The 55,658-nt window shown below is 35.7% G+C and carries 66 protein-coding genes, 2 tRNA genes and 3 pseudogenes (1 of these 71 only partly in view); 19 read left to right on the top strand and 52 right to left on the bottom strand.

Features of this window, described 5'->3' with window-relative positions; translation table 11 throughout:
- Positions 1 to 124: 124 nt before the first annotated feature.
- Positions 125 to 904: a group II intron maturase-specific domain-containing protein gene (locus ONI09_RS03045; protein WP_265014376.1), complete on the top strand. Its 780-nt coding sequence runs from the start codon at positions 125 to 127 to the stop codon at positions 902 to 904.
- Positions 905 to 1,293: 389 nt separating this feature from the next.
- On the opposite strand, the pseudogene ONI09_RS07085 reads toward ONI09_RS03045, so the two are convergent.
- Positions 1,294 to 2,386, bottom strand: a pseudogene (locus ONI09_RS07085) (IS3 family transposase).
- A 142-nt stretch (positions 2,387 to 2,528) separates the two neighbouring features.
- Positions 2,529 to 4,049: an HlyD family type I secretion periplasmic adaptor subunit gene (locus ONI09_RS03025; RefSeq protein ID WP_265014375.1), complete on the bottom strand. Its 1,521-nt coding sequence runs from the start codon at positions 4,047 to 4,049 to the stop codon at positions 2,529 to 2,531.
- Between the two features lie 266 nt (positions 4,050 to 4,315).
- On the opposite strand from ONI09_RS03025, the gene fabG reads away from it, so the two are divergent.
- Positions 4,316 to 5,050, top strand: coding sequence for a 3-oxoacyl-[acyl-carrier-protein] reductase (gene fabG, locus ONI09_RS03020; RefSeq protein WP_264707017.1), 735 nt, complete (start codon positions 4,316 to 4,318; stop codon positions 5,048 to 5,050).
- A gap of 88 nt (positions 5,051 to 5,138) precedes the next feature.
- Positions 5,139 to 5,468, top strand: a complete 330-nt coding sequence (locus ONI09_RS03015; RefSeq protein ID WP_264707018.1) for a TrbC/VirB2 family protein — start codon at positions 5,139 to 5,141, stop codon at positions 5,466 to 5,468.
- 27 nt (positions 5,469 to 5,495) lie between these two features.
- On the opposite strand, the gene ONI09_RS03010 is transcribed toward ONI09_RS03015, so the two are convergent.
- From ONI09_RS03010 to carA, 36 genes are all read right to left on the bottom strand, one after another.
- On the bottom strand, positions 5,496 to 6,776 hold the full coding sequence (locus tag ONI09_RS03010) for a M48 family metalloprotease (RefSeq protein WP_265014374.1): 1,281 nt from the start codon (positions 6,774 to 6,776) through the stop codon (positions 5,496 to 5,498).
- A gap of 71 nt (positions 6,777 to 6,847) precedes the next feature.
- On the bottom strand, positions 6,848 to 7,501 hold the full coding sequence (gene ribB / locus ONI09_RS03005) for a 3,4-dihydroxy-2-butanone-4-phosphate synthase (protein WP_265014373.1): 654 nt from the start codon (positions 7,499 to 7,501) through the stop codon (positions 6,848 to 6,850).
- Positions 7,502 to 7,507: 6 nt separating this feature from the next.
- Entirely contained in the window at positions 7,508 to 8,002 is a 495-nt protein-coding gene (gene greA, locus ONI09_RS03000) for a transcription elongation factor GreA (RefSeq protein ID WP_265014372.1), read from the bottom strand.
- Positions 8,003 to 8,011: 9 nt separating this feature from the next.
- Complete coding sequence (atpA, locus tag ONI09_RS02995) at positions 8,012 to 9,553, bottom strand: F0F1 ATP synthase subunit alpha (RefSeq protein ID WP_265014371.1); 1,542 nt, start codon at positions 9,551 to 9,553, stop codon at positions 8,012 to 8,014.
- On the bottom strand, positions 9,550 to 10,110 hold the full coding sequence (gene atpH, locus ONI09_RS02990; protein WP_264704995.1) for an ATP synthase F1 subunit delta: 561 nt from the start codon (positions 10,108 to 10,110) through the stop codon (positions 9,550 to 9,552). The genes atpA and atpH overlap by 4 nt, the downstream gene beginning before the upstream one ends.
- Positions 10,111 to 10,151: 41 nt before the next feature.
- Positions 10,152 to 10,502 carry a YraN family protein gene (locus ONI09_RS02985; protein ID WP_264707216.1) on the bottom strand — a complete coding sequence of 117 codons (351 nt, stop codon included), beginning with the start codon at positions 10,500 to 10,502 and terminating at the stop codon, positions 10,152 to 10,154.
- 23 nt (positions 10,503 to 10,525) lie between these two features.
- A complete protein-coding gene (rplQ, locus tag ONI09_RS02980) occupies positions 10,526 to 10,954 on the bottom strand; it encodes a 50S ribosomal protein L17 (RefSeq protein ID WP_264704994.1) in 429 nt (142 codons plus the stop codon).
- A 7-nt stretch (positions 10,955 to 10,961) separates the two neighbouring features.
- Entirely contained in the window at positions 10,962 to 12,029 is a 1,068-nt protein-coding gene (locus ONI09_RS02975) for a DNA-directed RNA polymerase subunit alpha (RefSeq protein ID WP_265014370.1), read from the bottom strand.
- Between the two features lie 21 nt (positions 12,030 to 12,050).
- On the bottom strand, positions 12,051 to 12,437 hold the full coding sequence (rpsK, locus tag ONI09_RS02970) for a 30S ribosomal protein S11 (protein ID WP_065094543.1): 387 nt from the start codon (positions 12,435 to 12,437) through the stop codon (positions 12,051 to 12,053).
- 24 nt (positions 12,438 to 12,461) lie between these two features.
- Complete coding sequence (gene rpsM, locus ONI09_RS02965) at positions 12,462 to 12,830, bottom strand: 30S ribosomal protein S13 (protein WP_265014369.1); 369 nt, start codon at positions 12,828 to 12,830, stop codon at positions 12,462 to 12,464.
- Between the two features lie 59 nt (positions 12,831 to 12,889).
- A complete protein-coding gene (locus tag ONI09_RS02960; protein WP_265014368.1) occupies positions 12,890 to 13,531 on the bottom strand; it encodes an adenylate kinase family protein in 642 nt (213 codons plus the stop codon).
- Positions 13,528 to 14,856 carry a preprotein translocase subunit SecY gene (gene secY, locus ONI09_RS02955; protein ID WP_265014367.1) on the bottom strand — a complete coding sequence of 443 codons (1,329 nt, stop codon included), beginning with the start codon at positions 14,854 to 14,856 and terminating at the stop codon, positions 13,528 to 13,530. Before secY ends, ONI09_RS02960 begins: the two co-directional genes overlap by 4 nt.
- Positions 14,857 to 14,859: 3 nt before the next feature.
- On the bottom strand, positions 14,860 to 15,330 hold the full coding sequence (gene rplO, locus ONI09_RS02950; RefSeq protein ID WP_265014366.1) for a 50S ribosomal protein L15: 471 nt from the start codon (positions 15,328 to 15,330) through the stop codon (positions 14,860 to 14,862).
- A gap of 3 nt (positions 15,331 to 15,333) precedes the next feature.
- Positions 15,334 to 15,846, bottom strand: coding sequence for a 30S ribosomal protein S5 (gene rpsE / locus ONI09_RS02945; RefSeq protein WP_010962748.1), 513 nt, complete (start codon positions 15,844 to 15,846; stop codon positions 15,334 to 15,336).
- Positions 15,847 to 15,858: 12 nt separating this feature from the next.
- Complete coding sequence (rplR, locus tag ONI09_RS02940; protein ID WP_006279867.1) at positions 15,859 to 16,230, bottom strand: 50S ribosomal protein L18; 372 nt, start codon at positions 16,228 to 16,230, stop codon at positions 15,859 to 15,861.
- 5 nt (positions 16,231 to 16,235) lie between these two features.
- Positions 16,236 to 16,781 (bottom strand): 50S ribosomal protein L6, encoded by a 546-nt coding sequence (gene rplF, locus ONI09_RS02935; RefSeq protein ID WP_007551152.1) that lies wholly within the window; start codon positions 16,779 to 16,781, stop codon positions 16,236 to 16,238.
- A 16-nt stretch (positions 16,782 to 16,797) separates the two neighbouring features.
- On the bottom strand, positions 16,798 to 17,193 hold the full coding sequence (rpsH, locus tag ONI09_RS02930; RefSeq protein ID WP_007551150.1) for a 30S ribosomal protein S8: 396 nt from the start codon (positions 17,191 to 17,193) through the stop codon (positions 16,798 to 16,800).
- Positions 17,194 to 17,214: 21 nt separating this feature from the next.
- Positions 17,215 to 17,523, bottom strand: a complete 309-nt coding sequence (rpsN, locus tag ONI09_RS02925) for a 30S ribosomal protein S14 (RefSeq protein ID WP_006279345.1) — start codon at positions 17,521 to 17,523, stop codon at positions 17,215 to 17,217.
- 16 nt (positions 17,524 to 17,539) lie between these two features.
- Positions 17,540 to 18,073 (bottom strand): 50S ribosomal protein L5, encoded by a 534-nt coding sequence (rplE, locus tag ONI09_RS02920; protein WP_010962750.1) that lies wholly within the window; start codon positions 18,071 to 18,073, stop codon positions 17,540 to 17,542.
- A gap of 6 nt (positions 18,074 to 18,079) precedes the next feature.
- Positions 18,080 to 18,397: a 50S ribosomal protein L24 gene (gene rplX, locus ONI09_RS02915; RefSeq protein ID WP_006279347.1), complete on the bottom strand. Its 318-nt coding sequence runs from the start codon at positions 18,395 to 18,397 to the stop codon at positions 18,080 to 18,082.
- Positions 18,397 to 18,756 (bottom strand): 50S ribosomal protein L14, encoded by a 360-nt coding sequence (gene rplN / locus ONI09_RS02910; RefSeq protein WP_006279348.1) that lies wholly within the window; start codon positions 18,754 to 18,756, stop codon positions 18,397 to 18,399. The genes rplX and rplN overlap by 1 nt, the downstream gene beginning before the upstream one ends.
- A gap of 13 nt (positions 18,757 to 18,769) precedes the next feature.
- Positions 18,770 to 19,006, bottom strand: coding sequence for a 30S ribosomal protein S17 (gene rpsQ / locus ONI09_RS02905; RefSeq protein WP_007549925.1), 237 nt, complete (start codon positions 19,004 to 19,006; stop codon positions 18,770 to 18,772).
- Positions 18,999 to 19,202, bottom strand: a complete 204-nt coding sequence (gene rpmC, locus ONI09_RS02900) for a 50S ribosomal protein L29 (protein ID WP_265014365.1) — start codon at positions 19,200 to 19,202, stop codon at positions 18,999 to 19,001. Before rpmC ends, rpsQ begins: the two co-directional genes overlap by 8 nt.
- 11 nt (positions 19,203 to 19,213) lie before the next feature.
- The gene (gene rplP, locus ONI09_RS02895; protein ID WP_265014364.1) at positions 19,214 to 19,627 is read right to left on the bottom strand and encodes a 50S ribosomal protein L16; all 414 of its coding nucleotides are present in this window, start codon (positions 19,625 to 19,627) and stop codon (positions 19,214 to 19,216) included.
- Between the two features lie 14 nt (positions 19,628 to 19,641).
- Positions 19,642 to 20,256 (bottom strand): 30S ribosomal protein S3, encoded by a 615-nt coding sequence (rpsC, locus tag ONI09_RS02890; RefSeq protein ID WP_010962753.1) that lies wholly within the window; start codon positions 20,254 to 20,256, stop codon positions 19,642 to 19,644.
- A 39-nt stretch (positions 20,257 to 20,295) separates the two neighbouring features.
- Positions 20,296 to 20,643: a 50S ribosomal protein L22 gene (gene rplV / locus ONI09_RS02885; protein ID WP_265014363.1), complete on the bottom strand. Its 348-nt coding sequence runs from the start codon at positions 20,641 to 20,643 to the stop codon at positions 20,296 to 20,298.
- Between the two features lie 5 nt (positions 20,644 to 20,648).
- The gene (rpsS, locus tag ONI09_RS02880; RefSeq protein WP_265014362.1) at positions 20,649 to 20,933 is read right to left on the bottom strand and encodes a 30S ribosomal protein S19; all 285 of its coding nucleotides are present in this window, start codon (positions 20,931 to 20,933) and stop codon (positions 20,649 to 20,651) included.
- A 3-nt stretch (positions 20,934 to 20,936) separates the two neighbouring features.
- The gene (gene rplB, locus ONI09_RS02875) at positions 20,937 to 21,761 is read right to left on the bottom strand and encodes a 50S ribosomal protein L2 (protein ID WP_015589143.1); all 825 of its coding nucleotides are present in this window, start codon (positions 21,759 to 21,761) and stop codon (positions 20,937 to 20,939) included.
- 1 nt (position 21,762) lies between these two features.
- Positions 21,763 to 22,050: a 50S ribosomal protein L23 gene (locus ONI09_RS02870; protein WP_265014361.1), complete on the bottom strand. Its 288-nt coding sequence runs from the start codon at positions 22,048 to 22,050 to the stop codon at positions 21,763 to 21,765.
- A complete protein-coding gene (gene rplD, locus ONI09_RS02865; RefSeq protein WP_012673183.1) occupies positions 22,047 to 22,661 on the bottom strand; it encodes a 50S ribosomal protein L4 in 615 nt (204 codons plus the stop codon). Before rplD ends, ONI09_RS02870 begins: the two co-directional genes overlap by 4 nt.
- A 2-nt stretch (positions 22,662 to 22,663) precedes the next feature.
- Complete coding sequence (gene rplC, locus ONI09_RS02860; protein WP_265014360.1) at positions 22,664 to 23,386, bottom strand: 50S ribosomal protein L3; 723 nt, start codon at positions 23,384 to 23,386, stop codon at positions 22,664 to 22,666.
- Positions 23,387 to 23,395: 9 nt separating this feature from the next.
- On the bottom strand, positions 23,396 to 23,716 hold the full coding sequence (gene rpsJ / locus ONI09_RS02855; protein WP_012673184.1) for a 30S ribosomal protein S10: 321 nt from the start codon (positions 23,714 to 23,716) through the stop codon (positions 23,396 to 23,398).
- A gap of 14 nt (positions 23,717 to 23,730) precedes the next feature.
- Positions 23,731 to 24,903, bottom strand: a complete 1,173-nt coding sequence (gene tuf / locus ONI09_RS02850; protein ID WP_253303165.1) for an elongation factor Tu — start codon at positions 24,901 to 24,903, stop codon at positions 23,731 to 23,733.
- Between the two features lie 79 nt (positions 24,904 to 24,982).
- Positions 24,983 to 25,053: transfer RNA gene (locus tag ONI09_RS02845), tRNA-Gly, on the bottom strand.
- A gap of 4 nt (positions 25,054 to 25,057) precedes the next feature.
- Positions 25,058 to 25,140: transfer RNA gene (locus tag ONI09_RS02840), tRNA-Tyr, on the bottom strand.
- A gap of 114 nt (positions 25,141 to 25,254) precedes the next feature.
- Positions 25,255 to 26,346 (bottom strand): glutamine-hydrolyzing carbamoyl-phosphate synthase small subunit, encoded by a 1,092-nt coding sequence (gene carA / locus ONI09_RS02835; protein WP_265014359.1) that lies wholly within the window; start codon positions 26,344 to 26,346, stop codon positions 25,255 to 25,257.
- A 205-nt stretch (positions 26,347 to 26,551) separates the two neighbouring features.
- On the opposite strand from carA, the gene ONI09_RS02830 reads away from it, so the two are divergent.
- Positions 26,552 to 27,046: a hypothetical protein gene (locus ONI09_RS02830; protein ID WP_265014358.1), complete on the top strand. Its 495-nt coding sequence runs from the start codon at positions 26,552 to 26,554 to the stop codon at positions 27,044 to 27,046.
- A gap of 420 nt (positions 27,047 to 27,466) precedes the next feature.
- On the opposite strand, the gene ONI09_RS02825 is transcribed toward ONI09_RS02830, so the two are convergent.
- The 4 genes from ONI09_RS02825 to glpX all read right to left on the bottom strand — a co-directional run bounded on the left by ONI09_RS02825 (position 27,467) and on the right by glpX (position 29,842).
- On the bottom strand, positions 27,467 to 27,670 hold the full coding sequence (locus ONI09_RS02825) for a hypothetical protein (RefSeq protein WP_265014357.1): 204 nt from the start codon (positions 27,668 to 27,670) through the stop codon (positions 27,467 to 27,469).
- Between the two features lie 81 nt (positions 27,671 to 27,751).
- Entirely contained in the window at positions 27,752 to 28,402 is a 651-nt protein-coding gene (locus ONI09_RS02820; protein WP_265014356.1) for a hypothetical protein, read from the bottom strand.
- A gap of 57 nt (positions 28,403 to 28,459) precedes the next feature.
- The gene (locus ONI09_RS02815) at positions 28,460 to 28,834 is read right to left on the bottom strand and encodes a hypothetical protein (RefSeq protein WP_265014355.1); all 375 of its coding nucleotides are present in this window, start codon (positions 28,832 to 28,834) and stop codon (positions 28,460 to 28,462) included.
- An 81-nt stretch (positions 28,835 to 28,915) separates the two neighbouring features.
- Entirely contained in the window at positions 28,916 to 29,842 is a 927-nt protein-coding gene (gene glpX, locus ONI09_RS02810) for a class II fructose-bisphosphatase (protein ID WP_265014416.1), read from the bottom strand.
- 115 nt (positions 29,843 to 29,957) lie between these two features.
- Here glpX and ONI09_RS02805 point away from each other — a divergent pair, with 115 nt between their 5' ends.
- A complete protein-coding gene (locus ONI09_RS02805; RefSeq protein WP_265014354.1) occupies positions 29,958 to 31,247 on the top strand; it encodes an ankyrin repeat domain-containing protein in 1,290 nt (429 codons plus the stop codon).
- An 85-nt stretch (positions 31,248 to 31,332) separates the two neighbouring features.
- Here ONI09_RS02805 and ppdK read toward each other — a convergent pair whose 3' ends face one another.
- The gene (gene ppdK / locus ONI09_RS02800) at positions 31,333 to 34,068 is read right to left on the bottom strand and encodes a pyruvate, phosphate dikinase (protein ID WP_265014415.1); all 2,736 of its coding nucleotides are present in this window, start codon (positions 34,066 to 34,068) and stop codon (positions 31,333 to 31,335) included.
- Between the two features lie 871 nt (positions 34,069 to 34,939).
- On the opposite strand from ppdK, the gene ltrA (ONI09_RS02795) reads away from it, so the two are divergent.
- The 6 genes and pseudogenes from ltrA (ONI09_RS02795) to ONI09_RS02770 all read left to right on the top strand — a co-directional run bounded on the left by ltrA (ONI09_RS02795) (position 34,940) and on the right by ONI09_RS02770 (position 39,691).
- The gene (ltrA, locus tag ONI09_RS02795; protein ID WP_265013824.1) at positions 34,940 to 36,415 is read left to right on the top strand and encodes a group II intron reverse transcriptase/maturase; all 1,476 of its coding nucleotides are present in this window, start codon (positions 34,940 to 34,942) and stop codon (positions 36,413 to 36,415) included.
- A gap of 145 nt (positions 36,416 to 36,560) precedes the next feature.
- Positions 36,561 to 36,800: pseudogene (locus tag ONI09_RS06820) on the top strand (PD-(D/E)XK nuclease family transposase); the annotation flags it as partial.
- Positions 36,801 to 37,238: 438 nt separating this feature from the next.
- Positions 37,239 to 37,382 (top strand): hypothetical protein, encoded by a 144-nt coding sequence (locus ONI09_RS02785; RefSeq protein ID WP_173862902.1) that lies wholly within the window; start codon positions 37,239 to 37,241, stop codon positions 37,380 to 37,382.
- 37 nt (positions 37,383 to 37,419) lie between these two features.
- A complete protein-coding gene (locus ONI09_RS02780; protein WP_265014352.1) occupies positions 37,420 to 37,659 on the top strand; it encodes a reverse transcriptase N-terminal domain-containing protein in 240 nt (79 codons plus the stop codon).
- Positions 37,660 to 37,667: 8 nt separating this feature from the next.
- Positions 37,668 to 38,966: a group II intron reverse transcriptase/maturase gene (gene ltrA / locus ONI09_RS02775; RefSeq protein ID WP_320109953.1), complete on the top strand. Its 1,299-nt coding sequence runs from the start codon at positions 37,668 to 37,670 to the stop codon at positions 38,964 to 38,966.
- A complete protein-coding gene (locus tag ONI09_RS02770; RefSeq protein WP_265014351.1) occupies positions 38,963 to 39,691 on the top strand; it encodes an Rpn family recombination-promoting nuclease/putative transposase in 729 nt (242 codons plus the stop codon). Before ltrA (ONI09_RS02775) ends, ONI09_RS02770 begins: the two co-directional genes overlap by 4 nt.
- Positions 39,692 to 39,797: 106 nt before the next feature.
- Here ONI09_RS02770 and ONI09_RS02765 read toward each other — a convergent pair whose 3' ends face one another.
- Entirely contained in the window at positions 39,798 to 41,186 is a 1,389-nt protein-coding gene (locus ONI09_RS02765; protein WP_265014350.1) for a phosphomannomutase/phosphoglucomutase, read from the bottom strand.
- A 94-nt stretch (positions 41,187 to 41,280) separates the two neighbouring features.
- On the opposite strand from ONI09_RS02765, the gene ONI09_RS02760 reads away from it, so the two are divergent.
- The 4 genes from ONI09_RS02760 (at position 41,281) to ONI09_RS02745 (ending at position 44,095) form a co-directional block, all read left to right on the top strand.
- A complete protein-coding gene (locus ONI09_RS02760) occupies positions 41,281 to 42,879 on the top strand; it encodes a hypothetical protein (protein ID WP_265014349.1) in 1,599 nt (532 codons plus the stop codon).
- A gap of 460 nt (positions 42,880 to 43,339) precedes the next feature.
- A complete protein-coding gene (locus ONI09_RS02755; protein ID WP_010081945.1) occupies positions 43,340 to 43,591 on the top strand; it encodes a hypothetical protein in 252 nt (83 codons plus the stop codon).
- Entirely contained in the window at positions 43,581 to 43,874 is a 294-nt protein-coding gene (locus ONI09_RS02750) for a hypothetical protein (RefSeq protein WP_265014348.1), read from the top strand. The genes ONI09_RS02755 and ONI09_RS02750 overlap by 11 nt, the downstream gene beginning before the upstream one ends.
- Before the next feature lie 2 nt (positions 43,875 to 43,876).
- Positions 43,877 to 44,095, top strand: coding sequence for a transposase (locus tag ONI09_RS02745; RefSeq protein WP_065095234.1), 219 nt, complete (start codon positions 43,877 to 43,879; stop codon positions 44,093 to 44,095).
- A gap of 352 nt (positions 44,096 to 44,447) precedes the next feature.
- Here the strand turns inward: ONI09_RS02745 and tsaD are convergent, their stop codons facing one another.
- The 4 genes from tsaD to ONI09_RS02725 all read right to left on the bottom strand — a co-directional run bounded on the left by tsaD (position 44,448) and on the right by ONI09_RS02725 (position 48,294).
- Entirely contained in the window at positions 44,448 to 45,455 is a 1,008-nt protein-coding gene (tsaD, locus tag ONI09_RS02740) for a tRNA (adenosine(37)-N6)-threonylcarbamoyltransferase complex transferase subunit TsaD (protein ID WP_065095013.1), read from the bottom strand.
- A gap of 156 nt (positions 45,456 to 45,611) precedes the next feature.
- Positions 45,612 to 45,776 (bottom strand): hypothetical protein, encoded by a 165-nt coding sequence (locus ONI09_RS02735; RefSeq protein WP_022626335.1) that lies wholly within the window; start codon positions 45,774 to 45,776, stop codon positions 45,612 to 45,614.
- A 115-nt stretch (positions 45,777 to 45,891) separates the two neighbouring features.
- On the bottom strand, positions 45,892 to 46,629 hold the full coding sequence (locus ONI09_RS02730) for a WD_0702 family putative metalloprotease (RefSeq protein WP_265014347.1): 738 nt from the start codon (positions 46,627 to 46,629) through the stop codon (positions 45,892 to 45,894).
- A 528-nt stretch (positions 46,630 to 47,157) separates the two neighbouring features.
- The gene (locus ONI09_RS02725) at positions 47,158 to 48,294 is read right to left on the bottom strand and encodes a cysteine desulfurase family protein (RefSeq protein ID WP_265014346.1); all 1,137 of its coding nucleotides are present in this window, start codon (positions 48,292 to 48,294) and stop codon (positions 47,158 to 47,160) included.
- Between the two features lie 155 nt (positions 48,295 to 48,449).
- Between ONI09_RS02725 and ONI09_RS02720 the strand changes: the two genes are divergently transcribed.
- Positions 48,450 to 49,148: an alpha/beta hydrolase gene (locus tag ONI09_RS02720; RefSeq protein ID WP_265014345.1), complete on the top strand. Its 699-nt coding sequence runs from the start codon at positions 48,450 to 48,452 to the stop codon at positions 49,146 to 49,148.
- A gap of 238 nt (positions 49,149 to 49,386) precedes the next feature.
- On the opposite strand, the gene ONI09_RS02715 is transcribed toward ONI09_RS02720, so the two are convergent.
- Together ONI09_RS02715 and ONI09_RS02710 are read right to left on the bottom strand one after the other, a co-directional pair.
- Positions 49,387 to 50,061 carry an ABC transporter ATP-binding protein gene (locus tag ONI09_RS02715; protein WP_265014344.1) on the bottom strand — a complete coding sequence of 225 codons (675 nt, stop codon included), beginning with the start codon at positions 50,059 to 50,061 and terminating at the stop codon, positions 49,387 to 49,389.
- Between the two features lie 39 nt (positions 50,062 to 50,100).
- A complete protein-coding gene (locus tag ONI09_RS02710; protein ID WP_264707114.1) occupies positions 50,101 to 50,562 on the bottom strand; it encodes a HesB/IscA family protein in 462 nt (153 codons plus the stop codon).
- A 47-nt stretch (positions 50,563 to 50,609) separates the two neighbouring features.
- On the opposite strand from ONI09_RS02710, the gene ONI09_RS02705 reads away from it, so the two are divergent.
- From ONI09_RS02705 to tnpC, 3 genes and pseudogenes are all read left to right on the top strand, one after another.
- Positions 50,610 to 51,809, top strand: coding sequence for a deoxyguanosinetriphosphate triphosphohydrolase (locus tag ONI09_RS02705; protein WP_265014343.1), 1,200 nt, complete (start codon positions 50,610 to 50,612; stop codon positions 51,807 to 51,809).
- The gene (gene ribD / locus ONI09_RS02700) at positions 51,809 to 52,891 is read left to right on the top strand and encodes a bifunctional diaminohydroxyphosphoribosylaminopyrimidine deaminase/5-amino-6-(5-phosphoribosylamino)uracil reductase RibD (protein ID WP_264373997.1); all 1,083 of its coding nucleotides are present in this window, start codon (positions 51,809 to 51,811) and stop codon (positions 52,889 to 52,891) included. Before ONI09_RS02705 ends, ribD begins: the two co-directional genes overlap by 1 nt.
- A gap of 159 nt (positions 52,892 to 53,050) precedes the next feature.
- A pseudogene (tnpC, locus tag ONI09_RS02695) lies at positions 53,051 to 54,366 on the top strand (IS66 family transposase).
- Positions 54,367 to 54,509: 143 nt separating this feature from the next.
- On the opposite strand, the gene rpe reads toward tnpC, so the two are convergent.
- Together rpe and ONI09_RS02685 are read right to left on the bottom strand one after the other, a co-directional pair.
- Complete coding sequence (rpe, locus tag ONI09_RS02690) at positions 54,510 to 55,190, bottom strand: ribulose-phosphate 3-epimerase (protein ID WP_265014342.1); 681 nt, start codon at positions 55,188 to 55,190, stop codon at positions 54,510 to 54,512.
- Between the two features lie 94 nt (positions 55,191 to 55,284).
- Positions 55,285 to 55,658: the 3' portion of a zinc-ribbon domain-containing protein gene (locus ONI09_RS02685; RefSeq protein ID WP_265014341.1), read on the bottom strand. The gene runs 55 nt beyond the window's last position; only the last 374 of its 429 coding nucleotides appear in the window; its start codon lies off the right edge, out of view; the stop codon is at positions 55,285 to 55,287.

Genomic DNA, 55,658 nt, shown 5'->3' with positions numbered 1-55,658 from the left:
AAAAGGCCAGCAAATGGATATCATGAATTTGGAGCTGTAGCTTAAGGCAGAGATTTTAATTAAGGAATGGTTAAAAACCATTGGATTAGAATTAAAGTCATCAAAGACAAAAATTTCTCATTCATTGAATCCTCTAAAGGAAAAAAAACCAGGCTTTGATTTTCTTGGATTTACAATACGACAGCATACAGTAAAACAAGGTAAGAAAACATACAAGTTACTAATAAAATCGAGCCGCAACTTTATAAAACGATATACATTAACCGCTAAGTACAAACTTAAAGAAATGTGTGGAGCACCACAAGAAGCTATTATAAAAAACCTAAATCCACTTATTAGAGGATGGTGTCAATATTATACTTCAGTGATTTCAAGGAAAGTCTTCGAGTTACTAGATAGCGTTATGTTTAGAAAACTATGGAAATGGGCAGTACGTAAACATACAAATAAAGGCAAATACTGGATAAAGAGGAAATACTTTAAAAGGTATAAGAATGATAATTGGAGGTTTATGACAAGTAATGGAAAATATCTTATCAAACATGGAGACCATGCTATTAAGCGGCATATCAAAGTGAGAGGAGCAAAATCTCCATATGATGGAGACTGGATATATTGGAGCAGTCGTAGAGTACCAGATAAGTCACTAAGAGTGATAAAATTACTGAAGATGCAACAGGGTAAATGTAATTATTGTCAGCTATATTTTAGGTCAGAGGACATAATTGAAGTGCATCATCAAGACAAAAATAGGAACAATAATACCATAGGAAATTTGTCTTTATTGCACGGGCATTGCCATGATTATTTACATAGGAGTGTGTATGACAAACACCAAGTTAGAGAGAAGCCGGATGTGGTGAAAGTCACAAGTCCGGTTTCGAAGTCGAGTGGGGAGAGGTGACTTTCCTCACTTAGATAACTCTTCATCCAGTAATATATTTCCTCCAAAAGCGATTATGCAGGAAGGTAAAGCAAGAGTACCAGGAGCATGAACTCAAAGTTGCTTAGGGTCAAGTTTTGAGTATTTTACTAAAATAGCTTTAACATTTTTTGGGGAATGTTTTAAATCCTATGGTGATGTTAAGTTAATAGCTTAAGAGATATTCTAAAGGAGTTATCTTATTTAAAAAATTACTTGGACGCTTATAGTTTTTTGAGCATAGCCTTTCATGTTAGATTCAAAGAAGACTGAATAGGCTGCTCCACACTTTCTACTTTCTCGAGCTTGGTGTTGGGCTTAAAGGTATTGACCTTACCCAGAAAAAGTGGAGAGAAAGTTTGGAATGTTTTTCACAAAGAGAATGATGAATCAAAATGCTCAGGAATGCAATAGTTAATAGTGACGTTGTTTGTTATAAAAAATTTCTATGTATTCAAATATTGCAGTTCTAGTTTGTTGAGCAGAGTGTTGTGAAGTATCAATAAGTATTTCTCTTTTCAATGAGCTAAAGAAGCTTTCCACAACAGAATTGTCGTAACAACAACCTTTATGACTCATCTATGTTTTTTATGGATAAGAGATATTGATAACCTTGCGAAGTATATTGTGAACCTTGATCACTATGTAATAGTAGATTTTTGGCAGGTTTACGCTTGTTAACGGCCATTAATAAAGAGTCCATAACCAATTGTTTATTTATTGAACTGCTCATTAACTACCATGCGTGAATATAGATCGATTATTGTTGCCAAATATAGCCATCCTTCTTTGGTTTTTATATAAGTAATCCCATACTTTATTTGGTTGATCGACAATAAAGTTTTGGTCTAATATATTGGGAGCTACTGTCCGTTTGTTGTTTCTTAATTTTAAATTTTCTTCTCAATATAGCCTGAATACCATTTTTCTGCATAATACTTTGCACTGTTTTTAAGTTGCAACTTTTACCCAAAGCCTTTAATTCAGCATGAATTTTAGGAGCTCCATATCTACATTTAGAAGCTTGATATATTTTTTGAATATCTGCTAATAACTCTTTATTTGCTGATTCTCTACTGCTTATTTTCCTTGTAGTCCACTTATAGTAGCCACTAGCAGAAAACCCTACATAATTCCTGCACTTTATAGTGTTTACTATGCTCTTTTATGAAAAAATATTTTACTCTTTTTGACTGGCCAGGGCTTTTTTTAAAATGTCTCTTTCTCTTGTTACTTTTGCTAACTCTTTCTGTAAATCAAATCTCTCTTTGTCATAAGGTGCTACATCTGGAAATGCATTTGCCGCTGACTTTTTTCGTTATATTTCTTCATCCATTTTCCTAATACACTATCCCTTATTCCTAGATCTCTTGCTACTTTTGCAACTGGTTGACCTACCTTTCTTTGTTCATTTGCCAGCTTAACAGATTCCAATTTAAATTCTGCCGTATATTCTCTTGCCATTTCTAATCCTCCAAAATTTTATTTTACCCGAAAAAACTCCTTTCTTTCTCTCCACTTTTTCTGGGTAAGGTCAAAAAGCCTATTGTCTAATTATGTACCTAAATTTTATTACGGCACTTTCACTACTACTTTAACGAGTGAGCTACCTTTCTATAAAAGACCTATCGACTGTTGCAATTATAGGCGTAAACAAGAATGATAAAAGAGTACGAGATTGAGTAACTATGTACACTTCTGCTGGCATACCAGGGTATAGGTATACGTTTTTAAACTGAGCAAGCTCTGGTTTTGGTATCACTACACGTACTGAATAATAACGTCCTAGCCTTGGATCATCAAGGGCATCGGGAGAAATATTGCTTACTATACCATTAATTAAACTTAAACGACGTGCACTGTAAGCACTTAAACGAACTTTAACCTTTAGCCCTTCTAGCCCATCAATAGAGACTATATTGCTATCTTTCTTTTGTGCTGACAGTATCTCTTCTATGTTTCTGGTCTGAATTTTAGCATCTATTATTAGGTCATCATCCGATGGCACTACGCTCATGATCGGAACTCCAGATTGTATAACACCACCTTCAGTATGGTATCTTATATCTGTCACTATCCCATCTTGAGGCGATTTTATTATTGTACGTGCTAATGAATCTTCAGCAACCATCAGCCTCTCTTTCAAGTCTGCAATAGACGTACTAACTTCCTTAAGTTCAGCGTTTGCTCTTTCTTGAGAATCATTTTTTACGTTTATAATTTCTAATTCATTCTCTCCAATTTTTTGCTGCACTTGAGATATTGCAGAACGGTAATGTCCAACTCTGCCTTCAATTTCAGCAAACTGTTTTTCTAAAGCTAAAATGTGTGGTTTGCTTATATGGCCACTATCAAGTAATTGTCTTTTTGTTTCCAACTCCTCAGTTATCAAGTCATATTGCTTATGAGCTGCATTTAGTTGAAAGTTTAGCCCCGCTAATTCATCATTTAACTGCTTTATACGTTGTTGCAGTATGTCTGTTTTTCCCAATATGCTCTTTCTCTGAGAGTTGAACAACTTTACTTGATTCTTTATCGCTTTATTTACAAGTTCATCGTGAGATAATTTTTTAACCTCATCAGGAAACTCGAGCGTGTCCAAATCTACTCTGATTGCAAGAAGCCTTGCTTCTGTTGCTAAAAATGATAAGAGCTTCTCTTTGATGATACTTAAATTCGCCTTCTCGTTAACATCACTCAACAAAACTAGAGGCTCATCTTTTTTAACTGCTTGACCCTCTTTTACTAAAATTTTGCTTATTATTCCTCCGCCCAAGTGTTGAACTATTTTTCTATTTGAAGATACAATAACTTCTCCACTTGCATGCACCGCACCGTCAATTGGAGCTATAGCCGACCAAATACCACCTATCCCAAAAAAGATGAGTATTACTACCAGACCAAAAAATAGTGGTCCCCATGTTACTTTCAGGACTTCATTTACGTTATTACTTTCACGTTTTAAAATAAAATTTATCACTGCATCAATCAATGCAAACGTCTTATCCAAAAATTTTGGGTACTTCTTCTTTTTATTTTTTGCTCCTTGCATATTTATATTATCACTATGGCCAATCAAGCCTGTCAAAGAAAATCCAGCGCTAAGCTTTTTTAACTTACTTATCATAATACTACTGTGAATTTGTGTTAACTCAAGATAACACACAAAAACAAAGAATCTATAATTTAAGCATTCCATTTAGACTGTAGAGCACCAGAATAAACTATTTAGTAACAATTCCTGCATCAACTATGTTTTTAAAATTTTTTGACGTTTAACTTTATTATAACTTTTTCTTTATTTTGTGAATATCTGAGTTACTTATATTATGTAAGAAATCTATTGCCAACCAGTCAATATTCTGTTAGGAATTAAGATAATATAAAGTTATTATGTTTGGATTGGAAAGCAGAAAGTTCCTAATCACTGGCGCATCAGGCGGAATAGGGCAAGCAATTGTAAAAATTATGCACGAAGCCGGAGCAACTTTATGTATTTCTGGCACAAAAAAAGAAGTGCTCGAAGGAGTTGCTAAACAATATGAAAAAAACATGCATGTACTCCCTTGTGATTTATCAAATGCTGAGGAAGTAAATCAACTAATAAATAGAGCAAGTGAGTTGATGGAAGGCTTTGACGGGCTTGTATGCAACGCGGGCATTACGCAAGACAGTTTATTATTGAGAATGACAGATGAAGCATGGCAAAAAGTAATTGATATTAACTTGAGCTCTACATTTAAGCTGAGTAGAGAAGCATGCAGGAAACTAATTAAGAATAATTGGGGAAGAATTATAAATATTTCCTCAATAATAGGGCTAACAGGAAACGCCGGGCAAGCAAATTATGCAGCGTCTAAAGCTGGAATAATAGCTATGAGCAAATCTATAGCAAAAGAAGTTGCAAGTCGTAATATAACAGTAAATTGTATTGCTCCTGGGTTTATAGATACTAAAATGACTGAAGTTTTAAATGAAGTACAAAAGGGAAAAATATTAGATAATATTCCAATGAAAAGAATGGGAACAGGGGAAGAAATAGCAGCAGGGGTCTTGTTTTTAGCAAGTGATGAAGCAAAATATATAACAGGGCATGTGCTTAACATTAATGGTGGGTTATTTATGTAGCAACACTTATGTATGGACAAATTATAATTTTTACTTTAAAATAAAAATAGGTTTAGGTTTGCGTTAGTTTATTATTTAGAGGCAAAAAATGAGCTCTATAATAGGATTTTTTGGTGTTTTTTGTGTAGTATTGCTTTCCTCTTTCTCAGGTTATGCAGCTGACCCTGATATGGATGACACAACTAAAGTAATATGCAATATTATTGGTTATGTTTGGGGAATAGGTGGCCCACTTATGACGGTAGTAATAATTGGTGCAGCTTTGCTTGCAATATTTGGCAGGATGCCTTGGCCTGCTCTTTTTGCTCTAGGCGTGTTTTGTGCTGTATTTTTTGGCGCTAAAACTATCATAACGAAAATTATGCCCAACGTAAGCGATGAAGCAAAAACTATGTTGGAAAAGTGTGGACAAAAATAACCCAAAAAGTGCAGAAATGCTTTTTTGTTACCCATTAAATTGCTTCATATCTTCAATTTGCAACAAGTAAGGGCTATTCTTTGGTAGAGTTTTAACAGCTAACTCAGCGTACTTCATAAATTGCTTTGAATTACCTTCAATACAAGCCTTTTTTGTCAAAGCAAAATAATGCATTGCCGTATCAGCGTCACATTTATATGCAATGCTTAAATATTTCCAGACAAAAGCGTTATTTGGTTCTACATTCAAAATCTGCTCCAGGTAAAAAATCGCCTTTTTTGCATCACCGTGTAATAATAAAGTATGAGATAATGCAAGTTTCACTAAATAACTGTTTTTCTCAGATAAATACCTAAGCGATTCTTCATACATTTTTATTGCTTCACTTAAGTTTCCAGCTTTGTATAGCATTTCTGCTTTTAATTCATGTAGGTATGGGTCATTGCGTGACTCTTGAATCAATGAATTCATTTTAGCAATAGCCTCTTCTATCTTTCCTTGCCTATAGCAAACTATAGCATTTACATACTCAGAATTATTTTCATATTTATTAGATAACACATGAATAGGAGCAAAGAAAGAGTCTAGCTTTGCAACCACACGCTCAAACTTTAGTAACTTATCCGCAAAAATTGGTTTTACGTTGTTTTTGACCTTATAATTCTGTACAGCAAATATACGTTTCTCACTAAGTGGGTGAGTGCGGAAATATTCCTCGGTGTTTTCATGCTCAATACTTTTAAAATAATCAAAAATCTCTTTCATACCTGAATTATCATAGCTAGATTCATCAAGGTACCTTAAAGCATAGCTATCTGCTACACTTTCTTGCTCTTGAGAATAGTTAAAAAATAGCCTTGAACTGAATGCTACACCACTAAGCAAAATTGCACCAGCAACCTGAGGGTTAATGATAATACTAGAAACTAATCCTACTATATAACTAATCATTGCTATCGATTGAAAATAACCCATAGCACTACTCATTTGCAATATATGACCAGCAGATATGTGAGCAATCTCATGTGCTAATATACCAAGCAGGACATAAGGTTTAGCCGAATATCGTAAAAGCCCTAAATGAATGAAGATACTGTTATTGTTAATTACAAAAGCATTAATCGAATTGTCATTAATTATAAAAACTTTTATTCGGTCACTATCAATGTTTGCAGCGAAAAATAAAGGTTGCGCTAGCTCTTTCACTATTGCTTCCACTTCACTATCTCTAATAATGTTAATAGAGTAAGCATTATTATAATATGCAAAAAAGAACAATAAGGTCAAAAACTTAGCAATTCTAAACATGAAAATTCTGTGCTTGTATAATTCATAGGAATTCTATATTTTAACACTTAAATTATACAAATTTATAAACGCTAGTTTAATTTTTTAACGTAATTGATAAGTTTGTCGATGGTAGTTAACTTAATTTTATGTTGTTCAGCAAATTTAAGCAACTGAGGTAAGCGCATCATAGAGCCATCATCATTCACTAATTCACACCCTACAGCTGCATGATTAAGACCAACCAACTTTGCTATTTCAACACTTGCTTCAGTGTGACCATTACGTGCTAAAACCCCGCCTTCATTTGCAATAATAGGGAAAACATGCCCTGGAGTAATAATATCGTCCTTAGTACTCTTTTCATCAATGGCGGTAAGTATCGTATGTGTTCTATCATAAGCAGAAACACCTGTTGTGATACCATAACGTGCATCAATTGATGTAGTAAATGCAGTATGAGGAGCAACCTTTTCGTCTACATTACTTCTCTCCATAAACTCAAGATCTAGTTTACTCATATGAAGCTCTGTCATGGCTAAAAATACAATACCAGTACCGTATCTAACCATAAAAGCCATATGTTCCGGCTTTATTTTCTCAGCTAAGACAATCAAATCACCTTCATTCTCTCTACTTTCATCATCAACTAAAATGAATAATTTACCGGAACGAGCATCCTCTAATACATCTTCCACAGAAGAAACACCGGGTAGACTCATTGAAGCATAAGTGGCCTGTACCATAATAATTTACTTAAATTCAATCTTAACTATTTTATACAATTTCTCTCCATTTGGCACTGTCACTTCCACATACTCACCGACTTTTTTGCCGATTAAGGCACTCCCGAGTGGTGAACTAGTAGATATTAACTGCTTTGAAACATCAGCTTCATATTCGCCTACAACCTTATAAACATATTCCACTTCACCGTTATTATCACTTAACATGCTTAATGTCACAGTTGCACCAAATATTACTGAATCACCAGACAAATTTTTTACTTCTATTACTTCCGCATGTGAGAGCTTACTTTCTATCTCCATTATACGGCCTTCAATAAAACCTAACCTTTCCCGTGCAGCATGATACTCTGCGTTTTCAGACAAATCACCTTGATCACGAGCATCAGAAATAGCCTGTATCACAGAAGGTTTTTCTTCCTTTAACTTTTCAAGTTCGGCTTGCATATTCTCAAAACCTTCCCTCGTCACAGGAAATTTATTAATAATGGATGAAGCCATAATTACCACCTAAACGCAATTAAATTGAGTAACAAAATTACTCACAATATTAAAAATCTCATCTTTTATATCACCATTCATGTCATTTGACAACTTTTTTAAAACCCCACGGTGTACAGTACGAAAATAATTAATAAGATCATGTTCAAATTTATTAACGTTACTTATTTGTATTTTACTTAACTGATTATATAGACTAGAAAAAATATACATCAGCACTACTTGCTCTTCTATTGGCATAGGTAAATGTTGTTTTTGCTTTAATAACTCAACAAGATATTTACCCTTATTCAAGGATAATTGAACACTAGCATCAAGATCAGAACCAAATTTTGCAAAATCTTCTAATTCTCTATACTGAGCTAAGCTTAGCTTTATAGAACCAGCAACTTTTTTCACAGACTTTAATTGTGCAGCAGAACCAACCCGTGAAACTGACAAACCTATATTTACTGCAGGTCGAAATCCTTTATAAAATAATTCAGACTCAAGAAAGATCTGCCCATCGGTAATTGAAATAACATTTGTTGGCACATATGCAGATACATCACCAGCTTGAGTTTCGACAATTGGCAAAGCAGTTAAAGACCCCTGCCCTTTTTTATCAGACATTTTAGCAGCTCTTTCAAGCAAGCGAGAATGTACATAGAATATATCTCCAGGGTAAGCTTCACGACCAGGAGGACGTCTGAGCAATAAAGACATCTGCCTATATGCTACAGCATGCTTAGATAAATCATCATATACAATCAAACAATGCATTCCATTGTCACGAAAAAATTCCCCAATAGTGCAACCAGCATAAGGTGCTAAAAATTGCATAGGCGCGCAGTCAGATGCACTAGCCACAACTACAGTTGTATACTCTAATGCTCCACTTTCTTTTAGCTTATTTACCACTTTTGCTACTGTTGAAATTTTTTGTCCAATAGCAACATAAACACAGTAAACTTTTTGATTTTCATCTACTTCATCATTAATCTTCTTCTGATTTATAATAGTATCAAGCGCAATAGTAGTTTTACCAATTTGTCTATCGCCAATAATTAATTCACGTTGCCCTCTACCTATTGGAATTAGCAAATCTATAATTTTAATTCCTGTTTGCAACGGTTCATGTACAGATTTACGATCAATAATACCTGGCGCTTTGGATTCTATATCCATCCTATTTTTAGTTCTAATTTCTCCGCAACCATCTATAGGCTGACCTAATGCATTTACAACTCTTCCTAATAATTCATGCCCTACAGGCACCTGCACAACATTACCACTACATTTTACAACGTCCCCTTCTTTCACATCACGGTCATTACCAAGCACAACTATTCCAGCCGTATCATGATCTAAATCAAGAACTATTCCTTCTACACCGCTTGCAAAAAATACCTTTTCACCGAATTTTGCTTTTTCCAGTCCATAAACCAATGCAATACCATCTGTTACTGAAATTACTTCACCTATATTTTCCCGCTTTATAGGATTATCAAACGTCTCAACTTTTTCCCTTATTACACTTGCTATCTCAGAAACATTCATACTGTTCTTCATACAAAATTCCTTACTTTCAATATTTCCATTTTACTTAAGTCAACTAACCTATCCAAGTAACTTTTTAGCGAAGCATCGATCAAATTAAAACCATACCTAACTACGAAGCCACCTAGTATAGAAGGGTCAACCACATTGCTTACTTTTATTATTTTACCAAGAAAGCTCAAAGATTCAGTAATTATTTTTATATCAGATTCCTTTAAAGTTTCTGCTGACTTTATAGTAATCTCGAATTCATTTTCATTTTTTCTTGCAAGACTTAAGAATTTTTCTAATATAAAGATCAATAAACTAGAGCGTTTATTTGCAAATATAACCATAATAAATTTTACTAAATTCTCACTCAAGTGCTCATTTATAGAAAGTATCACTTTTTTTTTGTGTGCAAAAGAAATCATAGGATGGGATAGGTACACAAAAACGTCACGTTGATCCTTAAAAAAAGCCAACAAAAATTCTACTTCTTTCCTTATAATACCTAACCTGCTTCCTGAGACATGAAACAGCACTCTAGCGTAAGATGAAACTAAATTATTGTATTGGGTCTTTTTCATATTAAATCCAGTAAATCTAAATTAATTCAGCTATAAATCTTTCATTCTTCAATCCAAGCATTTTTTATATAAACAGGTCTTCTCTTTAAGGAAAGAAAATATAAATCATATCTGACTGAATAATTTAAAAAACTAAGGTTTTTACTTAAGAAATACTTAGAAGAATTTATAATAGACTGACATTGAAGATGAGATATCGGTATTTCTTTTCCAAGTAAACTTGTTTTAACTTCTATAAAAATCAGCTCCTTTTTTTTAGATACAATTAAGTCAATTTCACCGAACTTACAACGGTAACGGCGTTTTATAACATTATACCATTTCAGCCTTAAATACGCTAAAATTAACAATTCGCCAAAGTAACCTATAAAGTAGCGTAACCTACTTACCATAAGAAGAACAATTATGATAATAATTAACTTTGTATAACTACTTTGCCTCCTTCTCTATTTTTACTATAAACCTTACCTCTTGCTGCAACATCCCTATCAACCAGTTCTATCACTGCCATTGAAGCACAATCACCCTTTCGAGTGCTAAATTTTATTATTCTAGAATACCCACCTTTACGATCTTGATAACGGCTGGCTAAGACGTTTAATAACTTATCAACTGCTAACTTACTATTATGAAGGCGTGAAAGCAAAAGTCTTCTACCATGTAAAGTATTCTTATTCTTAGCAATTGTAATAAACTTTTCGACATATGGACGAAGTTCCTTAGCTTTTGGTAAAGTAGTTACAATCTGCTCATGGTTAATTAATGAGATAGACAGATTCTTTAACATCGATAATCTATGTTCAGTACAAAGAGATAGTTTACGTTTTTTTATTCCATGTTTCATATATCACCTAATCTTCATCAGTATGTTGTTTAGCCAACTCATCTATATCCTTAGGCGGCCAGTTTAGCACATTCATACCCAAAGACAAGCCAAAATTAACCAAAACTGCCTTAATCTCATTCAAAGACTTTCTGCCAAAATTAGCAGTTCTTAACATTTCACCTTCTGTCTTCTGCACAAGATCACCTATATAAGTGATGTTTTCGTTTTTCAGACAGTTATGAGACCTGACAGATAATTCCATTTCATCTACCTTACGCAATAAGACAGGGTCATAACCCAAGTCTTTAGCACCACTAGATGAAGAAACTTGCGATTTTTTATAACTCACATCAGAACTAATAAAGGGCTGAAGTTGCTCCTGTAATATTCTTGCAGCAAAGTCAACAGCTTGACTCGGAGAGATTGTACCATCAGTTTCAATTGACAATATCAGCTTATCCTTATCAGTAACTTGGCCAACACGACTGTTCTCTACCTTGTACGAAACCCTGTTGACAGGGCTATACAAAGCATTAACTGGAATAAAACCTATTAAATCCTGTTCGCTCATAAGCTTCACAAGTTCATTTTCTTTATATTTAGTTACAGGAAGATAACCTTTTCCGCTAGCCACATATATGGTCATGTTAAGCTCCACATTTTGCCCCAGCGTACATATTAACAAATCTTTATTAACAATAGAGCATTGATCATCAGTTTCTATCATCCCAGCTAATACCTGGCAAGGCCCTTTAGCGTTTAAATTTAAGCATTTATTAGAAGCACCATTTAATTTACACCTCAACATACCCATATTTAATACTATATCAGTTACGTCTTCTCTCACCCCTTGAATTGAAGTGAACTCATGAGTTACACCTTCAATTTTTATTCCATAAACAGCACTACCTTTAAGAGAAGATAACATTACACGTCTTAATGCATTACCTAATGTTAAAGCAAAACCACTTTCCAACGGTTCTAGCACTATATCACTTTTTTCACTTGAATCATCTGATATTACCTTAACTGAACTAGGTTTAATCAATTTATCTAAATTGCTACAGAGAGAAACATCATTATTATAATACATAAAACAACCTTTTCAAATATCCTATACTCTTCTTTTTTTTCTTAACCTGCACCCATTATGAGGAATTGCGGTTTTATCTGCAATTGAAGTCACAGTCAACCCACAGCTCTGAAGTGCTTTAACCGCAGCTTCGGTACCAAAGCCAGGACCGCGAATTATTACAGAGACAACCTTCATACCAAATCTCTCCATTGCGTTCTTCGCAGCAGACTCCGCAGCCTTACCTGCAGCATAAGGTGTGGATTTTCTCGAACCTGAAAAACCACATGCACCCACAGAAGTTTGACATAGCGTATTACCATGAACATCAGTTACATTTACAAAAGTATTATTAAAAGTTGCACGAATATGGACAACACCAGTAATAAACTCCTTCTTACTCTTACCAACCGTTTTGACTTTTTTCATTAAAACTCACAATAATAATAAATTTTATTTTTTCCCAGCAATAGGCAACCGAGATCTACCTTTACGAGTCTTAGCATTAGTATGAGTCCTTTGCCCTCTCACAGGTAAACCTTTTCTATGCCTCACCCCTCTATAGCATCCCATTTCCACTAAAGATTTTATGTTCATAGCCACTTCTTTTCTGAGCTCACCTTCTATAACATAATTTTGTCTAATGAAACCGCTGATCTTTTCTATATCTTCATCTCGTAATTCTGAAACACGTTTGCGCTTATCAACTTCGCAAGCGTGACAAATTACATTCGCAGTAGCAATACCTATACCATATATATAAGTTAATGCAAAAGGAATACATTTCCTCACTGGAATATTTATGCCTGCAATACGTGCCACTGGTACCTCGATACTTTATTAATAACAACTCTTAATTTATACCATAAAACAACTCAGAGTCAAACCAAATTACAAGAAATTTTGCTTTCAATCTCTTGCGTTACCTCATCAACACTCAAATTAGCGTCAATTGTTAATAATTTGCCTTTATAATACTCGCGTAAACCTTTCATTTGAAGGTGATATTCACTTATTCTCTTATTAATTGCAGACATATCAGCATCATCAATTCTTTTCTCTAACCTCGTACTTTTACATTTAGCACAAGTAGTACCCTTAAAAGAAGATACACTATATATGCTTTTACAGTCCAAACACGCGAGACGATTTTTTAACCTATCGATTGCAATATTATCGTCAAGCTGCAGCTCAACTACAATGTCAACATCCCTATTATATTTTTCTTGCAAAACTTGAGTCAAAAAATGAGCCTGGTTTAAATTTCTCGGAAAACCATCTAATAAGCAATTATTATCCACTAATGCAAGCTGGTCACGTAATAATCCACATATAATTTCATCTTGAATTAAATTACCAGATTCTACGGTACCCTTTATTTTTTTACCTAACTCATTACTGCTAGATATAATATTCCTTAATAAATCCCCTACTGAAATTAATTTTAAATTATATTTTGCTATTAACAAGCTTGACTGAGTACCTTTACCAGAACCTGGAGGACCAAAAATCGTAATGATCATCTTACTTTCCTCGTTTTAGACTCATATTTCTTTATCCAGTTGTCGTACCTATTTGAAAAAATATAAGATTGTATTTGCATAATAGTATCAGTAATAACGTTCACTATAATCAGTAAGCTCGTCCCACCAAAAATAAATGGTATATCATAATAATATCTCATAACTTCAGGTACAGTACATATGACTACCAAATACGCAGAGCCAATGAATGTCAACTTAAAAACTATATCTTGAAGGTAATCAGAAGTATGTTTCCCAGGCCTTCTACCAGGTATAAAACCACCATTTTTTTTAAGAAAATCTGCGTTTTCCTCTGGATTAAATATAAAATTGGTATAGAAAAAATTAAAAAATACTATCAGCACCAAATAGGCTACAATATATACTACTTTATTTGCCATAAAGTAATTCAAAATAAAATCAGAAAAAGCGTGCCCCTTATAGAAATTTGCAATTGAAATAGGTGTCAATAAAATTGCATTAGCAAAAATGGTTGGTACTACACCAGATAAATTAATCTTCAATGGAATATAAGTAAAATCGTCATTATGTAATCTTTTAAATTGCTTTTTAGGATGTTGAACAATAACCTTTCTATAAGAAGACTCTACAAAAATAACTAAGAGTAGCAACAAAAAAAACAATACCAAAACAAAAAGGATAATAAATAACGATACGCTACCGTTTTTATTTAACGTTAACAAAGATGACAAAGCGCTGTGTAACTCTGATATTATACCCGTGAAAATGATTAATGAGATACCATTGCCTATACCGCTAGCGCTGATTCGTTCACCAAGCCATATTAAAAGCATAGTTCCACCTAAAAGGCTGAAAACACCTATTGTACGAAACATAACACCAGGTTCGATTACAACCCATACCCCTTCCCTATTCATCCCTTCCAATCCAACCAAAATTGGAATTGATTGAAATACACAAATTACTATGGTCAGATAGCGTATATAAGAATTCATCTTTCTACGGCCTGACTCTCCATCATTCTTAACTTCCTTCATTCCTTTAATCGCAGAAGAAAGTAACTGAATAATGATAGAAGCCATTATATATGGCATAACGTTCAATGCTAGAATTGTCATTCTAGCCAATGCACCACCAGAAAATAAATTAAATACTCCAAAAACGCCTGAGCCATCTTTGGGAAATATATCATTAATTACATCAAGATTAATTCCAGGAATAGGCACATAAGTACCCAAGCGATAGCAAATTAAAGCTATTAGCGTAAAAAATATACGCTTTAATAAATCGCCTTTATATAACAACGTAGGATCCAAGCTATTAAATGCTGATTTATTGCCCATGACTTACGATAGTATTTCCACACTACCACCAACTGAAGCTACAGATTTTTTTGCAGCTTCTGACGCAAAATCAACATGAAACACAAATTTTTCGCTCAACTTACCCTTATTAAGAAGTTTAATTTTACCCTTAATAGACTTTATAAAACCTAATTTATACAGCCTCTCCTTATCTATAACAGAGTCTTTCACTATTTTTTTAGCTTCCATTAAGCGCTGTATATCGCCAACATTAATTATAGAGTATATGCTCCTACGTATAGGCTTAAAACCTCTTTTAGGCAAACGAGTATATATAGACTGTTGTCCACCCTCAAAACCATTTATAGAAACTCCACTTCTAGCCTTCTGCCCTTTATGCCCTCTACCGGATGTTTTACCTTTACCACAACCGATACCTCTACCCAGCAACTTAGGCTTCTTTTTCTTAGATAATTTAGTAAATATAGAGTTTAATTTTACAGCATCATTCATACTTCACCTGTTTCCAACTATCTCGCTAATCTTTTTGCCTCTTTTGCTTGCTACCTGACGAGGAGATAACATACTATCAAAAGCCTTAAACACCGCACATATAACGTTATGAGGATTATTTGATCTAGTGGATTTAGCTACCACATCCTTTATACCTAACACCTCAAAAACTGATCTAATCGCTCCACCAGCAATAATACCTGTTCCGGCTCTTGCGGTTCTTAAAACTATCTCACCAGAACAAAATTTAGCTTTAATATCATGATGCAAAGTTCTACCTTCACGCAAGTACACTCTAATCATTGATTTCTTTGCAGCATTTACAGCTTTGACTCTTGCTTCAGCAACTTCTGCGTGCTTACCTATTCCACACCCTACCCTACCCTTCTCATCGCCAACAACAACCAAAATTGAAAATGAAAATCTTCTACCACCTTTGGTAACCGTTGTCACTCTTCGTACCGAAACTAAAAGTTCTGATAAATCATTATTATTTTGTAAATTCTTTATAGCCATATTCAAAACCTTCTAAAATTCAAATCCAGAACTTCTTAAAGCCTCAGCAAATTGAGAAACTAATCCTGTGTATTTATACGCTCCACGATCAAACGTAAGCTGCTGCTCTAATTTCATGCCAGACAGACGCTCAACCATTAAAGAAGAAACCTGTTTTATAGTTTCAGCGTTGACTTTCCCTTTACATACATCCTTAATTTTAGCATCCAAAGTAGAAGCTGAAGTGAGAGTTATTCCTTTTACATCATTAATTAACTGGACATAAAAATGCCTATTAGATTTAAATATGGATATACGTAAACGTTCAGCGCTCTTGTCAAGCTTCGCTCTATTACGTAACTTCCTTTTTTCAGAATTACTTAAAAAATTATACGATCTTTTCATTTTTATTACTTCTTTTTACTTACAACCTTACGCAGCATAAATTTGCCTTTTATTACAACACCCTTACCTTTATAAGGATCATATTTTCTAATTTTGCATATATCAGACGCCACCATATAGACCTTCTGCTTATCCATACCACTAACTACTAAGTGAGTTGGCTTTATGCACTTAATCTCAACATCTTTAGGCACTTTATATTTAACATTATGGCTATAACCAAGATACAAAGTCAAATACTTACCATCACACTCTGCCTTATATCCCACACCGTTAATCTCAAGATTAACAGAAAAACCATCAACCATGCCGTTAATGATATTATTAATATTACTCCTATAAGTGCCCCACATAGGCTTTATTTTATCATAATTATCTTTATCTTGATCAACAGAAAGCAATAGCTGATTATCAATAATCTGACATACAACATCCCTGATCAAGCTAACTTCCTTTTCAGCCTTAGCACTCTTTATTAACATACTACCATTATTATATTCAACTGAAACACCAGCAGGAATATTGATAGGAGCAGCACCTATACGAGACATGAATTTCTCCTATTATTTAAAACACACGACACAAAACTTCTCCACCAACCTTTAACTTATGTGCATTATAATCAGTCATCACTCCTTTGGGTGTCGATATAATAAAAATACCAAGACCATTATATGCTTTAGAAATGTCCTTATACTTAGAATAACGACGACAACCAGGCTTTGACACCCTAACTATGTCACTAATTACAGGTGACTTCTCATAATACTTCAATTTTACAATGAAAGAAGGTAAATTATCTACAACTTGCTTTTCATAATCAAGGATATACCCTTCCTCTTTTAAAATCTCCAATATAGAAGAATTCATCTTAGAAAATAGTACCCTTGTTGCCCTATGCATTGCCAATTGAGCATTACGTATCCTTGTTAAAAAATCACCAATACTATCAGATAACGCCACAATATACTCCTTATATTATATTTACCAACTAGACTTTGTAACTCCTGGAATTTGCCCAAAAGAACATAAATCACGCAAAACAATTCTACATAAACCAAATTTTCTATATACTCCCCTTGGTCTCCCAGTTAAAGCACACCTATTTCTAATTTTGGTTTTAGAAGAATTTCTAGGCAATTTTTTAATTAATTTATTTTGAGCTGTAAACCTTTCTACAATAGACAAATTCTTATTATTTATTATAGATTTCAATTTTTCTCTTTTTTCTTTATATTGATCGCACAACTTTATTCTGCGAAGATTTCTTTCTATCATAGATTTTTTTGCCATATATTTCTCCTCTCAATTAATCAAAAAAAGGAAATTTAAGAGCCAGTAATAATTCCTTTGCTTCCTTATCACTAACTGCACTTGTTATAATATTAATATCCATACCTCTAATTTTACTTATTTTATCATAGTCTATTTCTAAAAACGAGATATGTTCCTTTATACCAAAGGAAAAATTACCATTACCGTCAAATTGCTTCACACTAAATCCTCTAAAATCTTTTTCCCTTGGCAAAGCAATATATATCAATCTTTCTAAAAACTCATACATTTTATCTCTACGCAAAGTTACTTTGCAACCTACTGTAGCACCTTTTCTGATCTTGAAGCCAGAAATAGATTTTTTTGCAAAAGTTGATAAAGGCTTCTGCCCAGCAATCAAATATAGGCTATCAAGTGGTTCATTTATTGCTTTACTATCTGTAGCAGCATCTCCAACGCCCATATTGATACACACCTTGACAAGTTTAGGCACTTGCATTATATTGCCGTAATTAAACTTATCCTTCAAGGACTTTACTATGCTATCTTTATACAATTCTTTAAACATATCAACCTAATCTATCACTTCTCCAGAAACTTTTGCAAAACGCACTTTTCTACCGTCTATAACCTTAAACCCCACTCTAGTTGGAGTTTTATATTTAGGGTCCAATGTTGCAACGTTGGATATATCAATAGCTAACTCTTTATTTAATATACCACCACTACTACCAGCTTTTGGTTTAGTATGTCTCTTATGCACATTCACTCCAGAAACAATTACTTTCTTTTTAGCATCACGTGCTATAACTTTGATTACCTTACCAATTTTTCCCTTATCTTTACCAGTTAAAACTATAACGTCGTCACCACTTTTTATTTTAGCACTCATTATAAAACCTCAACAGCTAATGACATTATCTTCATAAAAGAACCAGATGATAACTTTTTTACCGGACCAAACACCCGAGTGCCAAGTGGTTCACCTTGATCGTTAATCAAAACTACAGCATTGCTAGAAAAACGAATTACAGAACCATCAGATTTTCTAATAGGGCTTTTCACCCTCACCACAACTGCTCTATATACTTTTCCCTTCTCAACTTTCCCTCTTGGAGTAATAGATTTAGTAGATACAATAACCGTGTCACCTATAGATGCAGACTTTCTACCACCCAATAAACCAATACAAAGCACTGCACGCGCGCCAGAATTATCAGCTACTTCCAACAATGTATTTTTTTGAATCATATAAATATCCTATTCAATGTGAGCTATTAACAATAACCCATTTTTTAGTAGTAGAAATAGGCTTGTGTTCTTGTATTAAAACCTTGTCCCCTTCTTTACAACTATTATTCTCATCATGTGCTGTATACTTCTTGTATTTTTTTATAACCTTTTTATACAGCTCATCCTTATACACTTGTAATACCGAAACCTTTACAGTCTTATCACACTTAGCCTTAGTTACAGTACCACAAAAAACCTTTTTAGGCATTCTTTTCCTCTCTTCTTCTTTTATTTAATGTAGTTAAAATACGAGCTATGCTCTTTCTTATTAAGCTAAAACGCGAAATATTGTTGCACTGGCCCAGCTTCTTTTGAAAAACCAAATTAACAAACTCTTTTCTCAAATTCACAAGAATTTCATGCAATTCTTGCGAGGACCTCGATTGAATGTCAGCTATATCCATTGCAACTCCATTTAATTATGATTAGATACAAATTTACACTTCATAGGAAGCTTAGCAATTGCCTTTTCAAGCGCCAATCTTGCTAAATGCATGGGAACATCACTGCTAATTTCAAACAACATTCTACCGGGCTTAGCTTTAAATACCCAAAACTCAACACTACCTTTCCCTTTACCCATACGCACATCCGCCGGCTTTTTACTAACAGGGGTATCAGGAAAAATTCTTATCCACACTTTACCAGAGCGTTTTAATGTTCTAGATATTACACGCCTTGCAGTTTCAACATGCTTAGATTGAATCCTACCTGCTTCCATAGCCTTTAGACCATAATCTCCAAAAGATAATGTGCTACCACCTTTCGTGTTACCCTTAATTCGTCCTTTAAATACTTTTTTATATTTACTTTTTTTAGGAATAAACATTTCAATATACCTAATTAGTTACCAATATAAACCCAGACCTTAACTCCTATGATGCCATATATAGTTTTTGCTTCAGCAAAAGCATAATCTATATTAGCACGTAAAGTATGCAAAGGCAAACGGCCTTCTTTATACCACTCAGTACGAGCTATCTCAGCTCCGCCAAGGCGCCCAGAACAACTTACTTTAATACCTCTAGCACCCATCCTCAAACAACTTTGAATAGCTTTTTTCATCGCTCTTCTAAATGAAACCCTTTTTTCTAACTGCTGTGCAATGCTGTTTGATATTAAAACTGCATCTATTTCAGACCTTTTAACCCCTACTACATTCACTTCCACATTATTTTTTACTTTTTCAGCTATCTTTTGCTTTATCTTCTCAATATCCGAGCCTTTCTTACCTATTATCACTCCAGGTCTAGAAGAATGTATTATTACAGATACCAAATCGATCGTACGCTCTATAATTACTTTAGAAACACCAGCATGCTTAAAAGATTCATTTATATAACTGCGAATAGATAAATCTTGATGCAACCCTTGTTTATAACCCTTCTCAGCATACCAAATAGATGACCAAGTATTAATTATTTTTAACCTAAATCCTTTAGGATTAACGTTTCCCATATTTTTGCACTTTCCTTATTAATTTTCTATTTTTATGAATCATATAATTTCCCCCAATTTTACAGTTATATTACTATAACGTTTACTAACTCTATTAGCTCTACCCATAGCTTTTGGACATACCCTACGCAAAGTAAGAGACTTACCTATTAAAATTTCTTTTATATATAAATTATCGATATCCAATCCATAATTTTGAGCATTAGCAATCGCAGAATTTAATACCTTCCTTATAAGACCTGCAGCTTTCTTTTCACAAAATCTTAATTGCACAGCGGCAAAAGAAACTTTTTTATTACGTACTAAACCAGCAACCAAATTCAATTTACGAGGAGTTGATTTTAAAACCCTAGAACCAGCTTTAACTATTACATCTCTGTTTTTCATATCAATTACCTTCTTGTCGCCTTTTTATCACCACTATGCCCAGTAAATTTACGAGTGGGTGAAAACTCACCAAACTTATGACCTATCATATTCTGATCATTAACATTCACAAGAATGTAATCCTTACCATTATAAACAGCAAACTTTAAACCTAAACAATTAGGAAGAATTACAGAAGCCCTGGAATGAACTTTTATAGCCATGTTAACAAACCCCTTGTTTACAGCATTATTCACCGACTTTAATATAGAAGGATGACAAAAAGGAGGCTTCCATGCAGATCTACTCATAAACTAACCTTTCAATTGTTTTATATACTTATCACTAGATTTATTTCTCCTTCGAGTTTTCTTTCCTTTTGTTGCAACACCCCAAGGAGTAACAGGATGACGACCACCAGAGGTTTTTCCTTCCCCGCCTCCATGAGGATGGTCAACCGGATTCATTGCAACTCCACGTACAGTAGGTCTAATCCCAAGCCACCTACTTCTCCCAGCTTTACCCAACTTTCTATTCTTATGGTCAGGGTTAGATACTACACCAATAGTAGCCTTGCAAGAAGATAAAATCAACCTAATTTGACCAGACCTGAGTCGTAATAAAACATATTGGCCATCACGACCAACGATTTGTGCATAACAACCAGCAGCTCTAGCAATCGCAGCACCATTACCTGGCTTCAGCTCAACATTATGAACGAAAGAACCAACAGGTATATGCTTGAGTAGTAAACAATTCCCTGGCAAAATATCAGCATCATTCCCAGCTGTAACAACATCACCTGGCTTCATACCTTGAGGAGCTAATATATAAGACTTAATATCATCTTCCTTATATGATATTAACGCCAAAAACCCACTTCTATTTGGGTCATACTCTATTTTTTCAACTATACCTTGACCACTTCTATTACGCTTAAAATCTATCACTCTATACTTCTTTTTGTGACCACCACCCCTATGACGAGTTGTAATTCTACCATGATTATTTCTTCCACCACTGGACTTTTTACCGGATGTAAGAGACTTTTCTGGCTCATCTTTTGATAAACCAACTTTACTTACTAACACAGTCCCACGAGAAGACGGAGTAACAGGATTAAAAAATTTCATACCCATACTAAACGCTCGTTATATCTAATTTTTGACCATCCATCAAAGAAAAATAAACTTTCTTTTTCTGTTTTTCACAACCAATCACACCCCTAAAACGCCTATATTTAGGCTTAATTCTAACAACATTTATAGAAGAAATTTTAACATCAAATAGAGACTCTATTGCCAACTTTATTTGACGCTTATTTACATTTACAAAAACATACAAAGAATATTTATTAAACTTCTCCCTCAAAAAAGAGGCCTTTTCTGTAATTATAGGAGATTTTATTATATTATTATATTTGATCATAACAATCTACCTTCAAGATGCTTTAAAGTATCCTTTGTCAACATCACGCATTCGTGATTCAATATATCAAAAACATTTAACCCAATAGGTTTGATTAAGTCTACATAGTGCAAGTTTTTAGCCGCACGCAACAAATCATCTCCATAATCACCAACTATCAAAAAGGAAGAAAATTTAAAATTTTTAATACATTTACACATTTCAGACGTTTTCTTCACATCAATATTTAAATTATCCAGAATAATTACTTGATTATTTAAATACTTTAGAGATAAAGCAATTTTTAAACCAAATTTGCGTACCTTCTTATTAAGAGAATAAGTATGACTCCTCACAACAGGGCCGAAAATAATCCCACCACCTCTAAATTGAGGAGATCGCAAGCTCCCTTGTCTTGCCCTACCGGTACGTTTTTGACCATAAGGTTTAGCTGTTGTACCAGAGACATCACTAATACCTTTTGTTTTATGAGTACCAGCTCTCCTCTTCGCTAATTGCCATCTCACTATATCATGCAAAATACTCAATTTTTGCTTAGCAGAAAATATCAAAGGATTGAGCTGAGCAGTACCTACATTATCATTAGATAGATTAACTAAATTACATTCCATAACTAACTTACCAAATTACTAGCATCATCATTTACATCTAACAGTAAACCTACCGGAAAAGGAACATCTTTATGTAAAGATTTTTTAACTGCATCTCTTACAAAAACATAGGAATTTTTAAACCCAGGAACATTATTACCCTTCACAGCAATTATACTATTTTCATGATCAATGGATAATATCTTCATATTTTGTGCAGTTATCCTGCTGTTACCTAAATGACCAGCCATTTTCTTTCCTTTGAATACTCTACCAGGATCCTGACATTGGCCAGTGGAACCTTGTGATCTGTGAGCAATAGAAACACCATGAGATGCCCTAAGCCCACTGAAATTATGTCGCTTCATCACACCAGCAAATCCTTTACCTATAGAATAACCCGTAATATCAAGATATTGACCAACCACAAAATGATTGATTCCCACTTTTTTACCACATTTTATTCCCGACAGGTCATTTAATCTACTTTCGTATAACTTACATTTATTATTTATATCCTTTTTCTTTAAATATTCCAACTGAGGTTTTGCTATATTTTTAAAATCTCCTGTGCCTAAAATGACTGAATTATAGCCACATTTATCTTGTCCTTTTATATCAATAATATAAGTTTCGCTGAGATGCAATAAAGTTACAGCCATGCGACTATTGTCAGAATACACAGCAGTATGACCAATATTCATCATTAGTAAACCAATTCTCCTCAGCGAATTTATTCTCTTCATTTCCTTCTCCTAAACCTTAACTTCCTTGACTTTTAAATCCACTTCTACGCCAGCAGAAAAAGATAAACCTGTAAGCATCTGCATCATAGTAGGAGTAAGATCATGTAAAACAATCAAACGCCTAGAAGTTCTCATTTCAAACTGTTCACGAGATTTTTTATCAACGTGAGGAGACCTATTAACAATAAATTTAGAATCTTTCCTTGGCAACGCAATCGGACCAGATAATTTTGCACTGGACCGCTTTAATTCATCAACAAATTTTCGAACACACTCCTCCAATAAAGAACAATCGAAAGCCTTAATGTTAATATATATATCTTGCTTCATCTTAGTTACTACACTCACTCCAAAATTTCAGAAACAACACCAGAACCAACAGTTCTACCGCCTTCTCTTATCGCAAAACGCAATCCCTTATCCATTGCTATCGGTACTTGCAATTCTACTTCTACACTCACATTATCTCCTGGCATTACCATCTCCTTCCCATCTAGCAATTTTATGCTCCCAGTTACATCCGTTGTCCTTAAATAAAACTGTGGCTGGTAATTCGCAAAAAATGGTGTATGCCTTCCTCCTTCCTCTTTCTTTAATATATAAACCTCCGCCTTAAACTTTCTATGCGGTGTTATCGTCCCCGGTTTCGCTAATACTTGCCCTCTCTCCACTTCTTCTCTTTTTGTTCCTCTTAACAATATTCCTACATTGAGTCCTGCACTTCCCTTATCCAGCAACTTCTTAAACATCTCAACACCTGTGCATATCGTCTTTTGCGTCGCTTGCAGACCTATTATCTCTATCTCTTCTCCCGTCTTTATCTCTCCCTTCTCTATTCTTCCTGTTACCACTGTTCCTCGCCCCGATATCGAAAATACATCTTCGATTGGCAATAAAAATGGTAAATCCACAGGCCTTGGTGGAACCGCTACATATTCATCTAACTTTTCCATCAATTTGTCTATTGATTTCTTTCCATATTCGCTGCTGTCATCCTCCAGCGCCTTGAGTGCTGAACCAACCACCACAGGCACTTCATCCCCTGGAAATCCGTATTTACTCAGTAATTCCCTCACTTCCATTTCTACTAAATCTATCATATCAGCATCAGCAACATCAGCTTTATTTATATACACCACGATATATCCAACACCTACCTGCTTCGCCAGCAATATATGCTCTCTCGTTTGTGGCATTGGCCCATCAACCCCCGACACTACCAATATCGCCGCATCCATCTGTGCTGCACCTACTATCATGTTCTTTACATAGTCAGCGTGTCCAGGACAATCAACGTGTGCATAATGCCTTTTTTCCGTCTGATACTCAACATGCGCTGTTGCTATCGTTATCCCCCTCTTCCTTTCTTCTGGCGCTTTATCTATCTGATCGTACGCTACAAAATTTCCATAATGCTTCGTTATCGCCGCTGTTAACGTCGTCTTCCCATGATCCACATGTCCTATTGTTCCCACATTTACATGCGGCTTTCCAAATGCTTCCACTATTGCTGTCATAATTTAAACTTTTCTACCTAAAATACAAATACATCAATAAATAATATGTTGATTTTATAAAAATACAACAAAAAAAAAGAGCGGATAGTGGGAATCGAACCCACGTCACTAGCTTGGAAGGCTAGAGCTCTACCATTGAGCTATACCCGCACAATGGAGGAGGTAGGATTCGAACCTACGTACGCTCACGCGGACAGATTTACAGTCTGTTACCTTTAACCACTCGGTCACTCCTCCGCAAAAATTTGTTAAGAGAACACTATTTTAGCATCTTAACTTAAGCTCTTATTGTATTTAATACTAAACGCCTAAAATTAAAAAATCAAGCAATAAAACCTACCCTGATTAAAATCACGCAGATTTCATTTTATACAACACAATATTGTCAATAAAACGTTTAAACAAATAATGCGAATCATGCGTACCTGGCGCTTCTTCTGGATGGTATTGCACAGAAAAGACTGGGTAATCCTTCATCATTATTCCCTCTACACTATTATCAAATAGAGAAATGTGAGTAATTTCAACATTACTTAGAAGAGAAGCTGAATCAACAACGAAACCATGATTTTGGCTAGTGATCTCAACTTTTCCACTAATTACATCATAAACTGGATGGTTACTCCCTCGGTGACCTATATCCATCTTGATGGTCTTTGCCCCCAAAGTAATCGCAAGTAATTGATGGCCCATGCATATGCCAAAAATTGGTATTTTAGATTTTATAATAATGTCTATTTCTGAAACTACACTTTCTCCTATTTCTTGCGGATCACCAGGACCATTTGAAAGCACTATCCCATCTGGATTCATACTCAACACTTTTTGAGCAAAACCTGTGCTTGGTCTGATTAATTCAACTGTACAACCAAGTTCTACTAAGCGTGAAACTATACTGATTTTTACGCCAAAATCAACGATTACAACCCTATATTTTGCATTAAGGTCACTTTTAAAATTACTATGCAAGCTGACTTTATTGGTTATTTCTATCCCATTTACAGATTTGTATTCCTTCAATTTGTCCAACGCATGTGCCTTACTCGATGAGCATATCATTCCATTTTGAGATCCATGTTCTCTCAAATGTCTCGTTAAAGCTCTAGTATCAACTCCTGATATCCCAATCACGTTATTTTTCTCTAACCAATCATTTAAACTGATATATGAAGAAGGGTGGGACATAGAAGAAAGTTCACGCATAACCACACCACTTGCAAAAATTTTCTTTCCTTCATTATCCTTATGGTTTATTCCAACGTTACCAATATGAGGAAAAGTGAACGTTATAATTTGATCGGCAAAAGAAGGATCAGTTATAGTATGCTGATAACCGGTCATACCAGTGGTAAAACAGACCTCACCTATGCATTTGCCTTTTTTACCTACTGATTTTCCCCAAAAGCACTTGCCATCTTGTAAAATTAAAACTGCGTCCTGCACTTCATTATCTATTTAACTGATTCAAAACAGTATACAAGAATTTCAAATAATACGTAACTCTTTCTAAAATTCCAAACTTAACCACGAAGCAGCAAAAAATAACATGAAAAACTTTTAATACAATCTTTCATATAAAATATATAGTTGACTACCTTCATATTTCGTATTAGATATAGGTAAATCATAAGTAAAGTGGAGGGTAGTAATGAACACTGGTACAAATCAATCAAAAAAAATAAATGAGAGGTGGTTAGCTGGGGGAATTGGCGCGCTATTATTTGTAATGATGCTACCGTCGATTCTTCTTTTAGCAAAAATAGCTATAGGGCTAATTATGGTTTCAGTTGCAGCAATAGCGATAAAAGTTGCCTTAAAAACAATATCGAATGCTTTAGAGGATAAACAGGCAGATCAAAGCCAAGCGACGCAACAAACAACACAAAGTAAAATTATAAACCTGGCTATTGGATTAACATCTATATTCGTAGGAGGATTATCACTATTCATTATAGCACAAACTGGCTTAATTGCAGCATGTGCAGCTATAACTGCTTTAGCTCTACACGAATATGTTAAAAATCAAGAAATAGGAAAAGAGATAAATGATAAGTTCGATAAGGTAGCTGACGATACAATCAATTTTATTGTTAGCAGTGTTGAAAAACTTATTCCAACAAAGCCGCCAGGCATAACAGCCTAAACTGTCTCCGTTCAGGGCATAAGTGTTACAAGTAGCATTATATAAAGCGATTAATGGCACCCTCCTGATAATAGAATAATTGTATCTGTTCAGGGGCATCGCAAATATTGAAGCAAAAGTGGTCAGTGCTTACTATACGAATATTGTGATTTGAATCCACTAGGGAGGATGTCATCCCAGTGCCCAGACACTGGGATCCAGGAATTTTGATTAGAGATTAAATTGGTGAGTATAAAAGTAGCTAATCCTACGTTAAAATACAACGTTTTTAATGGGACTGCGTAAAAGGGCTGGATTCCAGTGTCAAGCACTGGAATGACACCTTTGTGTTTGAGGCAAAACCTGCTATAACATTTCTTCGCAAACAAACGTTCGTACAGTTATGTATCAGCTACTTTCATGGCACCATTTGTTGTAAACTCACATTTCTCTATGATTATCTTTATTTGCCGCTTTCCTGAACGGATGCTCTACAGTTATTTCCTCATTAATAGAGCGAGGTGCACCGGAACCAGGTACAACGATATTCTCGTGCGATTGCATATCCTTCTTTTCCTCACATGGTGTTTGCTTAATGAAATGTGCTGCTAAAACTTCATGTAAAGCTTTACCTTTTATAAGCACAGCCTCGTTTTGCTTAGCTAACTCTAAAATTTTCTTTGGTTCAACATCTTTACCGTCAATAGTTGATTTTTTAATACTAACTTAACCTAAATTTATATTTAGAACAACAGTACAGTTAAGGTCTTTTCCAGATTCATCTTTTGCACCCCAACTAATTTCGATGTCACATATTGCAAATTTTATAAAGGAGTAGTTCCTCTGTTGTTTCTCATTCTTCTCAATTGTTACTATTCTTTCACCATTGCTGTATATTTTTGCTCTTTTTACCTCGCTTTTCTCTTCTTCCATTCTTTTAGTTTTTTCAGTGAAAAGACGACTGGTTTCTAAACTTTGTTCAGGTTTAGTAATGTTGATATTAAGATGGTCATAATGATTAAGAAGACGGTTTGCATATGGACATGGCACATAACACCCATCAAAGAAAGCAATTGCACTACCAGTTTTTAGAAATTCTTGTCCATCGCTCATTCCTTCACCAATTCGAATAAGATATCTACCCAACCTCTTTTTAAAATTTTCTTTTAACTCCTCCTGATCTTTAGAAGTAAGCTTCTTATCCAATATACCTATTATTTCTTTTCGCTTACTCAATACCACATAATTGAAAAGGAAAATATCATCCTCTCGATAATAATTTGCTATCTTGTCAAATGGATCTGCCGGCCAACCGTTATTATAATTTACGGAATCAGAAGAATCTTCACACTTGTTATCCTTAAAATCAAAATTCAATCTTTCAAAATCTGATAATACTTTTTCTGCCCTATCTTCAAAAGACCGAAGTCCATCTTAAAGTTCTTTTCCATAACTCATTCCTTTGTCAATTTGAAGAACATATTGACCATATTTCTTTCTAAACTCCTCCTGTTCTTCGAGGAGAGGAAGATTCCTATCTAATATATCGATTATTTCTTTCCGCTTATTCAATATCACGTAATTAAAGAGGGAACTCTTCCCCTTCTTTTCATAATCGTCTGCTATTTTGTCAAAACACTTATTATCCTTAAACTCCAATTCCTCAAAATCTGAGAGCACACTTTGTACCTGAGTCTCATCGAATTGAAGATTTGCTTGAGGAGATAGAAGAGTCAACTTTTCTTCACTTTCCTTGGTACTCGAATTTTTGTACAAACCATTAAATAGATTTATAACACTAGAAAACATTTCACACCTCTATTGTTATAAGTAAACTTGATTATATCTTAATGCTAAATGTTGTAAAGCTAAAATTAGAAACTAAAAAAGCTAACATAAGTTCTGCATTGTTTGCAGCTTCATCAGCCTATTAGGCAGAATTATTAAAGAATTAGTTGAATAGGTATTATGATTCAATTTAACTCCATCCACAAGTTCTCCGCTTGTTACTCCAGTTGCAATGAACACTGATTCACCTCTTGCCATATCTTTTACGGCGTAGACTTTTTCTGGGTCATCAATATTTAAATTTTTTGCTCTTTCTCTTAACTGATCCGTATCAAGTACTAATCTTCCCTCCATCTGTCCGTCGATAGAGCTTAGCGCTGCAGCCGCAAGCACTCCCTCTGGTGCTCCTCCTATACCGATATACATATCATGATTGCCATTTACTAGTGAAACTATGGCCGCAACATCACCATCATCTATTAGTTTAATTTTTGCTCCTAATTTCCTGATTTTCTCTATTAATTCACCATGCCTTTCACGTTTAAGTACAGTTACCACGAGATCATTCACTTTACATTTTTTTGCCTTGGCTAAATTGTCTAGATTCTTTTCAATGCTATTTTTTAGTGAGACTACACCCTCTGGAAGATTTTTTCCTACTGCTATCTTTTCCATATAAACATCAGGTGCATGTAAAAAATTACCTTTTTTCGTTGCAGCAAGAACGGACATTGCCCCTGATTTGTAATGAGCACAAATCGTAGTGCCTTCAAGTGGGTCAACAGCAATGTCAATCTCAGGACCATTTCCAGTGCCAACCTTCTCTCCAATATATAGCATCGGCGCTTCATCTCTCTCACCTTCACCAATTACGATGGTACCATTTATTTCCATTGAATTTAATACTGTACGCATTGCATCAACTGCAACCTGATCAGCCTTTTTTTCATCGCCGAAGCCTGCTAGTTTATATGCAGCAAGCGCTGCAGCTTCGGTCACTTTAACTAATTTATAGGCTAAATCTTCCATCATTTGCTTTAAGAACTATATTCAATATATATCATGCTGCTTGAAACTGCAATATGCCTTGACTGGTTGTGGGAAAGTTGCTATAATGAACTAACATATAGTAGTAGGGTTAGTTATGATATATAGTAATGATGATATTAGAGAGTTGTATCTAAATATAAATGAGACTGTAAAACAGAAGCCTCAAGCAAGTCTTGAAGAATTAAGTAAAGAGCTAAATGCAAGAATTGATCTAAAGCAAAAATTTCATAATGGCTGTGTGTTGGGAGATTTACTATTAGCACTTGCAATTGAAAAAAGTAATCTAGATTTTATAAAATTTCTCTTTAAAAATGAGCTAAAAATTATTAGTATCATTTCCCAACAAGAAGAAACATGCCATATTCCCAAAACTATAAATGGTCAATCTATATTAAATTACGCTGTCCATTTTGGTAATACCGAAATTTTAGATCTACTCTTACAAAATGTTAACGCAGAACAATCAAAGCTAATACCTAAAAGCAAGCTGTACAAGTTGTGTCAACAATTAAAGAGTAATGCGTTAGATAAGGCTATAGACAAAAACAATGAAAAACTTGTTACGTTACTCGTGTCAGCGATAGAGGAGAAACAAGAAAAGCAAAAAATATCTAATGAGGAAATTAAAGTAGGATCTGGCAGTAATAGTAATGCCACTAGTAAATCTATAGCAACATCAACAAAAAAAACAAATCCAACTACTGTACCAAATAGTGGTAACGGTAGGAGTGTTATTAATAAACCAGTATCTCCTGTAGTATCAACAAACGCCGGCACATCCGCTATGTCAAGCGGTAATGATAAGTCTAGTAATGTAAGAACTCACGGCGATGGTCTATCAAATCATACTATTACACCAAATAGTGGTAACGGTCAGCATCATAATAACAAAAATGAAACGCCTGTAGTAACAGTGCCTTCTATATTAACAAAGAAGACAAATACCAATCAAACTGTTACACCAAATAGTGGTAACGGTCAGCATCATAATAACGAAAATAAAACGCCTGTAGTAACAGGGATTGACCAAACTGCCACACCAAATAATGATAATAAAGCTAACGGCTTTGTAGATGCTCAATTTTCTATGCCAAATGAACAAGAAACTAAATATAAAGAGAGCAAAAAGGATTTTTACACCTCATTGACAAAAGATGTTGTTGGAGTTGTTATTACAGGATTATTCATTACTGCTGCTGTGATGGTTCCATTTGTAGCTGGTGCAGTAGTTTGCAGTGTCATAGCTGCTTTGATTGCAATATATACCGGGTTGCATGTAAAAAATTCTACATTACCAAGTTATAGGGAGATGAGAGAGAATGAAGTTGAACGTGTAACAGGATGTCATCCCAGTGCCCAGACACTGGGATCCAAAAGGCCATAATAAAAACTAGATTCCAGCGTCACGCGCTGGAATGACACCCTCTGGTGGGCTCAAACCATATGAGTAGCCAACACTGCCACTATACTTACCTAGCAAATTTAGATCTAACACTAAACTGTGCTGCCACTAACTTTGCAATCGGTACTCTATAGGGTGAGCATGAAACATAATCTACCCCTGATTCGATGAGAAACTCTATAGATTTTGGACCTGCTCCATGCTCTCCACATATACCCAGTTTTATTTCTTTTCGGGTTTTTTTGCCTCTTTCAATGGCTATCTTGATTAACTCCCCTACCCCTTCGATGTCCAGCACTTCAAATGGGTCGTTTTCGAATATGTTGCTTTCCTTATAAGAATCGAGGAAATTAACTGAATCATCTCTTGAAAGTCCCATGGTTGTTTGCGTTAAATCATTAGTGCCAAAACTAAAAAACTCTGCATGTTTTGCTAACTTATCAGCAATCAGTGCTGCTCTTGGTAGTTCTATCATCGTTCCAATTGAATAAGCCTTGTCTGATGTCATTCCAGCGCGTGACGCTGGAATCTGCGTCTGGATCCCAGCTGAGATAACAGAGGATTCTTTCTTTGCTAGCTCGCATATCAGAATAAATTCTTTCTCGCTCATGATAAAAGGAATCATGATTTCAGGCTCCACTTCTATCTTCTTTTCTTTCTTTAATTCACTTGCAGCACTAAGTATTGCCCTAATCTGCATGCTATATATTTCAGGATGAGAAATAGCAAGTCTACAACCTCGATGGCCAAGCATTGGGTTCTTTTCTGATAACTGTGCTATTTTATTTTTTACTGACTCAACTGACTTACTAAGTGATTTGGCAATTTTTTCTATAGTAGACTGATCATTGGGTAAAAATTCATGCAAAGGTGGATCAAGCAACCGTATAGTGACTTCCCTGCCCTCCATAATAGAAAATATTTCTTTGAAATCAGACTTTTGCATTTCTTCTAGTTTAATGAGCGCATTTGCCCTTTCATTTTCATCGCCAGCTATTATCAATTTTTGAATGAATTCGATTCTATCACTAGCGAAAAACATATGTTCTGTGCGACATAAGCCTATACCTTCTGCACCGAATTCTTTTGCAATTTTTGCATCTTTTGGAGTATCAGCGTTCGCTCTCACTTTGATCGTTTTGATTTCATCTATCCAGTTGATTATCGTTTTGAATTCTTGCGATAATTCAGGTGAAATTGTAGGAAGAATGCCAAGCATAACCTCCCCTGTTCCTCCGTTGATGGTAATTGGTTCACCTTTATTTACTTTTGCATCCCCTACAGAAAAGAAAGTTCCATCTTTATCGATATAAAGTCCACTCACACTGCAAATGCATGGCTTACCCATTCCACGGGTTACAACAGCAGCATGCGAGGTCATCCCTCCCCGTGCTGTTACTATGCCACTTGCAGCATTCATTCCATTAATATCTTCAGGACTCGTTTCTGACCTTACTAAAATCACTTTTTTACCCTGCTCTGCAGCTTTTTCAGCATCACTTGCACTAAACACTACATATCCAGAAGCAACCCCTGGAGAAGCCGGCAGTCCCTTCCCTATTACTTTCTGGTCACCCTTAACGTCAAGAACTGGATGCAATAAATTGTCAAAAGTTTTTGGATCAATTCTCAATATTCCTTCTTCTTTTGTAATCGTTCCTTCGTTTACCATATCAACTATTATGCGAATAGCAGCTTCAGCCGTGCGCTTGCCAGACCTAGTCTGCAAAATCCATAACTTACCGTCCTGCACAGTAAATTCGATATCCTGCATGTCTTTATAATGCCTTTCAAGTTTTTCACATACCACGCATAATTCTCGGTAGACACTTGGCAGCAACTTCTCCATGGTGTTTTTTTGCTCTCCGTCAATTGGCATAGGAGTATAAACACCAGAAACCACATCCTCACCCTGAGCATTAATCAGAAATTCACCAAAGTATTTTTTTTCTCCAGTTGAAGGATTTCGTGTAAATATCACACCAGTTGCAGAATTATCATTTAAATTACCAAAAACCATTGCTTGCACGTTGACCGCTGTTCCAAGGTTTTCAGGAATATTATGTATTCTTCTATAGGAAACAGCCCTATCATTTTTCCAAGAGGCAAATACTGCATTAACTGAGTTTAACAATTGCTCTTCAACGTTCTGCGGGAAATGTTTCTCAGTTTTTTCATATACTATCTTTTTAAAATCGTTAACAATTCTCTTTAAAACATCAACATCAAGATCAGCTAAGCTTTTTGCTCCACTCTTTTGCTGCTCATTATCAACAACATCTTGAAATAGGTGATGATCAAGCTGTAGTACAACATTGGAGTACATCATGATGAAACGGCAGTAGCTATCGTAAGCAAAACGTTCGCCACTTTTTTTTGCAAGCCCAACAACGGTTTCATCATTTAGACCAACATTTAAAATAGTATCAAGCATGCCCGGCATTGAACTAACACTACCAGAGCGTATTGAAACTAATAAAGGATTATTTAAATCCCCAAATTTACAACCGATGTCATTTTCGAGCATCGCCATGTAGTTTTTGATTCCACTACATATGTCATTCCAGTGCGTGACCACATTTTTTTCTGGATCCGAGTAGTCAGCTACTTGGATAACAGAAGATCTATTGTCTTGATAATAGACTTTGCAAGCAGAGGTGGAAATTGTGAAACCAGGTGGAACAGGAATGCCAACATTGCACATTTCTGCTAAATTTGCCCCCTTTCCTCCCAGCAGATTTTTCATTTCTGCATTGCCTTCGCATTTACCCTGGCTAAAGTAATGTATTAACTTTTCCCCCATCATTTTCTCCGGATTTTCACTGACAAACACATTGTACGTATAGTTCCAATAAACCTGTGAGAACTTGAAACCTTAGGATAATAAATTTTACAAAATTTTGCAACAACGTTCCTTCTGGCAACATCAGTAAAGTTAACAAAAAAGATGACAAATTATTGAATTATTATCAATAAGAATATATAATATAAAGATACATTTAAAAATTTTTTTATGGCTCTTTCTAAATTTCTCGACCCCAAGAATGATGTTGCGTTCGTGCGACGTGAAAAGTCGCTTATTAAATTGTTTCGCAGGTCACCCTGACTAAACCGAGTGTTTTGCCGCTCGTACCCTACTAGACTGTACAAAAGCAGTAATGCTTTGTGCAAAGCGTTTAGGACAATGAACCCGCCTGAAAAGGAGAAGTTCGGTCTGCGAAGAAAGAACAATGCTATAAGTGTCGAGTTGGCACGGGGGCTAGGGTTAATGGTATGGATAGCGCAAGCAAATGATCCTAAGCATCGTTACGTCGAACAAGCCAAAGACACTGATAGGCTTGAACCAAAAGGTAAGTAGACTGGTTATCAAACTGAACGCATTTGATACGCAAACATCAAGGTCACCGGTGTAGAGATCAATCCTAACCCGTTGTTGTTTAATAGGTGGAACAAGGAAACCCCATATATCTCTGAGTACCAATATTGGATATTCAGTAAGGTCGATCGTGAGAAAGGCTTATGGGTATGTGGGATTGGGAGTGTGGAAAAAGTGAACGCTCATCTGTAATGGATGTGATACAGGTTTAACGTTACCTGGCTCGAAAGAGAACTGACGTCCACAATGGTCATCTTGGACAAGATTGTTTGTAAAACTTTTAAAGAGAGGAAAGCAGATGGTTACAGGTAAAATTGTAAGTGCACCTTTCGGTACTGCCGAGCACTGGAACCAAATTAATTGGTCTCAATGTAAGAAAAAAACCAGGAAGCTACAAGCTCGTATTGTTCAGGCAACAAAAGATGGGAGATGGAATAAAGTGAAAACTTTACAACATCTTCTCACACGTAGTTTTAGTGCTAAAGCATTAGCAGTGAAACGCGTAACTTCGAACAAAGGAAAATACACGGCTGGTGTTGATAATCAGTTGTGGCAAAGTCCTTCAGCTAAATCTCAAGGAATTGCTAGCCTAAAGCGACGTGGATATCGCTCTCAACCTATGAGACGCATTTATCTAATCAAGCCTGAGGGCGGCAAGCGGCCGATTAGTATTCCAACTATAAAAGATCGTGCGATACAAGCCTTATACCTTATGGGCTTGGACCCTGTTGCAGAAACAATAGGAGACACTCACTCATATGGATTCAGGGTGCATCGTTCAGCAGCAGATGCGGTAAGTCAAATTTTCATAACATTGGCAAGACGTGATGCTCCGCAATGGATTTTAGAGGAGGATATTAAGAAGTGTTTCGATGAAATAGACCACCACTGGTTGAAAAACTCAATTCCAATGGAAAAGAGTATCCTAAATAAATGGTTAAGGTCTGGATTCGTAGAAAGACGAATGCTACATCCCACAATAGCAGGAACTCCACAAGGTGGAATTATATCTCCTGTACTTGCTAATTTAACTCTCGACGGTCTTGATGATGTTTTCAATAAACATTTCGGAAAAAAGGGAACCAAAAAACGCAAGAAATATGGTGTACACATGATCCGCTATGCGGATGATTTTATAGTAACTGGAAAATCGAAAGAAACTCTAGAGACTAAAGTCAAACGGCTTGTAGAGGACTTCCTGAGCCAAAGAGGGCTATCTTTATCGGCAGGAAAGACAAAGATCACACACATAGAACAGGGATTCGATTTTCTCGGTCAGACAGTACGCAAGTACAAAACAAAACTAATCATCAAACCTTCAGAAAAAAGTGTAAACAGACTTCTGAAGCGCATCCGGTACCTAATTCGCAAGAAGAACGCAGAAACCCAAGAAAAAGTAATTGATATGCTTACACCTCAAATTCGAGGATGGGCCAATTACCATCAAGGAATATGTGCGAGAAAAGCTTACGAAAAAGTGGACCATGAGATCTTCAAAGCCTTATGGCACTGGTCAAAACGCAGACATCCTAATAAAGGATTACGTTGGATTAAAGGTAAATACTTTAAAGTCAAGGAGTCTCGAAAATGGTGTTTTGCAGTACTGGCTAAGAATAAAAACATAATTGAATGGAAAGAACTCTTCCAAGCGACAAGTGTACCAATTCGCCGCCATAAGAAAATTAGAGCAGTAGCTAACCCCTATGATAAAGAGTGGTATGCTTACTTTAAAGAACGTCAATCAAAAAAACTCTTCTCTTTGCAAAAATGGTAAGGTATGATTAATGTTAGTTCTAAGAAGGAATTTGATATGTCCAAATATTCGATAAAAACTGTTGCCGTTTCTAAAGAAAAGGACTTAAGGTGGCTCGAGCCGTATGAAGGGAAACTTTCACGTACGGTTCCTAGAGGAGGGTTCGATGGGTAAATATCTTAGTCCATTGAACTCTTACTCTTTCCGGCGTATTTTTGGTACTGAAAAAAGTAAAGACATCCTCATTCACTTTCTCAATGATATTTTGGGGTTCACTGGCAAAGATGAAATAAAAGAAATAGAATTCCTCAGCACTATTCAAGATGCTGGAATTGCCTCTAAAAAACAAAGTATCGTTGATGTTCTTTGCAGGGATGAAAATGGGGTGCAAGTAATAGTCGAAATGGTGCGACCTGAAAGTCTTCGGTCATATTGTTTAAAAGGAGAGGAATTCCTTCAGAAAGAAACTGAAAGAATCCTAAAACTTATTAAACCAGATGTTTTGCCATCTGAGTCTACGCATCAGTGCGAATCGGGTAACCGGTTGGTGCCGAGCGATGCGGACAATGAACCTCCTCTTGATAAAGAAGATGCTCAATCGTGAGAGAAAGCATAAACTACAAGCATCATGTGGTTGGAGGGCTAGGCTTAGTGGTATGGTGAACGTAAGTGAAGCTTCATAAGTATCGTAACGATTAAAGAGCTAAAGATGCTGATAAGCTCCGACCAAAAGGTAATGTGACATTTTTCATTTCTGGATGTACGCAAATCACCGGTATAGAGAAGCCACCTAACCCACTGTTGTATGATAGAAGGAACAGGGTAAGCCTGTATTTTCGCCTATATGGCAGGCAACCCGCAAGGAATGCTGATGGATGTGCAGGTAAAGGATAATGGAGAAAGCGAATGCCATTTTGTAACGAAATGGATAGAATTTGTAACATTAATTCGCGTGAAAACGAGCAGACTTCCATTTGGTCCCTCATGACAAGAAACTTTGTTAACCACTTAAGGTAGGAAAGCAGATGATTACAAGTACAACTGTAAGTGCACCTACCAACAACTCCGAAGCATGGAACCAGTTACTCCGGAAGAAATGCCAAAAAGTTGTTATGAGGCTACAAAGACGTATTGTTAAGGCTGTCCAACAAGGAAGATGGGGTAAGGTGAAAGCTTTACAACATCTTCTCACACGCTCCTTTAGTAGCAAAGCTTTAGCTGTTAAAAGAGTAAATGAAAACCACGGAAAAACACGGCAGGTGTAGATCGTCAACTGTGGTTAACTTGCAATGCTAAAATTCAAGGAATAAAGCAGTTAAAGCAAAGAGGATATAAACCTTCCCCGCTAAAACGAATTTATATCAATAAATCTAATGGCAAAAGAAGACCTCTTGGAATACCCACGATAAAAGATAGAGCTATGCAAGCATTGTATTTGTTTGCTCTGGAACCGATATCTGAAACAATCAGTGATCGTCACTCCTACGGCTTTAGGCCCAAAAGATCCTGCGCAGATGCTATTAAGGCTTGTCACTTATTATTGGCAAGGCGCAATCGACCACAATGGATATTAGAAGGCGATATCAAAGGGTGCTTTAACAACATTAACCATGAATGGCTTATGAAGCATATTCCTATGGAGAAAAAAATTCTCCACAGTTGGTTAAAGGCTGGTTTCCTAGAGTCAAAAACCTTGTATCCCACAACTGCTGGCACTCCGCAAGGAGGTATAATTTCTCCAATACTAGCTAATTTTACCTTAGATGGTCTTGAACGGTTATTAGAAAGTCGCTTTGGTAAATTAGGTAGCAAAAGAAGAGACAAAATCAGAAGTGGAGTAAATTTAATCAGGTACGCAGACGACTTTATTATTTCAGGTTTCACACATGAGTTACTGGAAGATGAAGTCAAGCCTATGGTATCATCCTTTCTTCGTGAAAGAGGTCTAGCTCTGTCAGAAAAAAAGACAAAGATTACATTTATTACAAAAGGGTTCGACTTTCTTGGCTGTAATGTGCGTAGATATAGTAAGAAATTATTTATTACGCCTTCGAAGGAAAGTATTAAGAGATTTCTTAAAAAAGTGCGTGCATTAATAAAAGCAAATATAGGCAGTTCACAAGCTGTAGTAATTAAATCACTCAACCCTTTATTAAGAGGATGGGAAAACTACTACCGTCATGTGTGTGCTAAAAAAGCGTTCAGCAAGATAGACAATGAAATTTGGCATAGTTTATGGAAATGGGCAAAGACAAGACATCCCCGTAAAGGATTACGTTGGATAAAAAATCGTTACTTTAAAGTAATGAATCATCGTCAATGGGTCTTTGCTACTTCTGTATGCAAGAACAAACCAAAGGAAATAAGGTTTATGAGCTTACTCAAACTAAGCGACATTCCTATTAGACGTCATGTTAAAATCAGGGCGGATGCAAATCCACTTGACTTAAAATGGAAAAAGTATTTTGATGAGAGAGTGAAACGAACAAGAATGTTAGCAAGCTCCTTTTCAAGAGAAGGTTCTCTACTGTTAGTGTCACCACTAAAGTTGATGTATTCTGAGGATTTATGAAAGACAAGCCGGTTCGAGAAAAGAAGAACTTAGATAAGGGGCTCAAGCGTAGTGTGGGGAAACCTGCATGCTGCGTTTCTAAGGGAGGGAGTAGTAGTAATACTGCTTCCTTACCTGACCAGGTCGCTAAAACAAAAGGATTTGAAAAACGTGCCCAATACTATGCTGCTAAAGCTTACTCAAGGCAAGCTGATAAAGGTGACCAGTATCATAACCTTAAGGAAATTATCTTTATTGCTATAGCAGATTGTATCCTGTTTCCGGACAAGTCTGAGTATAAATCAAAGCATACTATTCGGGATGAAGATACTAATGAACACGATCTAAAAGATTTTTACTTCATATTTATTGAATTGCCAAAATTTCCAAAAACTAAAGAGGATCAGCTTTCAAATATAGTTGAAAAATGGATCTACTTCTTTAAATATGCAGATGAGACTAGTGAGGAAGAGCTGGAAAAAATAATAGGTAGTGATGTAATAATTAAAAAGGCCTATGAAGAACTAAATAGATTCAACTGGTCAGAGAAAGAATTTATTGCCTACGAACAGGAAATAAAACGTATTCGTGATGAACGGGCTGTTCTTGAACAAAAACTTGATGATGCTAAAAAGGAAGGAAAAATTGAAGTTGCAAAAACAATGCTGGCTAATAATGTTGATGTCACCACTATTGTTAAGTTTACTGGCCTCTCCATGAGTGAGATCAAAGAATTGCAGAATTAAGTGGACCCGCAAACGGTTACACGAAATAATGCTGCAGCCTGACCAGGTGATAAGTACATTTAGCCTATTTATCTTTATACTTTCATGTCAATTTTATAAATCAAATTTATTTCTGTGAGTAGCTACAATTTAAAGACCTTGCTTCATCAATGTAATGGAACAAAACCTTTTTAGTAAGTTCAAAACCCTCTAAAGTCTCTCCTTCGCATCTTGCTGTAATGCAGTTTTGCGTATTTGATACCCTAAGAAGCCACCAACCTTTATTATCGGTTACCTTAACACCATCAAGATCTGAAAATACAATATTTTGCTGCTCCAGTGTTTTCTTTATTGACTCAATTATTTGAAACTTTTTCTCATCTTTCACTACAATCTTCACTTCATGAGTGATATATAACTTCGGTAAATCCTCAATCACCTGAGATAGGCTTTGGTTTTTCTTAAGCAAAATGTCAACTGCTTTAACAGCAGAATATAGCCCATCATCAAAACTTAGCTCAGAAAAGAAGAAGTGCCCGCTTAATTCACCAGCAAACTTTGCCTCTTCCTCTACCATCTTCTTCTTAACTAGTGAATGTCCAGTAGCACAGGTGATAACTTGCCCTCCCAACTTGCTAACAAAATCATGCACTTTCATACTCATTTTTACGTTAGCAATAACTTTGCTTTCTGGATATTCCTCCAACACTTCACGTGCAAAAATTATAAATAAATGGTCATTGGAAACAATACTGCCTTTATTATCAATTAAGCGCACCCTATCGCTATCGCCATCTAGCGCAATGCCAAGATCACATTCATATTCCTTCACAATGTCAATTAATTGAGCGAGGTTCTTTTCCTCTATGGGGTCTGGATCATGCAGTGGAAATGCCCCATCTATAGAGTTATTGGTTACGATGTGCGTATGACCGGGCAAGATCTTTTCAATATACCTTATGATTCCACTTGCTGGACTATTTCCACAATCCCAGGCTATTTTTAACTTTTGTGTATTATTGTTCTTTACCGCACTTTTCAATATGCTAATGTACTCACTATATATATTTATGTTAATTAAGCTTCCAATTCTTGTGCTGTTTTTAATTGGACTGCTTATAATTTCCTTTATCTCTTGATCTGAGAAGACTTTCTTATTACTAAAAAATTTAAAGCCATTATATTCGCTGGGGTTATGAGAGGCAGTTATTATGATACCAAGATCCGCCTGTGTGATTTGTGTTGCAGCGTAAAGCATAGGTGAAGAGCATAGTCCAACGCGTATAACATTTGCACCGGATAAAGTTAAGCCCCTAATTAATTCTCTTTCTATACCTGGTGAATCTATTCTACTATCGTAGCCGACACAAACATTAGCTACGGTTTGGCCAAACTTTCTGCCTATTTCGTACCCATCATTAATCTGCAAATCTTTGCCTATTATACCTCTAATATCGTATTTTCTTATAATGGTATTGTCCATACTGTACTTCTTGAAGTGACTACTATATAACATTTTAGCCAAATGCTCAAGTTTATTTATCCAACAATTAGTTGACTTTTTAAAGAAATCTGTTAATATTATAGTATATTTTTTAAAATGTAAAATTATGCCACAGGAAAACGAAAATGTATTTATAGCTGAAAGTCAAAGTTTAGATGTAGATGAACAGAAGAAAAATGATATTTTAAGTGTCATTGAATCTTGCAACGATCTTCAGGATTTTATAAAAAAACTAAAGGAAGAAAATCTCATCTGGTACTTTATTGGTCCTTTACGCAAAGATGAGAACATTACAGGACAGATAAATTTAAAGTGGGAAAAGGAGTTCCAAAAATTTGAGCAATCAATAGACGCAACGCATAAAGAACTTAAGTCGTCTCTGCCTGGTCAAAATTTCTTAGCGTATTCAACAAAAGATAATGACTTCAAAATTAGATTTGAAAATGAAGAAAAACCAATAGAAATTAGCAATATTTTAAGGGCCAGCAGTGAAGGTAAGGTTTATAACATATCTTTAGGGAAAGATAGTCAAATAACTGCAACCAAAAAAGGCAGCGAAAGGCACTATGATTTTACTGGTTCAAGCTCATGTGAAATGACCATTAATTGGCAGGCTAAGGATTCTGAAGGTAACAGCATAGACTGTAGCATGACCGTAAAATTGGATTCTGGTGGTATACAGAGTGTTATTGGTGAGCCAAAATTTGGAGGAATAACGAGTTCAGAAGAAGTATTAAAGTTAGTCGGACAAAATAAAGAAGTTTTTATCAACGGAAAAACTCTGTATCAAGCTTTTACTGGCATGTCCAGGAGTGTAGATGATCAGCAAGTACCAGCAGAGGAAATATTTACAAAAGATCCACATATATCACCACAGTCACCTACACCGAGCAGCAGTGGGTATTTCTCTCCTAGCACACCTTCTTCTCGTAGAAGTTCTTTTTCTGTTGAAAGCAAGATTGATGATGAAGAGTCCGAAATCACTGATGAATACATTGACGATGACTACGATGAACAAGAAAGATTAAAAGGTGTAGATGAGGCTATAAATGAAATTAACAAACTTGCAGAGCAGCGTGACAATCTAAGCTTAGAACGTGACTCCTTAAAATCCACACTTGCGGAACTCGAAGAGAGTTATAAAGAAAAGGAAGACATGTTACAAGAAGAGTTGAAGTCTGTCAAAGAAAGTCTAGAGCAACTGCAGAACATATTACAGCAGGAAAAAGGTCAGGCAACTAAAACTGAAGTTGAATATGAAAGTAGAGGAACAAGCATGCAGCAGCAAGACCAAGGTATACAAGCTGTAAACAACAACTCAAGCAGAATAGCTAGTGGGTTAAGACAAGAAAACAAAAATTTGACTAGAGACAAACTAACTATATCTGAACAATTAAAACAAAAAATAAGAGAGATTGACGAGTTAAAGAAAAATTTAAAGCAATTACAAGAAGAAAATAAACAACTCAAACAAGAAGTTACTAAAAATGCAGGAATTGATGCATCATCTTCAACAGGTCAAAAAGAAGCTAAAGAAACAGAAGTTATACCGCAAAACATTATGGATTGGCCTGTTCCAATTCCAGATGATAAACCGGAAGAGCAGAAAACTCCATTAGAGCCAATCAAGGTAAATACAGAATTATCAGATCCAAAATCAATCTCCGCTGAGGGTCCGGAAAAATCTCCTCCTCTTTCAAAATGATGAGTTTTGCTTCTATAGCTGACCCAAGCAACACGTCATCCCGCGATTTATTCGCGTTATCTCAGCCGCTAACATGTAGCGGGATACTTAACCGTCATACCGTGATTTATTCACAGTATCTCTTAGCCACTAACAAGCAGCGGGATGACGAATTTTTGTTTTTCAAATTATAGCTAAACATACTGTAATTGCTATTGAATGATGGAGAGACATACTCCATTATTTTAGCACGAAGTAACAAATTCAATGAATTGGTTCTTCAAAAATAATTTAAACTTTTACAGTAGGTCATGAAATATTATAGCGATCTCATTAAAAGAAACTTTTATAAGTATCGTTGATGAGAAAGGAAAAGTTGTTAAGGAAGAAGTTGTTGCAAGCGAAAGTAAGGCAATAGCAGATTAGCCAAGGCAAAAAATACGAACCCATAGGAATAGAAAGTGGATAGTTGTCAATATCAATGTGCAAAGAGTTAAGGAGTTTTGGATTACCAGTAATTTGTGTAGATGCAAGGCATATGGCAGCAGCGTTGTCTGCAAGAATCAATAAGAATGATAAAAACGATGCGAGGGGTATAGCGCAGATGATGAGAAGTGTTAGTAAAATCAGTTGTCAAATTAAAATAGCGCTTGGAAGCAGAAGACAGCTAATGTGTAGCAAACAGCAGGTTATTGGAACAATAAGAGGGTTGTTGAAGATACATGGTCGATAAAGGATCAAAATTTGAAACTTTCGCTTTAAGAATACAAGAGGCAATAAATAATTTGGATGAAATCAGTAGGAGTTCAATTGAAGCGTTAGTTTGTAGTTTGGAAGCAATAGAAAAGTCATTAAGAAAGCTTGACAAAATGCTTTCAGAACAAGGTGAAAAAGACGATGATTGTAAATTGTTAACTACTGTTCCAGGAGTGGGGATTATAGTAGCAATGACGTATAAAGCTGCAATTGATAACCCAATAGGTTTGAGAAATCTGATACAGTTGGAGCATATATAGGGTTGACACCAAGGCAATATTCTTCTGGAGAAGTTGATCGGCATGGCAGCATATCAAAGATGGGACCAGCGGAATGTAGAAGTATGTTATATGAAGCTGCACAAACAATGCTTACAGTTACCAAGAGGACATTTAAATTAAAAAACTGGGGTTGCGAAGAAAAAAGGAATGAAAAAAGCAATTGTAGCAGTAGCAAGAAAATTAGCTGTAATTATGCATAGGATGTTGGTTGATAAAACAGAATTTTATTATCAATAAACATCAAAAGAGCATAGGACAATAATTTTATTGAAAATAAAGATAGCAATGCCGATGGAAGGGACAAGCAAGAACTTAGTTAGACTTCGTGGTAAATATGTTGCCGTCCACTTCCGCCTAACAAGTATAATGCGGCTTGACAAATTTATTGTCATCTCAGACCGCGGAGAGAACCATATGCTACTTTTAACTTATGTAAAATTACCAAGGATTATGGAGAAGATATGCTGTTTTGATTTGTGTGAAAATTATTGTTGACTTATGTGCAATTAGAGAACCTAAGTCACTTTAGCTATAATTCAGAATTGAGAGCTTTTAATAACTCTCTAACTCCCACTTAGGTCTTGGTGCAAAATTGAGAGAATCTATATAGCTTTTCTGTAACATTTCAATTCCTGCCCATCCAACCATTATTGCATTATCTGTACATAGGTTGTTGGGAGGAAAAAATATGTTTAAGTTTATGTGTTGTTTTAATTTTTCTCTCAAGAAATTATTTGCTGCAACTCCGCCGGTAATCACAAAGTCATTGATTTTGATATTTAAAGATTCGGCCATAATAATCGCATTACTAACCCTGTCCAGCAGTATGTCACTAATACACTCTTGAAACGAAGCACATACATCACACACATCTTGCTCGCTCATTTTAAGTTCTTGCACTAAGTTTTTTACTGCTGTTTTAATTCCAGAAAACGAAAAGTTACATCCAGAACGTTTTATCATTGCCCTTGGCAATTTAAATCTTGCACCATTGCCTTTTTTAGCTAACTTTTCAATTAATGGCCCTCCGGGATAGCTTAAACCCAGCATCTTAGCAACTTTATCAAATGCTTCTCCTAGTGAATCATCGAGCGTTTCTCCAAGTTTAATGTATTTACCTACATCCTGTGCAATTAAAAATTGACAGTGACCACCTGATATTAGTAGGACTAAAAATGGAAATTTTACCTCATGCAGTAACCTAATAACCAATGCATGCGCTTCTAAGTGATTCACTGCAATGAACGGTTTTTGTGCTACATGCGCAATTGCTTTAGCCATCATTGTACCAACTATTAATCCACCTATGAGTCCTGGTCCTGATGTTGCTGCAATTGCATTGAGGTCACAAAAGTTAAGGTTAGATTTTTCCACGGCGCTTTTTATTAGACCACTTAAATGCTTCATATGAGCACGTGAAGCTATTTCAGGGATCACCCCACCACGTTTTTTGTGTTCTGCTTGGGAGAGAATTTCGTGAGCAAGGACTTGCTTGTCACTATTTACAATCGCTACTGCAGTTTCGTCGCAGCTTGTTTCAACAGCTAAAATGGTTTTCATGTATATTTAGTTACTGTATTACCAAAACTATACTTTGAAACGCTGTAGAAGTTAACTGCAAAGTTAACTTCTATAGCTAAAAGATTTACCGACAACCGTCATTCCGCTACGTGTTAGCTGATGAGATACCGCGCACAACTGTACGAACATTCATTCTTAAAGGTAAACTGCACAGCAAATGGTGTCATTCCAGTGCTTGACACTGGAATCCAGCCTTGCCGTAATCTCATCAAGAACGTTGTGTTTTAACATAAGATCAGCCACTTTTATGCTCACCAACTTAGTGCCCAATCCAAATTCCTGGATTCCAGTGTCAAGCACTGGAATGACACCATCTACTACTCAAATTACCTGCAAATTGCAATGTTCGTACACCAAAAGAATGAATCACGGTATGACGGTTCGCGGCGGTATGACGTCTGGCCTGCACTATAAGCTAATCATCATCTCCAAATATAGAGCTAATTTTTTTGTCCCCAGGAGAAAATTTATTAGTCCAACTGCTTTGCACTTTGGTTACGTCTTTAGTGGCAGTTTTATTGCTGTATTCCTTGATTTCCTTATCTATTCTCTCCATCATTTGTGAATCAAGGTAGCTCTTTTTCCATTGGTCAGTAGCAAGGAACACTTTGTTTAAGTCTTGAGTGCGGATTAAGTATTCTTTATCTTTAGGGTAAACCTCCTGCGCCCAAGCAAATAGCTCAAAATAGCGTGCAAATAATTCAGATGCACGTGATTTTGCAGTTTGATAAGCCTGTATCTCCTTAAATATAACTTGGCCGATAATTTTCTGCACAAGAATATTTGCTTGCTTTAGGTTCTGTTCAATATCCTGGTAAACTTTATGGAGGAATTCCTGCTCCAAATTTAAGTTCAGTTCATTTTCAACCATGTGTGAAAGTTCATGCACTATAATGTATGGGTTTGACTTCCTCAGTACAATAACATATCTATTTACACTGGAAGACCTGATTGTCTTACACACTCCCTCTTCCATATCCACTAATCCCTCTTGGTATATCTCAAACGAAAGCCTATTTTGCTTTATTAGTGACAAAGTGAGGTTTAATGTGTTTCTAAACTTCTCAAATTGATAGAGATATTCGACATACCGTATTGCATTTTCACTGCTTCCTACTTGAGTTGCTTGTTTTATTAAATTCCTGATTAGCATACCTTATTATTAAAGGAATTTTTTTTATACTCAAGAATTGATTGGCTACAAAGTGTTTTTAGGAAGCCTGATTGCATAGCTAAAGTAATTCATGTTTACTGATAACCTTCATACCGCTGCTTGTCAGCGGGATCTATGGTGAGATACCGCGAATGAATCCATAGCTGTACGAACATTCATTTTTGAAGGTAAATTGCACAGCAAATGGTGTCATTCCAGTGCTCTTTTTTTGTCATCCCAGTCTGGGATCTATTTTGCATGTAACTCCAATTGTGTTTTGGCATAAAACGCGACACGTATTAGACTTATTTGCAAGCAAAGCTTGCTAGATCCAAGTAGTCAGGGCACTGGAATGACACCATAGGGGCACTGCCGTCATAAAGGAACCAGTGTCAGCTACTTGGATGACAGCTAGCCTAATAACCGTCATCCCGCTGCTTGTTAGCGGGATCTAGAGATACCGCGGGGTTGTAAAGTAATTTTTTACATCTAATGCTCGGCCAGTGCCTGCATGATACCACGTATTATCTATACCAAGGTGTTCTGCTTGTAGATATTATACCAACAATCCACTATTTTTTTTATGTCTTGTGGTTTAGTTTCTGGACCTATACTGATTCTAATTGAACACTCTGCTTGCTCTTTTGTTGCCCCCATTGCAAGCAAAACATGGGAAGGCTCAACTTTTCCAGAAGAACATGCGGAGCCATTACTAACTGCAATATAATTCAAGTCAAAATGCATGAGCTGCACATCACTCTTTACTCCTGGCATATAAATAAAACTTGTGTTTGGCAGCCTCTTAGAGTTTTTACCGAAGATTCTTATGTCACTGGCAAGATTTAATAATTCACACTCTAATTGATCGCGTAGCTCCTTTACTTCATCCATTTTTGATAAAAGATCTGGAATATTTTGCAGTGCAGCAGAAAGGCCTGCAATTGCAACAATATTTTCCGTACCACCACGAAATCCCTTCTCTTGTCCACCACCTATTATAATAGGTTCTATCGCAAGTTCTTTATTGAATATTAAAACTCCACTGCCTGCTACACCGCCAAATTTATGGGCGGATAAAGTGAGTAAATCCACTCCTAAATCTTCCATATTAACTTTAATTTTCCCAACACTTTGAGCAGTGTCAGTGTGGCAAATTGCTCCAAACTTGTGTACTATTTTAGCTATTTCCTCAATAGGTTGAATAACTCCGGTTTCGTTACTTGCCATCATAACTGAAACTATTGCTTTGTTTCCTTTAAGTTCGCTTAGAATTTTTTCTAGCTCTAAAAAGTCAACAATGCCCTCCTGATTAACAGGTATTATATATGGATTACATGCAGAATTAAGAATTGAAGGATGCTCTATAGCTGAAATTATATGCAGGTAGCCTGCTATTCCTCTCATAACAAGGTTATTCGCTTCAGTTGCACCAGACGTAAAAACTATTTCTTTATCACTTGAAACGCCAATAGCACCACGTACGTTATCTCTTGCATCCTGAAGAATCTTCCTCGCTTCTTGTCCTCTCTTATGTAGTGATGATGGATTGAGCGTTTGTTTTGACAAGACCTCAAATATACTTTTTTTTACATTTTCACTAATTGGAGCAGTTGCATTGTAATCAGCATATACGCAACCACTATTTTCTAAAGAGAATGGATTCATCTGTCACTTAAATAAGTTTACCATCAACTATAGCCATAACTATGTACGTTAGCTTTAACACGATAAAAAATTTATTGCAAAAACAGCGAAATTAATACATAATTAATAACTCACGTCATCAATACCTGTCAAGCGGGTTCTTATTAGGAGTTACCATGGTTGAAGTTTTTTTAAATAATGCAACAAGAAAGATAGAAGGTGAATACCACCAAAGCAAAGATGCCAACGCGCCGGTTATGCTGGTTTTACATCATCATCCTCAATATGGTGGTAATATGGATAGTAAAATTGTACATAGTACATATACGTCTTTTATCGATAACAATTTTTCTGCATTGAAAATTAACTTTCGTGGTGTGGGAAAATCTACCGGAACTTTTGATAAGGGTATAGGAGAATTAACTGACGCTGCGGTAGCCATTGATTGGCTTCAGGAACATAATCCTAGCAATGTTCCAATTTGGATCGCTGGTTTTTCTTTTGGAGCATGGGTGGCTATGCAGCTAACAATGCGCCGCCCTGAGATAGTGGGTTTTATTGCTCTTTCTCTTCCGGTAACTAAGTACGATTTTTCTTTTCTTTCTCCCTGTCCAGTTTCTGGGCTTATAATACAAAGCAGTAATGATACAATCTCAGGAGAAAGCGATGTAACAGAATTAGCAAAAAGGTTGATAAATTCAGTAAGAAGTGATCACATGGAATACCATATAATAGATGATACTAATCACTTTCTAAAGGATAAAGAAGAGGAAGTGACTCAAATCGTGGACAATTATATAAAACTGCGCTTGAATAGTGCAACTATTTCTTTTCAAAAGGTCAAAAAAGAGGTAAGGGTAAAAGAATATGCCTAATCTTTACAAATAAGAGAAATGAGTGTAGTAATATAAATAAAAGGGTTTTGTTATGTTTAAAAAGCTATTATTTTTTGTTTTAGCTGTGTTTATGTTATCGGGGTGTTTCCTAAGTAAACAGCGTAAGTTAAAAAGTCCATGTATAAAAAGCAATGAAAGCATTTCATGCGAGTTATACTCTGTTAATGATCATTGGTTAGATAAGTATAGGGCATAGAAATTGTGCTATTTTTCCTATTCACAACTTCACTAATGATCGATCTTTCAATTGGAAAATGCAGTCTGCCTTTTCTGCAAGGAGATGATTGTGTGTTACTATAAGCATAGAGCTGTTATTTTCCTTTACGTATGAATGTAGCAGTAAAAACACCTTAAAAGAATTTGTTGGATCTAAATTTCCTGTTGGCTCATCTGCAAGTAAAAGCTTTGGAGAATTTACAATGCTTCTTGCAATTGCAACTCTCTGCCTTTCCCCACCTGAAACTTCAGATATCATACTACTTGCTTTGTTTTCCAGACCAAATTTTTCCAATGTTGCTTGCGAATTTTTTTTTGCTTCAGCTTTGCTTTTTCCTGCAATGAGTTGAGGAAGCATAATATTTTCCAACACCGATAACTCTTGTAACAAATAGTGAAATTGATAAACAAAACTAAGAAAATTTCTTCTTACATGAGTTTTATGCTTATTACTGGCTTGTGTGCAATTTATTCCATCTATCGTAACTATACCTGAAGTTGGCTTGTCCAACAAGCCTGCGATTTGCAATATAGTTGTTTTCCCTGCACTTGAATCGCCAATCAGCGCTACTACTTGCCCTCTTGTGACACTTAAGTTGATATCCTTTACAACAGCAGAATTGTTCTTGAAGCTTTTATCTACGGAAGTTAGTTCTAGTGCTACATTACCACCCATGTTTAAAAGATCCAGAAGGCATCTAAGTTTTAGTAATAATTAAACCGAAAAACTGTTACCACAACCACATTGAGACTTAGCAAAGGCATTCTTTATTTGAAAACCAGAACCACTGAGATCCTCAGTATAATCTATAACTGAGTTATTTAAAAATTTTGCTGAACAATTATCAACCATTAATACAGGATTGCCATTTTCATCATTAATTACTATATCTTTACCTTTTTCGCTAAAACTGGAGTGGCTTCTATAGTCCTCGCTTTCTTCATAATCATCATCTTCATCTTCGTCATCAAACTCATCATCGTAATCATCGTCTTCATCATCCAAAGATAGATTTTTATTCGTTTGATCCATAAGAAAATTGTATTTGAAGCCAGAACATCCACCACCTGAAACTGCAACCCGTAAAATGGAACTCTTATCCCCTTCCTGCTCTGCAAGAGAGTGGATTTTTTTTAGTGCATTATCAGTTAAGTTGATGTTGTAATTTGTTGACATAGTAACCACCGTTTATTATTGATAACTTATTATAGTAGAAATTTTACATGTCAAACAATAATTTTCTATTAAATTATGCATGTTTTCCAAGCAAAACAAAAGGGAGATACTTCAAAGAGCCAGAAGATGAGAATCGCAGCTGCTTTCAGCGTGATAGGGACCGTATCATTCACTCTAATGCGTTTAGAAAATTGGAGTACAAAACACAAGTTTTTATCAATTATGAGCACGACTACTATCGCACTCGGCTTACTCATAGCCTTGAAGTTGCACAAATTGCAAGGTCCATTGCGCGTAGACTTGGCTTAAATGAGGATATCACTGAATGCATAGCGCTCGCACATGATCTTGGTCATCCTCCATTTGGTCATGCAGGTGAAGATGCTCTAAAGAAATCAGTTCAAGATTTGAATCTTGATAACGAGAAGTACGAGTTTGATCATAATGTTCAAGCTATAAGGATTTTAACTTACCTCGAACAAAAACATGCTGATTTTGATGGTATGAATCTAAGTTGGGAGGTGATTGAAGGAGTTGCAAAACATAACGGTCCCTTGCTTGGTCAAAACGCGGATTCTTCTACAAGTAATCAGCTGTTATTAGAATACAACAAAAAATATGATCTAAAACTTGAAGAATTTTCAAGCATTGAAGCGCAAGTTGCTTCAATTGCCGATGATATTGCTTACAGTGTTCACGATCTTGATGATGCACTCAGGGCGAATTTAGTAACCATCGAAGATTTGCTGAATGTTCCTTTAATTGAAAAAATGTTTAAAGACATAAGGAGCAGATATTCAGAATTGCCTCAGAGCAAACTCATACATGAATCACTGAGTGGAACTATAGGAACTATGATAAGTGATGTTGTTTCTCAGACTGAAAGAAATATTGAAGATCACAAAATAAAAAGCGTAGAAGACGTAAGAAGTCTAAATAAAATGCTAGTCACATTTTCACCAGAAGTTGCGAATGCTACAAAAGAAATGAAAAGATTCAACATGGAGAAAATATACAGAAGCTATAAACTGAGTAGAACGATGAACAAAGCAAAACGCATAATACAGGAACTCTTTCAATGTTTTTATGAAAACCCAGGATTACTTCCCACAGAGTGGAGCAAACTCGCTTGTGAATCTCAGCGTTCAGTAATAATATGTGACTATATCTCAGGTATGACAGATAGATTTGCTATACACGAGCACAGAAGAATTTTTGATACCTCATACGAAATGACTTCTTTCTAATGACTGATGATCATTTCATGTCAATTGCATTAAGGCTTGCAGAAAAAAATCTTGGAAATGTTGCACCAAATCCTGCTGTCGGGTGTGTTATTGTAAAAGATGGTACAATTGTTAGTGAGGGATATACAGGGATTGGTGGGCGTCCGCATGCGGAGGTAGTCGCTTTGCAAAACGCTAAAGATTCAACTCATGGCGCAACTATATATATCACTCTTGAGCCATGTTGTCATCACAGAGTCACGGGGCCTTGCACTGCAAAAATCATAAAAGCTGGCATAAAAAGAGTAGTAATTGCAACTATTGACCCAGATAGTAGAGTTTCAGGTGGAGGCATTAAAGCTCTGAAAGAAGCAGGAATTGAAGTTGAGCAAGGTATTATGCAAAAAGAAGCAGAAGAACTGAATGTCGGTTTTTTCACCACTAAAGAATTACATAGACCATTTATAGCTTGCAAAATCGCAACAACTCTTGACGGAAAAATCGCAACATTTACAGGCGATAGCAAATGGATAACAAGTGAAAATACGAGAAACTGGGTGCATGAGCTCAGAACAAAATATGATGCAATTATGATTGGCAGCAATACTCTTATTAATGATGATCCACTCTTAACTTGCAGATTACCAGGACTCGGAAGTAGATCGCCAATAAGGCTAATTATAGATAGTCAAGAGAGATTAAAGGAAGAGCATAACATTGCAAAGACTGCAGACAAAGTAATAACTTGGGTCATCACAAATAAAGAAGTAAAAGAAAAAAGAAAAAATATTAACTACTTGAAAGTCAATTCAAACGATGCAGGCAAAGCCTGCCTAAAGGACATGGCATCAAAACTTGTTTCAGAAATTGGTATAACAAGATTATTAGTTGAAGGTGGAGGAGTGTTAATCACAGAACTATTAAAGTGTAATTTAATCGACAGGTTGATAATATGCCGCAGTGGTAAAATTTTAGGCAATGATGCCACTCCTTTTGTAGGAGATTTAGGGATTCAATTCATTAACAACTGTTATCAGTTTAAAAAAACAAAGATAATAGAGTTTAGTGAGGATATAGTTGAGGTTTGGGATAGGTCGTCATAATCCTTACATACTCAAACAGTAAAAAAAAGGTATCCGTTCAGCGGAGCGGTAAAATAAAAAGTAGACAAGGAGTGCTAAAAACATAATATCACAAGTAGTATGTGTGGTAAATATGTCTGATCTACTAGCTAGTCTTCTCAGCTCTGTGAAAGCTTTAAAATAGAGATAGAGCAACTAAAAGCAGAGATAAAGAGGTTAGAGATAGAAAACGAAAATTTTAGATCTGAGAATAAGGCGCTAAGAATCGAAAATGCTGAATTGAAAGAAAGACTAGGTCTGAATTCACAAAATTCATCGATACCGAGCTCAAAAGAGTTATACAAGCTAAAGAAGAAAAAGAAAAAAAGTGACAGGAAAATAGGGGCACAGATTGGGCATGAAGGAAAGTATCGTCCTAAAATGGAAGCAGATGAAGTGGTGAAAATAGAGTTCTTGCGAGTGCGGAGGAGAAATTGCGATATCGAAAGAGCCATACATTCATCAAAAAGTTGATTTGCCAGAAATTAAGCCTTATGTTGTGGAATACCAATGGCCGCTGTTGCAAGTGTGGAAAAAGAAAAAGTAGCAGGCTACCAGAAGGTGTTACTGCGGATACATTTGGTCCAAAAGTTAAGTCAACAATTGCGGCGCTGAGCGGATTTTACAAGAACTCGAAAAGAGAAGTAGCAAATATTATAAAAAATATTTTCAACCTGGACATCAGTGTTGGTAGCGTGTCAAATAGCGAGGCTAGAGTTGCAGAAAAATGCCAAGAAGCATATGAGCAAATCGAGCAAGAAGTAAGTAAAAGTGAAGTTCTGCATATCGATGAAACGAGCCATTATAACAAAGGTAAACTTGGTTGGTGCTGGATGTTTGCCAGTAATACAACAAGTTTTATAAAATTGACAGAGTCAAGAGGAATGAAGGTTTTACAAAATAGTAAGTTCTGCAATCGCAATAGCTTACGACAGGTACGCAGCATACAACTACTTTGCCGATAAGAACAGGCAAATCTGTTGGGCACATTTATCAAGAGATTTTGAAAGATTAGCACATAGTTGAAGTTAAAGTTCTGGGCTGTTACTTAAGAAACGTAGCCACTGAATTATTTGCACTAAAAAAGGCCTTGCTAAAAAATGAGATAGATGTTTTTAGATTTACCAGACGTGCCAGAAAATTGCGAAAACGTACAAGGTATTACTTGAAGCCGTTTACCTGAAGCAATTGGAGCTTCTCGAGTTGCAAAAAATATTTTGAAATCTGAAAGAATAATGTGGAATTTTTTAGATGACCCAGAAAACATTCCGCTGACAAACAAACATGCTGAACAGCAGATACGGCATTATGTCGTTTATCGCAAAAATTCATATTTTACCCAATCGAAGCGGGGAAATGCATTCCTTGAACGGATAATTTCATTATACTTGACATGGAAACAAAGGGGTCTCAATCCTTTCCAAAACCTCTTATCTATCATCTCTCACACCGCTTAGCTGAACGGATACAACCCAAGAAAGGTTTTTCTACGTCATACCGCCGCGGTATCTCAGCATAGATTCCGCTAACGAGTAGCGGAATGACGAATTTGTTGTTTTTCAAATTGTAGGTAAACCTAAGCCACTTTAGCTATATAGGGTCACAACAATGGATTTTTAAGATCGTTTACGGCCTTCTTAATATCTTCAGCCTTGAATATCGCCGATCCCGCAACTAAAATATCTGCACCTGCTTTTATTATATCAGCTGCGTTAAAAAAGTTAATTCCACCATCCACTGAAATTTGTGTTTTAAGATTACGCTCCTGTATCATTTTTTTTATAGTAGATATCTTGTTCAACTGTGAATGAATAAATTCCTGCCCTCCAAAGCCAGGGTTGACTGTCATAATCAGCACAATATCTAGCTCATGTATTATATATTCAAGCACACTTGGGGAAGTTGAAGGAACAATTGAGACTCCAGCTTGAATCGGTTTTTTTGCATCGTTTACATTTTTGTATGACTTTATCTTTCTTATCAACCTCTCAAGGTGTATCTCTGCTTCTGCATGTACAGTGATAATATCAGCACCAGCATTTATAAAGCTTTCAATGTGGTTACCAGGAGATTTGACCATTAAATGCACATCAAAAGGAAGATTGCTATATTTACGTATTGCAGAAACAACGCTAGGACCAATTGTAATATTTGGAACGAAATTCCCATCCATAACGTCTATGTGTATGTAATCCACACCTAAATCGCTAATTTTTCTTACTTCTTCCCCTAATTTTGCAAAATCTGCTGAAAGTATAGAAGGTGCAATTTTAATACTCATGAGCTGCCTTTTTTGCTAAAAAATAACTTATTTTCAAAACTCTGTCACCCTAAGCACCATCTGAGTAGCTAGAGACCGATATCGGTATGCCTATTTAACTAGATCTTAAATTAGATAAAAAAAGGTAGTCTTGATAAAACTTATTTACAGCAAGTTTTTTTACATTTGGACTTTCTGCTTGTTCTTTTTTGTACCCTAATTTATAGCTTATTGAATCCTTGTATAAACTGATCGTTTTGTATGCTTTGTTCATCTCTCTAGGAAAGATGCCGTTAGCAATTACGACGCATAACCCTGTAGCTGTTGCAAAAGCTAGAGTGGTAAATGCTAGATTTTGTAAAAAATTCCTTCCACTAACTTTTTTTTCCTGTATATTAGCAGAGTGCGATTTGTTTGACACTTCTTCTAGATATTCATGCCATATGTGATTGCAGTTCGTACATTTTACCTTTCTTCCAGACGCGCCAA

The sequence above is a fragment of the Wolbachia endosymbiont of Drosophila pseudotakahashii genome, assembly GCF_026015925.1.
GTDB classification, from domain to species: domain Bacteria; phylum Pseudomonadota; class Alphaproteobacteria; order Rickettsiales; family Anaplasmataceae; genus Wolbachia; species Wolbachia pipientis.
The sequence above is the reverse complement of the archived record's forward strand: the minus strand, read 5'-3'. Positions and strand labels throughout refer to the sequence as shown.

Excerpts from the sequence above, each read along its gene's own strand:
- tsaD (WP_065095013.1), bottom strand. The coding sequence starts at position 45,455 with ATGAAAACCATTTTAGCTGTTGAAACAAGCTGCGACGAAACTGCAGTA.
- ONI09_RS02760 (WP_265014349.1), top strand. The coding sequence starts at position 41,281 with ATGCCACAGGAAAACGAAAATGTATTTATAGCTGAAAGTCAAAGTTTA.
- rpsJ (WP_012673184.1), bottom strand. The coding sequence starts at position 23,716 with ATGAAGCAAGATATATATATTAACATTAAGGCTTTCGATTGTTCTTTA.
- rplX (WP_006279347.1), bottom strand. The coding sequence starts at position 18,397 with ATGAGTGCTAAAATAAAAAGTGGTGACGACGTTATAGTTTTAACTGGT.
- ONI09_RS02750 (WP_265014348.1), top strand. The coding sequence starts at position 43,581 with ATGGTCGATAAAGGATCAAAATTTGAAACTTTCGCTTTAAGAATACAA.
- tuf (WP_253303165.1), bottom strand. The coding sequence starts at position 24,903 with ATGACAGCAATAGTGGAAGCATTTGGAAAGCCGCATGTAAATGTGGGA.
- atpA (WP_265014371.1), bottom strand. The coding sequence starts at position 9,553 with ATGAAGAACAGTATGAATGTTTCTGAGATAGCAAGTGTAATAAGGGAA.
- atpH (WP_264704995.1), bottom strand. The coding sequence starts at position 10,110 with ATGAAAAAGACCCAATACAATAATTTAGTTTCATCTTACGCTAGAGTG.
- ribB (WP_265014373.1), bottom strand. The coding sequence starts at position 7,501 with ATGGTACAGGCCACTTATGCTTCAATGAGTCTACCCGGTGTTTCTTCT.
- rpsE (WP_010962748.1), bottom strand. The coding sequence starts at position 15,846 with ATGGCTATAAAGAATTTACAAAATAATAATGATTTATCAGAACTTTTA.
- ONI09_RS02975 (WP_265014370.1), bottom strand. The coding sequence starts at position 12,029 with ATGTATTATAATAATGATGTTTCTCTCTGTAGCAATTTAGATAAATTG.
- ONI09_RS02960 (WP_265014368.1), bottom strand. The coding sequence starts at position 13,531 with ATGATCATTACGATTTTTGGTCCTCCAGGTTCTGGTAAAGGTACTCAG.
- rplQ (WP_264704994.1), bottom strand. The coding sequence starts at position 10,954 with ATGAAACATGGAATAAAAAAACGTAAACTATCTCTTTGTACTGAACAT.
- ribD (WP_264373997.1), top strand. The coding sequence starts at position 51,809 with ATGACTGATGATCATTTCATGTCAATTGCATTAAGGCTTGCAGAAAAA.
- ONI09_RS03015 (WP_264707018.1), top strand. The coding sequence starts at position 5,139 with ATGAGCTCTATAATAGGATTTTTTGGTGTTTTTTGTGTAGTATTGCTT.
- ONI09_RS02770 (WP_265014351.1), top strand. The coding sequence starts at position 38,963 with ATGAAAGACAAGCCGGTTCGAGAAAAGAAGAACTTAGATAAGGGGCTC.
- ONI09_RS02815 (WP_265014355.1), bottom strand. The coding sequence starts at position 28,834 with ATGTTTTCTAGTGTTATAAATCTATTTAATGGTTTGTACAAAAATTCG.
- ONI09_RS02730 (WP_265014347.1), bottom strand. The coding sequence starts at position 46,629 with ATGCTAATCAGGAATTTAATAAAACAAGCAACTCAAGTAGGAAGCAGT.
- rplR (WP_006279867.1), bottom strand. The coding sequence starts at position 16,230 with ATGAAAAGATCGTATAATTTTTTAAGTAATTCTGAAAAAAGGAAGTTA.
- ONI09_RS02720 (WP_265014345.1), top strand. The coding sequence starts at position 48,450 with ATGGTTGAAGTTTTTTTAAATAATGCAACAAGAAAGATAGAAGGTGAA.
- rplN (WP_006279348.1), bottom strand. The coding sequence starts at position 18,756 with ATGATTCAAAAAAATACATTGTTGGAAGTAGCTGATAATTCTGGCGCG.
- greA (WP_265014372.1), bottom strand. The coding sequence starts at position 8,002 with ATGGCTTCATCCATTATTAATAAATTTCCTGTGACGAGGGAAGGTTTT.
- ONI09_RS02870 (WP_265014361.1), bottom strand. The coding sequence starts at position 22,050 with ATGATCAAATATAATAATATAATAAAATCTCCTATAATTACAGAAAAG.
- ONI09_RS02780 (WP_265014352.1), top strand. The coding sequence starts at position 37,420 with ATGATTACAAGTACAACTGTAAGTGCACCTACCAACAACTCCGAAGCA.
- rplV (WP_265014363.1), bottom strand. The coding sequence starts at position 20,643 with ATGAAAAACAGAGATGTAATAGTTAAAGCTGGTTCTAGGGTTTTAAAA.
- secY (WP_265014367.1), bottom strand. The coding sequence starts at position 14,856 with ATGGGCAATAAATCAGCATTTAATAGCTTGGATCCTACGTTGTTATAT.
- rplF (WP_007551152.1), bottom strand. The coding sequence starts at position 16,781 with ATGTCTCGTATAGGTGCTGCTCCTATCAATATTCCTGCTGGTGTTTCA.
- rplP (WP_265014364.1), bottom strand. The coding sequence starts at position 19,627 with ATGTTTATTCCTAAAAAAAGTAAATATAAAAAAGTATTTAAAGGACGA.
- ONI09_RS03010 (WP_265014374.1), bottom strand. The coding sequence starts at position 6,776 with ATGTTTAGAATTGCTAAGTTTTTGACCTTATTGTTCTTTTTTGCATAT.
- rplB (WP_015589143.1), bottom strand. The coding sequence starts at position 21,761 with ATGGGTATGAAATTTTTTAATCCTGTTACTCCGTCTTCTCGTGGGACT.
- ltrA (WP_265013824.1), top strand. The coding sequence starts at position 34,940 with ATGGTTACAGGTAAAATTGTAAGTGCACCTTTCGGTACTGCCGAGCAC.
- rpsC (WP_010962753.1), bottom strand. The coding sequence starts at position 20,256 with ATGGGAAACGTTAATCCTAAAGGATTTAGGTTAAAAATAATTAATACT.
- rplO (WP_265014366.1), bottom strand. The coding sequence starts at position 15,330 with ATGAATGATGCTGTAAAATTAAACTCTATATTTACTAAATTATCTAAG.
- glpX (WP_265014416.1), bottom strand. The coding sequence starts at position 29,842 with ATGGAAGATTTAGCCTATAAATTAGTTAAAGTGACCGAAGCTGCAGCG.
- ONI09_RS02985 (WP_264707216.1), bottom strand. The coding sequence starts at position 10,502 with ATGGTAAGTAGGTTACGCTACTTTATAGGTTACTTTGGCGAATTGTTA.
- ONI09_RS02830 (WP_265014358.1), top strand. The coding sequence starts at position 26,552 with ATGAACACTGGTACAAATCAATCAAAAAAAATAAATGAGAGGTGGTTA.
- ONI09_RS02705 (WP_265014343.1), top strand. The coding sequence starts at position 50,610 with ATGTCAAACAATAATTTTCTATTAAATTATGCATGTTTTCCAAGCAAA.
- ONI09_RS02715 (WP_265014344.1), bottom strand. The coding sequence starts at position 50,061 with ATGGGTGGTAATGTAGCACTAGAACTAACTTCCGTAGATAAAAGCTTC.
- ONI09_RS03025 (WP_265014375.1), bottom strand. The coding sequence starts at position 4,049 with ATGATAAGTAAGTTAAAAAAGCTTAGCGCTGGATTTTCTTTGACAGGC.
- fabG (WP_264707017.1), top strand. The coding sequence starts at position 4,316 with ATGTTTGGATTGGAAAGCAGAAAGTTCCTAATCACTGGCGCATCAGGC.
- rplD (WP_012673183.1), bottom strand. The coding sequence starts at position 22,661 with ATGGAATGTAATTTAGTTAATCTATCTAATGATAATGTAGGTACTGCT.
- ONI09_RS02710 (WP_264707114.1), bottom strand. The coding sequence starts at position 50,562 with ATGTCAACAAATTACAACATCAACTTAACTGATAATGCACTAAAAAAA.
- rpsN (WP_006279345.1), bottom strand. The coding sequence starts at position 17,523 with ATGGCAAAAAAATCTATGATAGAAAGAAATCTTCGCAGAATAAAGTTG.
- rpsS (WP_265014362.1), bottom strand. The coding sequence starts at position 20,933 with ATGAGTAGATCTGCATGGAAGCCTCCTTTTTGTCATCCTTCTATATTA.
- ppdK (WP_265014415.1), bottom strand. The coding sequence starts at position 34,068 with ATGGGGGAAAAGTTAATACATTACTTTAGCCAGGGTAAATGCGAAGGC.
- ONI09_RS02725 (WP_265014346.1), bottom strand. The coding sequence starts at position 48,294 with ATGAATCCATTCTCTTTAGAAAATAGTGGTTGCGTATATGCTGATTAC.
- ONI09_RS02765 (WP_265014350.1), bottom strand. The coding sequence starts at position 41,186 with ATGTTATATAGTAGTCACTTCAAGAAGTACAGTATGGACAATACCATT.
- rpsK (WP_065094543.1), bottom strand. The coding sequence starts at position 12,437 with ATGAAAAAAGTCAAAACGGTTGGTAAGAGTAAGAAGGAGTTTATTACT.
- rplE (WP_010962750.1), bottom strand. The coding sequence starts at position 18,073 with ATGTTTAAAGAATTGTATAAAGATAGCATAGTAAAGTCCTTGAAGGAT.
- rpsQ (WP_007549925.1), bottom strand. The coding sequence starts at position 19,006 with ATGCCTAAAAAGGTTTTTTGTGGTACTGTAACTAAGGCTAAGTGTGAT.
- ONI09_RS02755 (WP_010081945.1), top strand. The coding sequence starts at position 43,340 with ATGTGCAAAGAGTTAAGGAGTTTTGGATTACCAGTAATTTGTGTAGAT.
- rpmC (WP_265014365.1), bottom strand. The coding sequence starts at position 19,202 with ATGGATATAGCTGACATTCAATCGAGGTCCTCGCAAGAATTGCATGAA.
- rpe (WP_265014342.1), bottom strand. The coding sequence starts at position 55,190 with ATGAGTATTAAAATTGCACCTTCTATACTTTCAGCAGATTTTGCAAAA.
- rplC (WP_265014360.1), bottom strand. The coding sequence starts at position 23,386 with ATGAAGAGAATAAATTCGCTGAGGAGAATTGGTTTACTAATGATGAAT.
- ONI09_RS02805 (WP_265014354.1), top strand. The coding sequence starts at position 29,958 with ATGATATATAGTAATGATGATATTAGAGAGTTGTATCTAAATATAAAT.
- ONI09_RS02785 (WP_173862902.1), top strand. The coding sequence starts at position 37,239 with ATGGCAGGCAACCCGCAAGGAATGCTGATGGATGTGCAGGTAAAGGAT.